Annotated in this window: 51 protein-coding genes and 1 pseudogene; 30 read left to right on the top strand and 22 right to left on the bottom strand. The window is 72.1% G+C overall.

Going from position 1 to position 57,443, the window contains the following annotated elements:
- Together HZS56_RS19610 and secD are read left to right on the top strand one after the other, a co-directional pair.
- Positions 1-426: hypothetical protein (locus tag HZS56_RS19610; protein WP_374201183.1), on the top strand; the 426-nt coding region annotated here is incomplete at its 5' end.
- A gap of 94 nt (positions 427-520) precedes the next feature.
- Positions 521-2,980 carry a protein translocase subunit SecD gene (secD, locus tag HZS56_RS19605; RefSeq protein WP_216722016.1) on the top strand — a complete coding sequence of 820 codons (2,460 nt, stop codon included), beginning with the start codon at positions 521-523 and terminating at the stop codon, positions 2,978-2,980.
- Positions 2,981-3,049: 69 nt separating this feature from the next.
- Here secD and HZS56_RS19600 read toward each other — a convergent pair whose 3' ends face one another.
- Positions 3,050-3,841 (bottom strand): GntR family transcriptional regulator, encoded by a 792-nt coding sequence (locus HZS56_RS19600; protein ID WP_216722022.1) that lies wholly within the window; start codon positions 3,839-3,841, stop codon positions 3,050-3,052.
- Positions 3,842-4,102: 261 nt separating this feature from the next.
- Between HZS56_RS19600 and HZS56_RS19595 the strand changes: the two genes are divergently transcribed.
- On the top strand, positions 4,103-4,948 hold the full coding sequence (locus tag HZS56_RS19595) for a (2Fe-2S)-binding protein (RefSeq protein WP_216722015.1): 846 nt from the start codon (positions 4,103-4,105) through the stop codon (positions 4,946-4,948).
- A 336-nt stretch (positions 4,949-5,284) separates the two neighbouring features.
- Complete coding sequence (locus HZS56_RS19590) at positions 5,285-6,340, top strand: DUF2637 domain-containing protein (protein WP_216722014.1); 1,056 nt, start codon at positions 5,285-5,287, stop codon at positions 6,338-6,340.
- Positions 6,341-6,478: 138 nt separating this feature from the next.
- Here the strand turns inward: HZS56_RS19590 and HZS56_RS19585 are convergent, their stop codons facing one another.
- From HZS56_RS19585 to HZS56_RS19575, 3 genes are all read right to left on the bottom strand, one after another.
- Positions 6,479-6,877 carry an ATP-binding protein gene (locus tag HZS56_RS19585; RefSeq protein ID WP_216722013.1) on the bottom strand — a complete coding sequence of 133 codons (399 nt, stop codon included), beginning with the start codon at positions 6,875-6,877 and terminating at the stop codon, positions 6,479-6,481.
- A 169-nt stretch (positions 6,878-7,046) separates the two neighbouring features.
- Positions 7,047-7,508: a GNAT family N-acetyltransferase gene (locus HZS56_RS19580; RefSeq protein ID WP_216722012.1), complete on the bottom strand. Its 462-nt coding sequence runs from the start codon at positions 7,506-7,508 to the stop codon at positions 7,047-7,049.
- 61 nt (positions 7,509-7,569) lie between these two features.
- Positions 7,570-8,202: a ScbR family autoregulator-binding transcription factor gene (locus tag HZS56_RS19575; RefSeq protein WP_216722011.1), complete on the bottom strand. Its 633-nt coding sequence runs from the start codon at positions 8,200-8,202 to the stop codon at positions 7,570-7,572.
- Positions 8,203-8,282: 80 nt separating this feature from the next.
- Here HZS56_RS19575 and HZS56_RS19570 point away from each other — a divergent pair, with 80 nt between their 5' ends.
- From HZS56_RS19570 to HZS56_RS38320, 3 genes and pseudogenes are all read left to right on the top strand, one after another.
- Entirely contained in the window at positions 8,283-9,335 is a 1,053-nt protein-coding gene (locus HZS56_RS19570) for a ScbA/BarX family gamma-butyrolactone biosynthesis protein (protein ID WP_308408104.1), read from the top strand.
- 41 nt (positions 9,336-9,376) lie between these two features.
- Positions 9,377-9,697: a LysR family transcriptional regulator gene (locus HZS56_RS19565; RefSeq protein WP_216722009.1), complete on the top strand. Its 321-nt coding sequence runs from the start codon at positions 9,377-9,379 to the stop codon at positions 9,695-9,697.
- Between the two features lie 176 nt (positions 9,698-9,873).
- Positions 9,874-10,464 (top strand): annotated as a pseudogene (locus HZS56_RS38320) (HAD family hydrolase); the annotation flags it as partial.
- 67 nt (positions 10,465-10,531) lie between these two features.
- Here the strand turns inward: HZS56_RS38320 and HZS56_RS19555 are convergent.
- Entirely contained in the window at positions 10,532-11,128 is a 597-nt protein-coding gene (locus HZS56_RS19555) for a TetR family transcriptional regulator (RefSeq protein ID WP_253914511.1), read from the bottom strand.
- Positions 11,129-11,323: 195 nt separating this feature from the next.
- Here HZS56_RS19555 and HZS56_RS19550 point away from each other — a divergent pair, with 195 nt between their 5' ends.
- Both HZS56_RS19550 and HZS56_RS38925 read left to right on the top strand, forming a co-directional pair.
- The gene (locus HZS56_RS19550; protein ID WP_216722008.1) at positions 11,324-12,466 is read left to right on the top strand and encodes an acyl-CoA dehydrogenase family protein; all 1,143 of its coding nucleotides are present in this window, start codon (positions 11,324-11,326) and stop codon (positions 12,464-12,466) included.
- A gap of 134 nt (positions 12,467-12,600) precedes the next feature.
- Entirely contained in the window at positions 12,601-13,302 is a 702-nt protein-coding gene (locus HZS56_RS38925; RefSeq protein ID WP_216722007.1) for a MarR family transcriptional regulator, read from the top strand.
- Between the two features lie 46 nt (positions 13,303-13,348).
- Here the strand turns inward: HZS56_RS38925 and HZS56_RS19540 are convergent, their stop codons facing one another.
- Positions 13,349-13,840 carry an FBP domain-containing protein gene (locus tag HZS56_RS19540; protein WP_216722006.1) on the bottom strand — a complete coding sequence of 164 codons (492 nt, stop codon included), beginning with the start codon at positions 13,838-13,840 and terminating at the stop codon, positions 13,349-13,351.
- 105 nt (positions 13,841-13,945) lie between these two features.
- On the opposite strand from HZS56_RS19540, the gene HZS56_RS19535 reads away from it, so the two are divergent.
- Together HZS56_RS19535 and fusA are read left to right on the top strand one after the other, a co-directional pair.
- Entirely contained in the window at positions 13,946-15,385 is a 1,440-nt protein-coding gene (locus HZS56_RS19535) for a DHA2 family efflux MFS transporter permease subunit (protein ID WP_216722005.1), read from the top strand.
- 62 nt (positions 15,386-15,447) lie between these two features.
- The gene (gene fusA / locus HZS56_RS19530; protein WP_216722004.1) at positions 15,448-17,568 is read left to right on the top strand and encodes an elongation factor G; all 2,121 of its coding nucleotides are present in this window, start codon (positions 15,448-15,450) and stop codon (positions 17,566-17,568) included.
- A 157-nt stretch (positions 17,569-17,725) separates the two neighbouring features.
- On the opposite strand, the gene HZS56_RS19525 is transcribed toward fusA, so the two are convergent.
- The 11 genes from HZS56_RS19525 to HZS56_RS19475 all read right to left on the bottom strand — a co-directional run bounded on the left by HZS56_RS19525 (position 17,726) and on the right by HZS56_RS19475 (position 30,560).
- Entirely contained in the window at positions 17,726-18,337 is a 612-nt protein-coding gene (locus HZS56_RS19525) for a dTDP-4-dehydrorhamnose 3,5-epimerase family protein (protein WP_216722003.1), read from the bottom strand.
- 46 nt (positions 18,338-18,383) lie between these two features.
- Complete coding sequence (locus HZS56_RS19520) at positions 18,384-19,421, bottom strand: alpha-ketoacid dehydrogenase subunit beta (protein ID WP_216722002.1); 1,038 nt, start codon at positions 19,419-19,421, stop codon at positions 18,384-18,386.
- A gap of 31 nt (positions 19,422-19,452) precedes the next feature.
- Complete coding sequence (locus HZS56_RS19515; protein ID WP_216722001.1) at positions 19,453-20,430, bottom strand: thiamine pyrophosphate-dependent dehydrogenase E1 component subunit alpha; 978 nt, start codon at positions 20,428-20,430, stop codon at positions 19,453-19,455.
- 57 nt (positions 20,431-20,487) lie between these two features.
- Positions 20,488-21,939 (bottom strand): NDP-hexose 2,3-dehydratase family protein, encoded by a 1,452-nt coding sequence (locus HZS56_RS19510; RefSeq protein ID WP_216722000.1) that lies wholly within the window; start codon positions 21,937-21,939, stop codon positions 20,488-20,490.
- Positions 21,936-23,219: an activator-dependent family glycosyltransferase gene (locus HZS56_RS19505; RefSeq protein WP_216721999.1), complete on the bottom strand. Its 1,284-nt coding sequence runs from the start codon at positions 23,217-23,219 to the stop codon at positions 21,936-21,938. The genes HZS56_RS19510 and HZS56_RS19505 overlap by 4 nt, the downstream gene beginning before the upstream one ends.
- A 117-nt stretch (positions 23,220-23,336) precedes the next feature.
- Positions 23,337-24,515, bottom strand: coding sequence for a cytochrome P450 (locus HZS56_RS19500; RefSeq protein WP_216721998.1), 1,179 nt, complete (start codon positions 24,513-24,515; stop codon positions 23,337-23,339).
- An 88-nt stretch (positions 24,516-24,603) separates the two neighbouring features.
- Positions 24,604-25,860: an FAD-dependent monooxygenase gene (locus HZS56_RS19495; RefSeq protein ID WP_216721997.1), complete on the bottom strand. Its 1,257-nt coding sequence runs from the start codon at positions 25,858-25,860 to the stop codon at positions 24,604-24,606.
- The gene (locus HZS56_RS19490; protein ID WP_216721996.1) at positions 25,857-27,797 is read right to left on the bottom strand and encodes an anthranilate synthase family protein; all 1,941 of its coding nucleotides are present in this window, start codon (positions 27,795-27,797) and stop codon (positions 25,857-25,859) included. The genes HZS56_RS19495 and HZS56_RS19490 overlap by 4 nt, the downstream gene beginning before the upstream one ends.
- Positions 27,798-27,801: 4 nt before the next feature.
- Complete coding sequence (locus tag HZS56_RS19485) at positions 27,802-28,470, bottom strand: isochorismatase family protein (protein ID WP_216721995.1); 669 nt, start codon at positions 28,468-28,470, stop codon at positions 27,802-27,804.
- A 29-nt stretch (positions 28,471-28,499) separates the two neighbouring features.
- On the bottom strand, positions 28,500-29,315 hold the full coding sequence (locus HZS56_RS19480) for a 2,3-dihydro-2,3-dihydroxybenzoate dehydrogenase (protein ID WP_216721994.1): 816 nt from the start codon (positions 29,313-29,315) through the stop codon (positions 28,500-28,502).
- Between the two features lie 81 nt (positions 29,316-29,396).
- Positions 29,397-30,560 carry a 3-deoxy-7-phosphoheptulonate synthase gene (locus HZS56_RS19475; protein ID WP_308408103.1) on the bottom strand — a complete coding sequence of 388 codons (1,164 nt, stop codon included), beginning with the start codon at positions 30,558-30,560 and terminating at the stop codon, positions 29,397-29,399.
- Positions 30,561-30,956: 396 nt separating this feature from the next.
- Between HZS56_RS19475 and rfbB the strand changes: the two genes are divergently transcribed.
- The 9 genes from rfbB to HZS56_RS19430 all read left to right on the top strand — a co-directional run bounded on the left by rfbB (position 30,957) and on the right by HZS56_RS19430 (position 40,714).
- Positions 30,957-31,994 carry a dTDP-glucose 4,6-dehydratase gene (rfbB, locus tag HZS56_RS19470; RefSeq protein ID WP_216721992.1) on the top strand — a complete coding sequence of 346 codons (1,038 nt, stop codon included), beginning with the start codon at positions 30,957-30,959 and terminating at the stop codon, positions 31,992-31,994.
- A gap of 94 nt (positions 31,995-32,088) precedes the next feature.
- The gene (gene rfbA, locus HZS56_RS19465) at positions 32,089-32,958 is read left to right on the top strand and encodes a glucose-1-phosphate thymidylyltransferase RfbA (protein ID WP_216721991.1); all 870 of its coding nucleotides are present in this window, start codon (positions 32,089-32,091) and stop codon (positions 32,956-32,958) included.
- Between the two features lie 30 nt (positions 32,959-32,988).
- Positions 32,989-34,212 (top strand): acyltransferase family protein, encoded by a 1,224-nt coding sequence (locus HZS56_RS19460; protein ID WP_216721990.1) that lies wholly within the window; start codon positions 32,989-32,991, stop codon positions 34,210-34,212.
- Positions 34,213-34,295: 83 nt separating this feature from the next.
- A complete protein-coding gene (locus tag HZS56_RS19455) occupies positions 34,296-35,420 on the top strand; it encodes a glycosyltransferase (RefSeq protein WP_216721989.1) in 1,125 nt (374 codons plus the stop codon).
- A 4-nt stretch (positions 35,421-35,424) separates the two neighbouring features.
- Positions 35,425-35,874, top strand: a complete 450-nt coding sequence (locus tag HZS56_RS19450; protein WP_308408102.1) for a VOC family protein — start codon at positions 35,425-35,427, stop codon at positions 35,872-35,874.
- A gap of 49 nt (positions 35,875-35,923) precedes the next feature.
- The gene (locus tag HZS56_RS19445; protein WP_216721988.1) at positions 35,924-37,573 is read left to right on the top strand and encodes an FAD-dependent monooxygenase; all 1,650 of its coding nucleotides are present in this window, start codon (positions 35,924-35,926) and stop codon (positions 37,571-37,573) included.
- A 50-nt stretch (positions 37,574-37,623) separates the two neighbouring features.
- Positions 37,624-38,394, top strand: a complete 771-nt coding sequence (locus HZS56_RS19440; RefSeq protein ID WP_308408101.1) for an SDR family NAD(P)-dependent oxidoreductase — start codon at positions 37,624-37,626, stop codon at positions 38,392-38,394.
- A gap of 73 nt (positions 38,395-38,467) precedes the next feature.
- The gene (locus HZS56_RS19435) at positions 38,468-39,562 is read left to right on the top strand and encodes a ketoacyl-ACP synthase III family protein (RefSeq protein ID WP_216721986.1); all 1,095 of its coding nucleotides are present in this window, start codon (positions 38,468-38,470) and stop codon (positions 39,560-39,562) included.
- 12 nt (positions 39,563-39,574) lie between these two features.
- On the top strand, positions 39,575-40,714 hold the full coding sequence (locus tag HZS56_RS19430) for a ThiF family adenylyltransferase (protein ID WP_216721985.1): 1,140 nt from the start codon (positions 39,575-39,577) through the stop codon (positions 40,712-40,714).
- A gap of 213 nt (positions 40,715-40,927) precedes the next feature.
- On the opposite strand, the gene HZS56_RS19425 is transcribed toward HZS56_RS19430, so the two are convergent.
- On the bottom strand, positions 40,928-42,295 hold the full coding sequence (locus tag HZS56_RS19425; protein WP_216721984.1) for an aminotransferase class V-fold PLP-dependent enzyme: 1,368 nt from the start codon (positions 42,293-42,295) through the stop codon (positions 40,928-40,930).
- 112 nt (positions 42,296-42,407) lie between these two features.
- A complete protein-coding gene (locus tag HZS56_RS19420; RefSeq protein WP_308408100.1) occupies positions 42,408-43,226 on the bottom strand; it encodes a helix-turn-helix transcriptional regulator in 819 nt (272 codons plus the stop codon).
- 293 nt (positions 43,227-43,519) lie between these two features.
- Here HZS56_RS19420 and HZS56_RS38920 point away from each other — a divergent pair, with 293 nt between their 5' ends.
- Genes HZS56_RS38920 through HZS56_RS19370 form a run of 10 tightly spaced genes read left to right on the top strand, consistent with a single transcriptional unit; the run spans position 43,520 to position 53,595 of the window.
- Positions 43,520-44,998: a nitroreductase family protein gene (locus HZS56_RS38920; RefSeq protein ID WP_216721983.1), complete on the top strand. Its 1,479-nt coding sequence runs from the start codon at positions 43,520-43,522 to the stop codon at positions 44,996-44,998.
- Between the two features lie 6 nt (positions 44,999-45,004).
- The gene (locus HZS56_RS19410) at positions 45,005-46,447 is read left to right on the top strand and encodes a class I adenylate-forming enzyme family protein (RefSeq protein WP_216721982.1); all 1,443 of its coding nucleotides are present in this window, start codon (positions 45,005-45,007) and stop codon (positions 46,445-46,447) included.
- Positions 46,448-46,470: 23 nt separating this feature from the next.
- On the top strand, positions 46,471-46,743 hold the full coding sequence (locus HZS56_RS19405) for a hypothetical protein (protein ID WP_216721981.1): 273 nt from the start codon (positions 46,471-46,473) through the stop codon (positions 46,741-46,743).
- Positions 46,736-47,488 carry a dihydrodipicolinate reductase C-terminal domain-containing protein gene (locus tag HZS56_RS19400; RefSeq protein WP_216721980.1) on the top strand — a complete coding sequence of 251 codons (753 nt, stop codon included), beginning with the start codon at positions 46,736-46,738 and terminating at the stop codon, positions 47,486-47,488. Before HZS56_RS19405 ends, HZS56_RS19400 begins: the two co-directional genes overlap by 8 nt.
- On the top strand, positions 47,485-48,243 hold the full coding sequence (locus tag HZS56_RS19395) for a class II aldolase/adducin family protein (protein ID WP_216721979.1): 759 nt from the start codon (positions 47,485-47,487) through the stop codon (positions 48,241-48,243). Before HZS56_RS19400 ends, HZS56_RS19395 begins: the two co-directional genes overlap by 4 nt.
- Positions 48,237-48,953, top strand: coding sequence for a 4'-phosphopantetheinyl transferase family protein (locus HZS56_RS19390; protein WP_216721978.1), 717 nt, complete (start codon positions 48,237-48,239; stop codon positions 48,951-48,953). The genes HZS56_RS19395 and HZS56_RS19390 overlap by 7 nt, the downstream gene beginning before the upstream one ends.
- Positions 48,950-50,131, top strand: a complete 1,182-nt coding sequence (locus HZS56_RS19385; protein WP_374201182.1) for an acyl-CoA dehydrogenase family protein — start codon at positions 48,950-48,952, stop codon at positions 50,129-50,131. The genes HZS56_RS19390 and HZS56_RS19385 overlap by 4 nt, the downstream gene beginning before the upstream one ends.
- Before the next feature lie 33 nt (positions 50,132-50,164).
- Positions 50,165-51,778, top strand: a complete 1,614-nt coding sequence (locus HZS56_RS19380; protein WP_216721977.1) for a GMC oxidoreductase — start codon at positions 50,165-50,167, stop codon at positions 51,776-51,778.
- Entirely contained in the window at positions 51,775-52,761 is a 987-nt protein-coding gene (locus tag HZS56_RS19375; RefSeq protein WP_216721976.1) for an aldo/keto reductase, read from the top strand. The genes HZS56_RS19380 and HZS56_RS19375 overlap by 4 nt, the downstream gene beginning before the upstream one ends.
- Before the next feature lie 57 nt (positions 52,762-52,818).
- The gene (locus HZS56_RS19370) at positions 52,819-53,595 is read left to right on the top strand and encodes a class I SAM-dependent methyltransferase (RefSeq protein ID WP_216721975.1); all 777 of its coding nucleotides are present in this window, start codon (positions 52,819-52,821) and stop codon (positions 53,593-53,595) included.
- A 99-nt stretch (positions 53,596-53,694) separates the two neighbouring features.
- Here the strand turns inward: HZS56_RS19370 and HZS56_RS19365 are convergent, their stop codons facing one another.
- The 3 genes from HZS56_RS19365 to HZS56_RS19355 form a co-directional block, all read right to left on the bottom strand.
- A complete protein-coding gene (locus tag HZS56_RS19365) occupies positions 53,695-54,297 on the bottom strand; it encodes a TetR/AcrR family transcriptional regulator (RefSeq protein ID WP_216721974.1) in 603 nt (200 codons plus the stop codon).
- Between the two features lie 253 nt (positions 54,298-54,550).
- Positions 54,551-56,293 carry a pyruvate dehydrogenase gene (locus HZS56_RS19360; protein WP_216721973.1) on the bottom strand — a complete coding sequence of 581 codons (1,743 nt, stop codon included), beginning with the start codon at positions 56,291-56,293 and terminating at the stop codon, positions 54,551-54,553.
- Between the two features lie 27 nt (positions 56,294-56,320).
- On the bottom strand, positions 56,321-57,443 hold a 1,123-nt coding region (locus HZS56_RS19355; RefSeq protein ID WP_253914510.1), incomplete at its 5' end, for a protein phosphatase 2C domain-containing protein.

Below are 57,443 nucleotides of genomic sequence, written 5' to 3'. Positions count from 1 at the left end.
CCCCCGGCCCTCCGCCCTGCCAGGGCCCCCGCCTCCGTCACCGCGACCGCGACCGCCACGGCGTTCTTCGCCCTGCTCGCCGTCCTGCTGGCCCTGGTGCCCGCCTGGCCCGCGGCCGGTGCGCAGGCCGGTCCCGGCGGGGCCGTGCCGGTCGCCGCCGGGGCGGCCGTGCCCCACCCCGATCTCGACCTCCACGCCGACGACGGCTGCACGCCCGTCTGCGCCGCCCCGGTCAGGGCCCGGCACGACCACCTGGGCGAGCGCCCGACGGCGCCGGACCACCACGCGGCCGCCGCCGCGCACCGCACGGGCACCACGCCCGACGCCCGTACCCGCACCCGGGTGGCTCCGGGACCGGTACTGATCTCCCCCGGCCGCACGAGCCACGACAGCGGGCGGGCGCCTCCCGGGTCCTCCGGCACCTGAGAGTCCGACCCCCACCCTGCTTTCCGTTCCTCTCCCGTTCTCCCGCCGCGGCCGCGCTCGGCCGCCGCCGTGGCGTGCCCGCCGGAGGCTCCCGTTGAACCGTTCACGTCCCCGTACCCGCCCACGCCCCCGTACCCGGTCAGGCGGCTCGCGCGCCCGCGCGCTGCTCGCCCTGGCCGTGCTGGCCGTGTCCGTGGCCATCGCCCTGACCATGCCGATCCGTCTCGGGCTCGACCTGCGCGGCGGCACCCAGATCGTGCTGGAGACCAAGTCCACCGCCACCACGAAGGCCGACCGCGAGGCCACCGACCGCACCGTGGAGGTGCTGCGCGGCCGCATCGACGCGCTCGGGGTCGCCGAGCCGACCATCGTCCGCTCCGGTGACAACCGCGTCGTCGTCGAACTGCCCGGCGTACAGGACCCGAAGCAGGCCGCGGACGTACTGGGCCGCACCGCGCAGCTCACCGTCCACCCGGTTCTCGGCGCGGCCGACGAGGCCGGTGACGCGGCAGGTGAAGCCGGTGGCACCGACCAGGAGGCCGGTGAAGCCGCCGGGAAGACCGGTGACGGCGAACGCGTGCTCCCCGACGAGTCCGGGCAGTCCCTCAGGCTCGCGGCGGCCGATCTCACCGGCCAGGACGTCAAGGGCGCCGACGCCCGTTTCGACCAGCAGAACGGCTCGGGGTGGCACGTCACCGTCGACTTCAAGGACGCGGGCAGCGACCGCTGGGCCGGGGTGACCGGCGAGGCGGCCTGTCACCCGGCCGGTGATCCCCAGCGCCGGGTCGCCATCGTGCTCGACGACAAGATCATCTCTTCGCCGCAGGTCGACCCCTCCGTGGCCTGCGGGGCGGGCATCTCCGGCGGCTCCACGCAGATCACCGGCTCCTTCGACGACGCCGAGGCCCGTGAACTGGCGCTGCTGATCAAGGGCGGCGCGCTGCCCGTGCCGGTCGAGACCGTCGAGCAGCGCACCATCGGCGCCACCCTGGGCGACGAGGCCATCTCGGCCGGCGCCTGGGCCGCCGTCATCGGCACCGCGCTGACGGCGCTGTTCATCATGGTCGTCTACCGGCTGATGGGCGCCCTGGCGACCGTGGCCCTGCTCTGCTACGGCCTGATCTCCTACGCCGCCCTGGCCGCGGTCGGCGCGACCCTGACCCTGCCGGGCCTCGCGGGCTTCGTACTCGCGATCGGCATGGCGGTGGACGCCAACGTCCTGGTGTTCGAACGGGCGCGCGAGGAGCAGGCGGCCCGCACCCGTCCCAGTACCCGTGCCGCGCTGACCGAGGGATTCCGCAGCGCCTTCAGCGCGATCGCCGACTCCAACATCACCACCCTGATCGCCGCCGCGCTGCTGTTCTTCCTGGCCTCCGGGCCCGTGAAGGGCTTCGGTGTCACCCTGGGCATCGGTGTGCTGGCCTCCATGGTCAGCGCGCTGGTGATCACCCGGGTGCTCGCCGACTTCGCCGCGGGCCGCCCGGCCGTCTACCGCCGCCCGCGGATCACCGGCATCTCGAGCACCGGCCCGGTCCGTGACGCGCTGCTGCGCCGCAACCCCTTCCTGATGCGCCGGCCGCGCCGCTGGCTGGCCGCCTCGCTGGTCGTCCTCGTGGTGGCCGGCTCCGGCGTCCTGGTCCGCGGCCTGAACTTCGGCATCGAGTTCACCGGCGGCCGGCTCATCGAGTACTCCACCGCCCACCAGGTCGATCCCGACCGGGCCCGGGACGCCCTCGCCGACGCGGGCTTCCCGCGCGCCGTCGTGCAGTCCTCCGGCGACAGCGACCTCACCGTGCGCACCGAGGAGCTGACCGACACGGAGGCGTCGACCGTCACCGAGACCGTCGAAGGCCTGGGCGGCGAGACGGAGAAGGTCCGCGACGAGCTGATCGGCCCGAGCCTCGGCGAGGAGCTGCGCCGGGACGCGCTGATCGCCCTCGGCCTGGCCCTGGGCGCCCAGCTGCTGTATCTCGCGGCCCGGTTCCGCCTGCTGTTCGGGACGGCGGCCGTCAGCGCGCTCGCCCATGACGTGATCATCCTGGTCGGCGTGTTCGCCTGGCTGGGCAAGCCGATCGACGGGGTGTTCCTGGCCGCGCTGCTGACGGTGATCGGCTACTCGGTCAACGACTCGGTGGTCCTCTTCGACCGCGTCCGCGAACTGCTCGGGCGGGAACGGAAGACCCCGTTCGCCAGGCTCACCAACGACGCGATCCTGCAGACCCTGCCCCGTACGGTCAACACGGGCATGGGCGCCGTCCTCATCCTCGCCTCGCTGGCCGTGCTGGCCGACGACTCGCTCACCGACTTCGCCCTCGCCCTGCTGATCGGCGTGGCCGTCGGGACGTCCTCCTCGGTGTTCACCGCTTCCCCGCTGGCCATCGTGCTGCACGGCCGGGGCACCCGGACACGCCCCGTGCGCCGCGGAGGCCGGGGCGGCGGAAAGAACGCGAAGGACACGAAGGACCGGAAGGACGGGAGGGACCGGAAGGACGGGAAGCAGGTGCCGGCACGCCGCGCGGAGCGACCGGAGACCTCCCCGGTGAAGGGTCTCTGAGGCCCGTCCGAACCCCGGACGAAAGGCTCTCGGTCCCCCGGGCCCTGCGGGCCGGGGACCGAGGGGGCCTCAGCGGGAGCGGAAGTGCGCCCCCACCAGGGTCCGCACCACGTCCTGGTCGCCGGCGATCAGCGCGTCCAGCAGGGCGGTGTGCTCGTGCGCGTCGGCGACCAGATCGGCCCGCCCCCGCACCGAGGGGGCACCGGCCGGCGGCCACTGCGCCCGGCGGTGCAGGTCCCCCGCGATACGGACGAGCTGTTCGTTCCCGGCCAGCGCGAGCACCGCGCGGTGGAAGGCGCGGTCCGCCTCGGCGTACGGGGCGGGGCAGCCCGCGGAGGCGGCCCGGACGGTGGCCTCGGCCAGGGGACGCAGCTCGGCCCAGCGCTCGGCGGGCACGGTACGGGCCAGCCGGAGCCACACCGGGACCTCGATCAGCTCGCGGACCTCGGCCAGTTCGGCCAGCTCGCCCTCGCCGCGCTCGACGACGCGGAAGCCGCGGTTGGGAACGACCTCGACGGCGCCCTCCAGGGCCAGTTGCTGCATGGCCTCGCGCACGGGCGTGGCGGAGACGCCGAACCGCTCGCCGAGCACGGGCCCGGAGTAGACCTCGCCGGGCCGCAGCTCGCCGGTGGCCAGGGCGTTGCGCAGGGCGTCGAGGACCTGCCCGCGCACGGAGGAACGCTGGACGAGCGGGCGCGCACGGGGCGGTGGCGGTTCACTGTGCGTGTGCTCACCACGGGCGGCACCGTCCGCACCGCCGTCCCGGGCCCGGACCCGCCCCTGCCCCTGCCCCTGTTCGCGTCCCTGCTGCCGTCCCGGCCCCCGCCCCTGCCCTTGTCCATGGTTCCGTTCCTGGCTCAGGGGCCCGGCCCGGTCCACATCCGCGGCCGCGGGCTGCACCGGCACCCGCACCGTCTCACCGACACCCTGCGCGCTGGGGTTCACGGGGTCCTCCTGCGGGACGTGTCGGTACTTGCGGTCATTGCGGCGGGTTGTCACCTGTCCGTCAAGCACCATAAGGGCATGGGCCGTCAGTTCAAATCCGAAGGATCTTGGGTAAGGTAAGGCTTACCTCCAGCAGTCGGTGTTTTCCCGTGTTCTGATGTGGATCGGTGGTCCCGCATGTCTCTCGCCCGCTCGGCCCTCACGGACGCCTACGCGCGCCTGTCCGAGGTCCTGCCCGGGCTGGGAGTCACCGAGCTGGACCCGGCCGCGGACGCGCCGCGCGGCGGCGGCTGGGTCACGGCCGATGCGCTCGCCGCGGGCGGGGCGGAGCTGGCCGCCTTCCTCGAGTGGGACGAGGCCCAGGTGCTGCGGGACTACGGCCGCCGGGCCCGGCCGGACGTGATCGCGAGCTTCGGACTGCACCGGTACGCGTGGCCGGCCTGCCTGCTGATCACCGTGCCGTGGTTCCTGCACCGCCGGGTACCCCGGCTGCCCGCCGCACAGGTCGCCTACGACCGCACCGCCGCCGGCCTCCCCCTCGGCCGCATGGCCCTGCGCCCCGCCGGCTTCGCCTGCCTGCCCGGCGACCCGGCCGCCGCGCTGCCCGGCGCCCGGGTGGTCGCCGACGAGGAGGCACTGCGGGCGGAGGTACGGGCCTCGGTCGCCGAGCACCTCGAACCGGTACTGGCCGGATTCGGCCCCCGCATGCGGCGCCGCGGCCGCGCCCTGTGGGGCATGGCGACCGACGAGGTCGTCGAGAGCCTCTGGTACGTCGCCCACCTGCTCGGCGAGCAGGAGCGGGCGCGCCGCGAACTGGAACTGCTGCTGCCGGGCGCGACCAGGCCGTACGTCGGCGACGCGGCCTTCCGCGAGCTGAAGGGACCGGACGGTCAGCCGCTGCACACCCGGGACCGGGCGAGCTGCTGCATGTTCTACACCCTGCGCCCCGAGGACACCTGCGCCACCTGCCCCCGCACCTGCGACGCGGACCGCGTCAACAAGCTGCTCACCGCAGCGGGTTGAGCACGGCTCGAGCACGGGTGCAGGCACCCGCCTCCAAGATCGTCGGCTAAGATCATCCGGTGATCACGGGAGATCACCGGAAATCACCGAAGCCGTTTCGCGACTACCCCTTCACAACTCCCCCACGCGTCGCGGTAACTTTCCGTGGAACCACTCGTACGGGTAGTCTTATTCGAACCCAACTCCCGCCCGTCACACGGCAGTTCGAGCAGAACGCCGCCCTGGGTCCCCCCTCGCACCCCCTTGGCGGCCTCTTGCCCCGAAACCCCCTGAGGACCGCTGGGTTTGGGCCACCATGGCGGGCGTTACGCCCTATCCCACTGCAAGGGACCCCTGATGAGATTGACCGACATATCGCTGAACTGGCTGCTTCCGGGCGCCGTGCTGCTCCTGGGCATGCTGGCGGCGGTGGCGGTGCTCGCGCGCGGCAAGCGTGCCCCGGGGAAGGACGCGGGCGCGGACGACTCGTGGGAGCGGATGGAGGAGCGCCGCAGGCGCAAGGAGGCCCTGTACGGCACCGTCTCCTACGTCCTGCTCTTCTGCTGCGCCGCGGTCGCCGCGGCACTCTCCTTCCACGGTCTGGTCGGCTTCGGCGAGCAGAACCTCGGGCTGAGCGGCGGCTGGCAGTACCTGGTTCCGTTCGGGCTCGACGGAGCGGCGATGTTCTGCTCCGTCCTCGCGGTGCGCGAGGCCAGCCACGGTGACGCGGCGCTCGGCTCGCGGATACTCGTGTGGACCTTCGCGTTCGCCGCGGCCTGGTTCAACTGGGTGCACGCGCCCCGCGGCCTGGGGCACGCGGGGGCCCCGCACTTCTTCGCGGGCATGTCCCTGTCGGCGGCGGTGCTGTTCGACCGGGCCCTGAAGCAGACCCGGCGGGCCGCCCTGCGCGAACAGGGCCTGGTGCCGCGTCCGCTGCCGCAGATCCGCATGGTGCGCTGGCTGCGGGCCCCCCGGGAGACCTACCGCGCCTGGTCGCTGATGCTTCTGGAGGGCGTGCGCAGCCTGGACGAAGCGGTCGAGGAGGTCCGCGACGACCGGCGCCAGAAGGAGGAGAAGAAGCTGCGCCGGCGCGAGCAGGAGCGGCTGGAGCGGGCGCAGCTCAAGGCGATCAGCCGGGGCCACGGCCACCGGGGCTTCCCCGGCCGCGGCGGCCGCCAGGTGGAGATCGAGGTGCAGCAGGTGGAGCGGGGCACCGAACGCGCCGCCACCGCGGAGCCTGCCATATCGGCTCCCGAGCAGCTGCCCGTACGCCAGCGTCCCTCCCTGCAGCCCGTTCGCAGCGGGTCTGACCAGGTGACCGTCGACCTCACCGCCGAGGACGACACCCAGGCCCTGCCGCGCCTGGACTCCCTGGAGCGCAAGCTCAAGGACCTTGAGCAGCAGTTCGGCTGAGCAGCCCGGGGAGCCACCCCGCAGCAGTAACCCGAGGCGCCCGAGACCTGCCGGAGACACGGCACTCGGGCGCCTCAGCCGTTCTTATCCCCCAGGCGGCCTGATCCCTCAGCCGTGTCCCTCAGCTGTCCTGGTCCCTCAGGCGGCCTCGGTGCCCAGTTCGAACCAGACCGACTTGCCCACCGTCCAGGGCCGTACGCCCCAGTCGTCGGCGAGCGACTCCACCAGGACCAGCCCCCGGCCGTTGGTCCGTTCGTCCGGTTCCGGTGCGCGCGGCCGGGGCGGCCGGCCGGCGAAGTCCCGCACCTCCACCCGCAGGGCCCGCGGCCCGACCGTCGCGGTCAGCACCGCCCCGTCCTCGGTGTGGACGAGTGCGTTGGTGACCAGTTCACTGGTGAGCAGCTCCGCGACCTCCGACTGTCCGGGCCCGCCCCAGTGCCGCAGCAGTTCCCGCAGGGCCCGCCGGGCCTCGGGCACCGCCCGCAGGTCCGCCCGGCCGAGCAGCTGCCTGAGCTGTGGCGCCGCCTGCTCCTTCATGTCCCCCGTTGACGTGCTGATGTCGTCTCCCCCGTTCGTGCCTGACCGTCCCCGCCTTTCGAACAACCTCACGGGGAAAGCCTTGCCCGTTCGGGCCCTCGCCACGCATCTCGATTCTCCCGGGCCGCCCGTTTCGGGCAGGACGGGAAGGACGGGCAGCAGGGGGGCGTCAGCCCGGGACGCGGCGCAGGAACTGGGTGAGGGTCCGGCCGGGGATCGATCCGGAGGGGACCCGGCTGACCGGGACCCCTCCCATGGCCTCGTAGAAGGGCTCGGCGTTCGGGTCCGCGTCGATGGTGAACCGGGTGAACCCCAGGGTCCGGGCCGTCTCGACGGCATGGGTGAACAGCAGGCGGCCGATCCCCTCCCCGACCAGGTCCGGTTCGACGAACATCATGCCCAGCACGCCCTGCGGCGGCTCGCCCTCCAGGGTCGTGAAGCCCACGACACCGCCGTCCCGCTCAGCGACGCTCGTACGGCGCCCGGCGAGTTCCGCGTCCGCGAGCGTCAGTTCCTCGCGGCAGGACGCGAGGAACTCGGCGTCGTACCCCCAGTAGGCCTTGGAACGCAGCGCCAGTTCGGTCAGAAGTTTCGCTTCCCCGGGCCGGGCGGGCCGGATCAGGACGGTCATTCAGCACCTCCACAAAGCCTCAGCCGCCCTCCGTCCTCGCCTAAGAGGGCGGACCCGGGGGTCAGCCGACGACGAAGCCCTTCAGGAGGGCGTCACGCATCTCGACGTAACGGTCCATCAGGTCGGCACGGCCCGTGAGCACGTCCGAGGTGTGCTGCATACCGAAGAAGGCGGAGACGAAAACCCGGGCCAGGGACTCCGGACTGGTCTCGGGGCGCAGTTGTCCGGCGTCCCTGGCCCTGGCGATGAACTCGGCGAGCACCTCGGGCCACCAGACGTACGGCTGAGGCAGGTCGGCGTCGATCAGGGAGCGTTCGATCTGCAGCCGGGCACCGGCCTGGACGACCGTGTCGTGGCGGAAGGCCTCAGCGGTGCCGTCCAGGACGGCCAGCAAGGACTCGAGGGGAGACAGGCCCAGGGCCCGTACCCGCTCCAGGAGCGGGGGCCAGCGCCGGTAGTGCTCCTCGACGACGGCAAGAGCGAGCACCTGCTTGTTGGCGAAGTGGAAGTAGACGGCGCCCTTCGTCATCGAGGCACGGGCGGCGACGTCCTGCAGGGTGACCGCCGCGTACCCGTGCTCCGCGAAGATCTCCGCTGCCGCCCGCAGGATCTGGGCCTTGGTCCGCCGTGCGCGCTCCTGCTTGGGCTGACCGCCGGCCTGCTGAACTGCCCCGGCATCGTCCGTTTCAGGCACCGACTGCCTCCTTGGTGGTGTCGGCACCCCGGATTCGATGAGTGCGTCCTCACGTTCTCCATCACAATATACCTTTGGGAATGTATATTTCTCAGGTCGATCGGTGGTCCCGCTCGTTGGGACCAGAACGGGGGTTCAACATGTCGATCAGTACGTCTCCAGCTGCCCGCAGAGCGGGAGCGGAGCCCTGGGACCGTCTCCTCACCTACGACCAGACGGTGTCACGCACTCTGGTCCACCGTGCGGCCGTGACCGAAGTGTTCCTGACGGACGGATGCAGGGTGGAGGACACGGAGCGGGTCCTCATAGCCGCGCAGTGGCCGCGCAGCCATGCACTGTACGAGCCGGACACGGCGGGGTTCAGCGACCCGGTGCTGCTCGTCGAAACCGTGCGGCAGGCAGCCATCTACACCGCGCACCGCTTCCACGAGGTGCCGCTGACCCACCGTTTCATCTTCTGCGACCTCGACTTCCAGATCGAGGACCCGGTCCTGATGCGAGTGGACGGCAAGCCGCTGCGGGTCCTGCTCGACGGGCGGTTCACGCCCGACACCGGCCAGTCCACCAAGCGCTTCGGTGCCCGCTTCGAGATCGCGCTCGACATCGACGGGCAGCGCTGCGGACGGGCCTCGGTGCGCCTGCTCGCGGTGGGCGACGAGCTCTACGACACGCTCCGCCACCGCCACCCCGTCCCGGCGGACGGCTCACCGTTCCGGCGGTTGCGGACGCTCCTTCCGCCCGCCGAGGTGGGCCGGGTCCGCCCCGAGAACGTCCTGTTGAGCAACTCGGGTCCGGGGACGTACGAGATGCACCTGGACACCGGACATCCGGGGTACTTCGAGCACGCCAGCGACCACGTCCCCGGCATGGCCCTCGTGGAGGCGTTCCGCCAGGCGGGGCACCAACTCCTGCGCGGGTACGGCGATCCCGGGACCCGTCTGATGACCACGTGCGAGGTCGGCTTCGACTGTTTCGGCGAGCTGGACGCACCCATCACCATCCAGGGGAGCGAAGGGGCCGATGGGGCCGCCCCGGGCGACCGTCCGGTCCGCCTGAGGGCCGTCCAGGGCGAGCGCACCCTCGCCCGCGCCACCTGCGGGTACCGGCCCCACAGCACCGTGCGGGCCCGCTGACCAGCGCTCAGTATCGTTGCACTACGCAAGGGGGAGCACCGATGGAACTGCAACAGTTGCGCGTCTTTCGCGAGGTGGCACAGGAGTTGAGCTTCACCCGGGCGGCCAGGAAGCTGCACTGCGCCCAGTCCACCGTCACCGGCCAGATCAAGAGCCTGGAGTCCTCACTCGGCACCTCCCTGTTTCTGCGCCGCGGGCGATGTCCCATCGAGCTGACAGCCGCCGGCGCGCTGCTGCAGGGCCGGGTGGACCACATCCTTCAGGCGGTCGACACGACAGGACGGGAGGTCCGGGGCGTTGCCGACCGGCCCGCGCACCTCGACCGGCACCGGACTCACGAGGCGCACCCTCACGCGGTGTAGCGCGTACGGCGGCCCCCTGGGCGTTCTTTCCCGTCCTGCCTCATCCCCCGCCCGCCGTTCGCACCGGGGCTTTCCCGCCCTCCCCCCTCCTGTCCTGTTCCCTTCCTGTTCCCTCAGCGGCGGACGTCTCCGGGCCGGGCTCCCGTACGGACCCGCCCGGTGCCGTCTGCGATCCGATGCCGCCCGAATCGGGCGGCCACAAGGACTGCATGAACACCTGCACCTCTTCCCGCACCGTCGCGTTCTTCGACGTGGACGAGACGCTCATAACCATCAAGAGCATGTCCGGTTTCCTGGCCTTCTACTGGGACCGGACGGGCGAGGACCGGCGCCGCTTTCTGCGGGTCCGCGACGAGCACCTCCGCGAGCAGGCAGCCGGCGCGTCGCGCAGTCGGCTCAACCGGGCGTTCTTCCGCCACTTCCGGGGTGCCCCCAGCGCCGGACTGTACCGGGCCGGACGCGAGTGGTTCGCGGCCGAGCAGGCCGGCGGAGGCCTCTTCCACCGGCCCGCTGTCGACGCCCTGCACGGCCACCGCCGTGCCGGAGACCTCGTCGTCCTGGTCTCCGGGTCCTTTCTGCCGTGCCTGGCCCCGATCGCCGAAGCCCTGCACGCCGACGCGGTTCTGTGCACCGCCGCCGAGGAGTACGACGGCGTACTGACCGGTGAGGTCGGCCCGCCGGTGATCGGGCCGCGCAAGGCGGAGCTGGCCCGGCGGACGATGAGCGACCGACGGGCCGACCCGAGTGCGTGCCACGCCTACGGCGACCACGCGAGTGACGCGGACCTGCTGCGGGCCGTCGGCCATCCGGTGGTGGTCGGCGACGACCCGGTTCTCAACCGCCTGGCACAACGGGAGCGGTGGGCGCGGCTGGCCGGCCCTGCCCGGGCACCGGAGGGCACATCGCGGGCAGCAGCATTCCCCACAGGCGCCGCGTCCGCTCGCCGTCCTGCTCCGGCGGTACCGCGGGGGCCAGTTGATGCAGCCCCAGGAGCACAGCCAGAAGCAGTTGGCTGAGCACCTCGGGCTCGTGGCCCGGGTCGATACCGCCGCTGTCCTGCGCGACGATCACCAAGTGCAGCAGGAGCGCCCGCAATTGCTCCAACTGGACGACGTCCGTGCCCTCGGCCCGGGCCTTCTCGATCACCAGCCGCAGGCCGGCACTGAACCGCACGTCGCGCCGGGCGCGGTCGGTGAGTTGCTGCAGCAGCAGATCGAGTACCCTCACGGGCGACGCGCCGGAGCCCGCAGCCGCCGCGAGCAGGGCCTGCCAGCGCTCCTCGAACTCCCGGGTCAGCTCGTCGCCCAGTTCGGCCTTGGAGGCGAAGTGGCCGTAGAGCGCGCCCTTCGTGAGGCCGGTACGCCGCGCGACCGCCTGCAGGTTGGTGGCGGCGAAGCCCTGCGCGGCGAACTCGGCCGCGGCAGCGTCCAAGACCAGTGCGTACGTACGCCGTGCTCTGTCCTGTTTCACCATGGTGAGGCCTTCATCCGGCACGCCCCTTCCAAAAAAATCCTACGCAACTGAATCTTTTCCCAAAGATGACCCGGGTGACAAGCCAATCCCGTAATTCCGCTCGTAAACAGTGCCGTAATAAGACACTTGACCCCTAGGGGAGGAAAACCCACCATGCGCCCCACCGCCCAGATCCCGTCGGCAGGCACCGGCGGCATCCAGGACGCCGCCGCCCGGGCCGCGCGCCACGCGAGGGAGTCCGAGCAGTCGCGCACCCTGCATCCGGCCGTGGCCGACGCCCTGCTCCTGGCCGGCTTCGCCCGCCACTTCGTCCCGGCGGAGTTCGGCGGCACCGTCGGCACGTTCACCGAAATACTCGACTCCGTAGCCCGGGTCGGCGAAGAATGCACCTCCGCCGCCTGGTGTGCCGCGCTGCAGGCCGCCCACGGCAGACTCGCCGCGCACCTGCCGGGACAGGGGCAGGCGGACCTGTGGGCCGAGGGCCCGGACACTCCCGTCGCGGCGGCCGTGGTGCCGCCGGCCGGGGAACTGACCACGGCACTCGGGGGCTACCGGCTGACCGGGCGGTGGGGTTTCGCCAGTGGCGTCGACCACGCGCACTGGATCCTGCTCGCCGCGCCGGAAGTCGGCGCCACCGGTCACCACCAGCGGATCCTCGCCGTACCCCGCGCCGACTTCTCGATCCACGACACCTGGCACAACAGCGGCCTGCGGGGAACCGGAAGCCACAGCGTCACGGTGGACGACGCCTTCGTACCCGAGCACCGCACCGTCCTGCGCGACGCGCTCGCCGCCGGGCGCACCGGGGAGGGCGTGGCGCGCTGCCACCGCATTCCCTACACCCTGGTCGCCTCCCTCATCTTCGCGGCACCCGCGCTCGGCGCGGCGCGCGGCGCGCTGCGCGCCTGGACCGCACTGGCCGCCGATCGCGTCACGGCGGGTGGCGGACGCCGTCTCGACGACGCCCTCGCGCAGCAGGTCCTGGCCCGTTCCGCCGCAGAGGTCGACGCGGCGCACCTGTTGCTGCGACGCGCCGCCGACCGCGCCGACCAGGCTCCGCTGGACGACCTGCCGGTGGCCCTCAACATGCGTGACGCGTCCGTGGCGGTGGAGATGCTCGTGGGCGCCGTCGAGCGGCTGTTCCGCAACGGCGGGACCCGGGCCCAGGCCGACGGAGAGCCGCTGCAGCGGTTCTGGCGCGATGTGCACGCTCTCGCGGCGCACGGAGCTCTCCAGCTACCGCCCGCCGCGGCCGCCTACGGCCAGTTCGTGGCGGCGCGCGGCACCACGGGCTGAGCCGGCGGGCGCGGGGCCGTCCTCACAGGCCGGGCAGGTGGTGACGCCGCGTGGTCCAGGCGCACAGGGCGCCGCTATCGGGATCTCCGATGATATTTGAAACCTGCGCGAAGGAATGATTCTCTCGTCGGTAGGTGCCCGGGGATCTCTGGCGCGGCGACCCGGGCACCCCGCTGCGCGAACTGCCTTACCCGGCCGGCATCGACCAAGAATGGGTGATCAGCGTGACGACACGTCCCGGACCGTCCACCACACTCACCGCGCACCGCCCGGTCCGCCCGGGCGAAGAGAGCGGCGCCCAGTCCCGCCGCCCGACCGTCCGCGCCTCCCTCGGCGCCCCGGCCTCCGGCGGCCGTGACGCCGCGGCGGGCACGCCGGCCACCGCACGGACATCTGCCCGCCTCGGCCCGCGCGAGGCGACCGAGGACGAGCTGATGTGGTGGCAGTGCATGGAGGAGCTGAGGTGTCACTTCGAGCGAGCGCTGACACGCGAGCTCGGCCGACTCGGACTCTCCCCTTCGACGTACCTCGCCCTGGAGCAACTTGCGCTCAGCCGGGAGCAGTTGCGGGTGGCGGAGCTCGCGCAGGAGATCCACCTCAGCCCGTCGTCCACGTCCCGGGTGGTGGACCGCCTGGTCCGGGACGAGCTTGCCGTGCGCATGCCGAGCACCGGCGACCGGCGCATGGTGCACAGCCGAATAACCGAGCGGGGACGCGACCTGTACGAGGCCGCGGTCCCCGCCTACCGGATGGCGCTCGCCGACGCGTTGGACGCCGCACCGGGCATCCGCGGCACCGCCGGCCTCGCCAACGGCGTGCCGGGGCCCAGGACCTGAGGTCGACGCACGCTCTCCCATCGAGGCACGCGCCGCCCGTCCGGCGCTAGAAGAGCTTGTTCAGGAATCCGGCGAGCTGCGCCCGCATGCGCCCGATCTTCTCGTCCTCGGTGAGGGTCTCCTGAAGACGCCCCCCGGGCTGCGCCCGCTTCTTGCCACGCACGTACAACGAGCAGGCCAGGTCGGTGCAGAAGTACTGACCCACCGTCTCGTCGCCGTGGGCGCTCTGCCGGGCCTTGCGGGCCGTCATCAGCGCCACCCCGCTCGCGGAGTGCGTCGTCAGACAGATGGAGCACATGGAACTGTGCTGCGCGTTCCCGGTACGGGAGGCCAGACGGAGGGCGAAGCCCACGAGCCGACCCTCGTGCCCGGCCACGATGTAGCTGCGCTGCGGTGCGGCCGGATCGCGCCACCCGAGGAAGTCCAGGTCATCCCAGGGGAGTTCGGGCAGATTCCGAGGCACCGTGAGTCGACTGACCTCGCCCTTCGTGCAGTTGACGAACGAGGAACGGATTTCCGGGTCGGTCAATTCCTTCATGATTCGGACCCTAGCAGGCCCTATGTATAGTAGGCAAAAACCAATGACCCCTAGGTTGTGGCTTATGGGTCGCCGTACCGACACTGCACTGGAGAGGCCACGCTCATGTCCGAGGAGATCAGCACCACGAGCACCGAGAGCGAGGCGTCGGCCGAAGCGCCCCCCGCACCGACGGATCGCTCGTCCGTCGGCATCGCGCTCGTCCTGGCCCTGGGCGCGTTCGTCGCTCTGCTGGACACCACGATCGTCGGCGTCGCCATGCACTCGTTCACCCGGTACTTCGACGTATCGCTTGCGGACGCCCAGTGGGCGTCCACCGCGTACCTCCTCGCCATGTCCTCGGTCATCCCGGCCACCGGGTGGGCGGCTCAGCGCTTCGGAGCGACGACCACCTGGATCGCCTCCCTCTCCGTCTTCCTGCTGGGCTCGCTGCTGTGCGGTGCCGCCTGGTCCCTGGGCAGCCTCATCACCTTCCGGGCGGTGCAGGGTCTCGGCGCCAGCATGCTCTTCCCGCTGATGCGGATCATCGTCGTCCAGGTCGCCGGCCGGGCCCAGATGGGCCGGATGATGACGATGATGTCCGTTCCACTGCTGCTCGCGCCGGTGCTGGGCCCCGTGCTGGGCGGCACACTCATCCAGGAGTTCTCCTGGCGGTGGGCGTTCTTCCTGAACGTCCCGATCGTCCTCGCCGTGATCGTCCTGTCCGCACGGAAGATCCCGAACACCAAGGGCGAGGCACCGGGGCGTTTCGACCTTCCCGGCCTGCTCACCATGGGCGGTGGCCTGGCGGCGGCCATCCTCGGCTTCAGCAATCTGGCCAAGGGCACGTCGCCGACCGGCGCGCCGGTGCTCCTGCCGATCGCGGCGGGCGCCTTGCTCCTCGTCGTGCACGGAGTGCGGGCCGCTCGCTCCGAGACGCCCGGTGTCGTGGACTTCTCGCTCTTCCGCGACCGGGCCTTCACCGCTTCCACCTCCATCACCCTGCTCAACAACTTCGGGCTCTACGGAGTCGTCGTGCTGGTCCCGTTGTTCTTCCAGCAGGCCGGCGGGAAGGGTCCTCTGGGCGCCGGAGCGATCATGATGGCTCAGGGAGCCGGAACGGCGGTGGCCGTGCTGCTCGTCGGCCGGGTCATCGACACCAAGAGCAACCCGCGGGCGCTGGTCCTCGTCGGCCTCCTCCTGGTCGGGGCCGGACTCGGCACGTTCGCCCTGACCCACAGCGCCGAGGTGAACGTCCTCCTGCTCGCCTCACTGTTCGCCCAGGGCATCGGCCTGGCCCTGGCCGCCGCACCCGTCATGGTCACGCTGTACCACTCGCTGCCGACGACCAGCGTGGCGGCCGCGACCACGGCCAACGCGGTCTCGCAGCAACTCGGCGGTGCCGTGGGCACCACGGTCGTCGCGCTGCTTCTGCAGCACTACGTCTACTCGGCGGGTGGCACGGCCGCGGAGTTCGGCTCCGTCTTCTGGTGGGCCCTCGTCTTCGTGGCCCTCACCGCGATCCCCGCGCTGTTCCTTCCTCGCGGCAGCTCCCAGCAGGCCTGAGCAGGCCGCACGGGTGCGAGCCTTCGAAACCCGCCCACCCCCGTCCAGGAAAGTACTCAGTCATGGCTATCACTTCGCTCGGCCTGGCCAAGGTCCGCAACATCGGGATCATGGCCCACATCGACGCGGGCAAGACGACCACCACCGAACGGATCCTGTTCTACACCGGTGTGTCCTACAAGATCGGTGAGGTCCACGACGGCGCCGCCACCATGGACTGGATGGAGCAGGAACAGGAGCGCGGCATCACGATCACGTCCGCCGCCACCACCTGTCACTGGCCGCTCGACGACGTCGACCACACGATCAACATCATCGACACCCCGGGACACGTCGACTTCACCGTCGAGGTCGAGCGCAACCTGCGGGTGCTCGACGGTGCCGTGGCGGTTTTCGACGGTGTCGCCGGTGTCGAGCCGCAGTCCGAGACGGTGTGGCGGCAGGCCGACCGCTACAGCGTCCCGCGCATCTGCTTCGTCAACAAGCTCGACCGCACCGGCGCCGAGTTCCACCGGTGCGTCGACATGATCCGCGACCGTCTGGGTGCCCAGCCGCTGGTCATGCAGCTTCCGATCGGCGCGGAGGCCGACTTCGAAGGCGTCGTCGACCTCGTGACGATGAAGGCCCTGGTCTGGTCCGCCGAAGCGGCCAAGGGCGAGGCCTACGAGACCGTCGCCGTTCCGGACAGCCATGCCGAGGCCGCCGAGGAGTGGCGCGGCAGGCTGGTCGAGGCCGTCGCGGAGAACGACGAGGAGATCATGGAGCTGTTCCTGGAGGGCCAGGAGCCCACCGAGGAGCAGCTGTACGCCGCGATCCGCCGTGTCACCCTGGCCTCCGGCAAGTCCAGCGGCACCACGGTCACCCCGGTGTTCTGCGGCACCGCGTTCAAGAACAAGGGCGTCCAGCCGCTGCTCGACGCGGTCGTGCGCTACCTCCCCTCCCCACTCGACGTCGAGGCCATCGAAGGCCACTCGGTGAGCGACCCCGAGCAGGCCGTGACGCGCAGGCCCGACGACGAGGAGCCGCTCTCCGCACTCGCCTTCAAGATCGCGAGCGACCCGCACCTCGGCAAGCTCACCTTCGTACGCGTGTACTCGGGCCGGCTGGACGCCGGCACCGCCGTGCTGAACTCGGTGAAGGGCAGGAAGGAGCGCATCGGCAAGATCTACCGGATGCACGCCAACAAGCGTACGGAGATCGACTCGGTGGGCGCCGGCGACATCGTCGCCGTCATGGGCCTGAAGCAGACCACCACCGGTGAGACGCTGTGCGACGACAGGAGCCCGGTGATCCTGGAGTCCATGGACTTCCCGGCGCCGGTCATCGAGGTCGCGATCGAGCCCAGGTCCAAGGGCGACCAGGAGAAGCTGGGCGTCGCGATCCAGCGCCTGGCCGAGGAGGACCCCTCCTTCCGCGTCAAGACCGACGAGGAGACCGGCCAGACGATCATCGCCGGCATGGGCGAACTCCACCTAGACGTCCTCGTCGACCGTATGCGCCGGGAGTTCAAGGTCGAGGCCAACGTCGGCAGGCCCCAGGTCGCCTACCGCGAGACGATCCGCAGGAAGGTCGAGAGGCTCGACTTCACACACAAGAAGCAGACGGGCGGCTCCGGCCAGTTCGCCAAGGTGCAGATCGCGCTCGAACCACTCGCCGGGGAAGGCTACGAGTTCGAGAACAAGGTCACCGGCGGCCGGGTGCCCCGCGAGTACATCCCGTCCGTGGACGCGGGCTGCCAGGAGGCCATGGGCTTCGGCGTGCTGGCCGGCTACCCGCTCACCGGCGTCAAGGTCGTGCTCCTCGACGGTGCCTACCACGAGGTCGACTCCTCGGAGATGGCCTTCAAGATCGCCGGTTCGATGGCCTTCAAGGAGGCCGCCAGGCAGGCCTCCCCGGCCCTGCTGGAACCCGTGATGAAGGTCGAGGTGACGACCCCCGAGGACTACATGGGCGACGTGATCGGCGACATCAACTCCCGGCGCGGTCAGATCCAGGCCATGGAGGACCGCCACGGTGCCAAGCTCGTCACGTCGCTGGTGCCGCTGTCCGAGATGTTCGGTTACGTCGGCGACCTCCGCAGCAGGACCTCGGGCCGCGCGAGCTACTCGATGCAGTTCGACTCCTACGCCGAGGTGCCGCGGAACGTCGCGGAGGAGATCGTCGCGAAGGCCAAGGGCGAGTAGGGGCCGAGGGCGAGCAGCCCGCGGCCGGCAGCCGGACGCCGGGGGGGGGGGGGGGGCGCCGCGGGGGCGCCCCCCCCCCCCCCCCCCGCGCGGGGGGCGCCCCCCCTCGGGGGCCTCCCGCCACGGCACCGGCCTGTGTCTGTGGCCTTTCCCGCGGTCAGCCGCGCACCGCGCCCGACCGCGCGTCGAGGCGCAGGCTCTCCGCGTAGTCGGGAAGGATGCCCAGCTCCCTCGCCTCGGCCAACGTCGGAGCCGCGCGGTCCCGGTCCGACAGAACGAGCTCCAAGCCCTCGGGGAAGGGCAGGGCGAGGTCGGGGTCCAGCGGGTGGACGGCGTGCTCCCGCCGCGGTTCGTACCCGGTGGACAGCAGGTAGGAGATGGTGGTGTCGTCCTCGAGCGCGACGAAGAGGTGCCCGACACCGATCGGGATGAGTACCGACCGGCAGTCCCGCGGGTCGAGCTCCACCGAGTCCCACCTGCCGAAGGTCGGGGAGCCCACCCGGGTGTCGATGATGTAGTCCACGGCCTTGCCGCGCGAACAGTAGGCGTACTTGCCCATGCCGGGCGGGATCTCGGTGAAGTGGATGCCGCGGACGACGCCCCGTCGCGAGACGCTGTAACTGGACTGCGCCACCGGGTAGAGGGGGCGTCCCACGGCCTCGGTGAACACGTCCTCCTGGTAGGGCGACAGGAAGACACCACGAGTGTCCCCGAACACCTTCGGGGTGAACTCGTAGGCGCCCTCGATCTTCAGCTGGCGTACCTGCACCGGTCTCTCCTCATGTAGTGACGCCGTCCCCGTCCCGGGACGGCACTCAGAACGGCCCCTGGAAGCCGGCGCTCACGTCTGCCAGCTGCGGCAGCTCGGCGGCCGTCTCTCCGCACACCGCGAGGCAGGCGGACACGATGGTGCTCGCACCCGGGTGGAAGGCCTCCTCCAGCGGGCGGGACACGGGCGCCGGGCTGTCCGGCAGCGACACCCGGCGAACGGGGGCACGCAGCGCGTGGGGCACGTGCTCGGCGACGACCGCGGCCACCTCGGCGGTGAACCCGTACCGGGCCCAGCTGGTGTCGGCGACGACGAGCCGGCCCGTCTTCGCGACGGACTCGCAGATGATCCCCTCGTCCAGCGGCCGCAGACTGCGTACGTCCACCACCTCCGCGCTGATGCCGCGCTCGGCGAGCTGTTCGGCCGCGCGCTCCGCCTCGTGCACCATCAACGACGCCGCGACGACCGTGACATCGCTGCCCGGACGGGCTATGCGGCCGACACCGAACGGGGTCGGCACCGGCTCCACGGGCACCTCTCCGGTGAGCTGGTACAGGTTGCGGTTCTCGATCAGCACGACGGGGGTGTCCCCGGTCAGGGCCTGCACCAGCAGGCCTTTGGCGTCGGCCGGGGTGGCGGGGGTCGCCACGTGCAGTCCCGCGTAGTGCGCGAACGTCGCGTGTGGGCTCTGCGAGTGGGTGGACCCCTGTCCCCAGCCCCGGCCGACGACGCCGCGGGTCACCACCGGGACGCCGCCCTTGTCGCCGCCGTAGGTGTAGCGCCACTTGGCAGTCATGTTCACGAGCGGGTCCATGGCGAGGAACAGGAAGTCCGCGCGCACGTGCACCACGAGGGGGCGCGCGCCCGCGGCGGCGGCACCGACGGCGAAGCCGGCCGTGGCGTTCTCCGCATTGGGCATGTCGATCACCCGGCGCCGGCCGAACCGGTCGAAGGCCTCCTTCGTCGTGCCGAAACTGCCGCTCACGTCGTCGACGCCCTCACCGGCGACAAAGATCCTCTCGTCGCGTTCCATGCACTGCACGGTGCCTTCGCTGATGGCCTGCCAGTAGGTCAGGGTGCGCAATTCCGGTCTCCTCTTTCCTGGACGTGCGGGTTCAGTGGGCCGCGGGCAGATAGGCGCCGTCGAGCAGGCGGGCGGTGTCTGGGAACGGCAGCGCCTTGGCGCGGTCGATCGCCGCGTGGATCTCCTGCCGGAACTCGGCGCGCCAGGCTTCGACGGCCGCGTCGATGTCCGGTTCCTCCGCGCGCAGCGCGTCCGCGGCCCGCAGGATCGGGCAGCCCGCCATCCAGGAGTCGATCTCCTCCTTGGAGCGGTAGCCGTGATCGTGGTCCGTCCCGGGGCCCACGTGCGCCCGCCACCGGTAGGTCGCCAGTTCGAGCAGGACCGGTCCTGTCCCCCGGCGGGCGTGTTCCACCGCGTCCCGTGCTGCGGCGTGGACGGCGAACACGTCGTTGCCGTCGACGGACCGGGCCCGCACCCCGGCGGCGGCGGCACGACCGTGCACCGAGGTGCCCTCGGCATGCCGGACGCTCAGCGGCGAGGAGATCGAGTACAGGTTGTTCTCGCAGACGAAGACCACCGGGATCCGGTGTACGGCCGCGAAGTTCAGGGACTCGGCGAACACGCCCTCGTCGGCTGCGCCGTCGCCGAAGAAGGTGACCGCGATCCGCTGCTCACCGGCGCGGACGAAGGCCCAGGCGCTGCCGACGGCCACGGAGATCATCTCGCCGAGGATGGCGGCCGAGCCGGCGAAGCCCACCGACTGGTCAATCATGTGCATCGAGCCGCCCCGGCCGTGCGCGCACCCGGCCTCCTTGCCGTAGAGCTCGGCCACCAACGCCTCGAGGTCGCCGCCCTTGGCGAGGTAGGGGGCGTGCGAGCGGTGCCCCGAGTACACCCAGTCCTCGACGGTGGTGGCCGAGCACACCCCCACCGCGGTCGCCTCCTGTCCGATGGAGAAGTGCGTCGGGGTGCGCATCTCCTGCTCGTCGCGGTAGTGGTCGGCGAGGACCTCCTCCACGGTGCGGATGCGCACCATGTCCCGGATCAGCCGGGCACGGGTGGACGCCATCTTCGAGTCCTTTCGCTGTGTTTCTGTCACTGCGTTTCTGTCACTGCGGCGTTTCTGTCACTGCGGCGCGGTCAACAGGCTGCGCAGACAGGTGACGAGGGTGCGGGCTTCCACGTTGAGGTAGTAGCTGTGGCGCAGCAGGTCCGTGAGCTGCCGCAGGGTCACCCAGCGGAAGTCGGGGTGGTCGTCGGGAACGCTGTCGTCCGCCTCGACGACCAGGTACCGGTTGCGGGTGTGGTAGAAGCGGCCGCCTTCCTCGGAAAGAGTGGTGTCGAACCGAATGCGCCGGGGGTCGGCGTCGAGTACCTCGTCGAGGAGGGCGGGCCGCGCCGCGGCGGGCAGCGCGGCGTAGTTCTGCGGGGTGCACTGCACCGTGGGTGCCAGCTCGACGACGTCGTTGTGGCCGGGTTCGGCCTTGGCCCGCATCAGGACGTGCAGGACGCCGTCGATCGGGCGGGTCAGGAAGGCGATCACGCCGGTCCGTCCGGCGGCGACCAGGGGCTGGGTCCACTGGTCCACCTCGCGGCCCCGGGCACGCACCCGTACGCCCATGACGTCGAAGAAGAGGCCGCTGTCGTGGCTGATCCGGCCGCCCGTCGTGTGCCACCCGGTGATCTGGTTCAACGGCGTCGGCCGGACGCGGAGTTCCGTGGTGCTGCGGGCCTCGTTGATCCAGTGGAGGATCTCCCCCACGGAGTGCACACCCTCGTCGGCCCCGCTCCCGCAGGATCTGAGCAGCGCGGTCCGGAACGCGTCGGCCGCCGGGGGCGCGGCGTCCTCGAGGCCCGCACCGGTGAGGGGCAGACAGGACAGCACGGTGCGGGAGTCCATGTTCACCATGTCGTCCAGGGCGAGCAGCCGGTGGATCTGGCCCAGCGTCAGCCAGCAAAAGCCCTCCCGTACCTCGACGGGTTCGCCGACCTCGACGATCATGTTGCGGTTGCGTTTGCGGTAGAACCAGGCGCCCTGTTCGGACTGGCGTACGTCGGCGACGACCGTGTGCCGCGAGGCGTCACGGAAGTACTCGACGTAGGGGACCGGCCGGCCCCGGTGGGCGCCGGTGTAGTTGCTGCGGGTGGCCTGCACCGTGGGCGACAGCTGGAGCCCGTTGTGGTTGCCGGGTTCCGTCTTCGCCTGCATCAGGAAGTGGGCGACTCCGTCGAACTCGGTCATCAGCAGCCCGAGGATGCCGGTCTCCGGCTGGTTGATGACCGGCTGGCTCCACCGGGGGACGGCGGCGCCCGGCCGCTCGACGGTGATGCCCTCGACGGAGAAGAAGAGCCCGCTGTCGTGCACGAGGTTGCCGGTGCCCGGCTCGCGGCGCCAGCCGGCCAGTTCGTCGAGCGGAACGGGCTCCACCTCGGTGGCGGAACGCCGGGCGCATGCGGCGAACCACCGGTGGTAGTCGGAGAGCGCCGTCACCCCGTCGGTGAGGGCGGCGGAGCGGGACAGGCGCCGGCTCAGCCGCTCGTCCGGGAACGCCGTGCGGCTCGCGGCGGGCACCGTCATCGCACTGCCCCCGCCCGCTCGCCGACCAGGTGTTCCAGGGACGCGACCAGGTCGGCGGGAGAGGGCTGGGCCAACAGCTCGTCCCGCATTCCGGCCGCACCGGCGGCGAAACGGGGCTCGTCCAGGAGCCGGGTGACATGGTCGCGGACGGCGTCGGCGGTCGCGCTGTCGGCGGGCAGGGCCAGCCCCGCCTCCAGCTCCTCCTGGCGCCGGGCGATCATCATGGTGTCGTAGCCGTGCCCCAGCACCAGCTGGGGCACCGCGTGGTGGACGGCGGTCAGACGCGAGCCGATGCCGCCGTGGTGCACCACGGCGGCGCAGGTGGGCAGCAGGTCGTGCAGTGGTACGAAGTCCACCAGGCGAACGTTGTCCGGAAGCCGGCCGAGCCCGGCCGCGTCGTCGGCGTGCAGGGTGGCGACGACTTCCACGTCCAGGTCGGCCAGCCCGGCCACGATGTCGGCGACCGTGGTGCTGGTGTTCTCGATCTCGTTGGAGAGGCCCAGCGTGAGGCACACCCGCCTGCGTCCAGCGGGTTCCCGCAGCCAGTCGGGGACGACGGAGGGGCCGTTGTAGGGGATGTACCGCAGGCTCTCGACGGGGCCGGTGGTGTCCAGGCGGGTGCTGGGCAGCGACGTGTCGATGGTGAAACCGCCGGTGCGCAGCCGCTCGGTCCAGGTGCCGCCGAACCGGCGCACGGTCTCCTCCAGCCACTCGCGCGTGGGGTCCTCGCGGTGCTCTGCGGGCTGCTCGTCGTGGCGGCGCAGGAACGCCTCGCGGGCCCGGCCGATGAAGTCCAGGCCGTAGACGAACCGGGCGTGCGGGACGCCGAGGAGTTCGGCGGCCACGGCCCCGGCGACGGTGAGCTGCTCCCAGACCACGAGGTCGGGCTGCCAGTGGCGGGCGTAGGCCACCAGCTCGTCCAGGAGCGGGTCGTTGTTGATCCCGGCGTACAGGGCGGAGACGAGGACCTTCTCCAGGCCCAGCAGTCCCTCCCAGCTCCAGGACCGGGCGTCGGACGCCGCCCAGTCGAAGGTGCCCAGGAAGTCGGACGCGCCGTTGCCCATCAAACGCGCGTACAGCTCGGGTTCGTAGGTGTCGTCGCGGTACCAGCCCGGCTTCCCGACCGGCACCGCGGTCATCCCGCTTCCGGTGGCGGTCTCCGTCAGGTCGGGAGGTCCGGCGACACGCACCTCGTGCCCGGCTGCGCGCAGTGCCCAGGCAAGCGGCAGCATCGGATGGAAGTGCGTCGGGTGCGGCATGCTGACGAACAGAATCTTCACGCTGGGTACTTCCTGGCTGAGGACCTGTCCGACGGAACAGGCCGGATTCGGTGGACGGCGCCGGGAGGGGCCCGCGGGGCACGGTCCTGCTCCGGGCGGGCGCCGGGCCTGGCGGCGTCAGGACGTGGAGGTGCCGTCCGGATCCTGCCCGGGCCGTGGGACCCGGCCCGGACGACGCCCCTGGGCCACGACGACGGCGCAGGCGGACAGGGAGGGGGACACCGGGGCGGCGGTGTGGCGGACCGGCAACCCTGCGCCGGCCCGGCGCGGGCGGTGGGCAGCGAGGGTGAGCAGCCCTTCCACGGCACAGGCCACGGCGAAGGGGAGCACCGATGCCCGTGCGGTGCCGGGCACCAGGACGGCCGGCGGCTGCTCACCGGCACGGCCGGGTTCGTGGCGGTCCGGGTCGAAGCGGTCGGGGTCGGTGAACACGTCGGGGTCGCGGTTGGCCGCGCCGACGACCGTCACGACCCGCTCCCCCGCGGCGATGTGCTCTCCCGCCAGCCGGCAGGAGGCCGTGGCGGTGGCCGCCCCCAGTCGGAGCGGTGGGGCCAGGCGCAGTGTCTCGCGCACCACCCGCTCGGCCTGCCCGGGGCGCGTCGCCAGGAGGTCCCACAGAGCTGCGGGGCCGTCCCGGTGGGCGAAGTACCGGGCGACCGCGTTGGTCACCAGGTCCGCCGCGGCCGACGTCCCGGCCACGGCGGTGACCAGGTCGTTGGAGAGACGGTCGGGGACGATCGCACGGACCGCGGCCAGGCCGCCCGCGATCTGCCGGGTGCGGGCGAGGCTCTGCGGGTAGAACGGCGCGTCGAGTGCGCCCCGGGTCTGTGGCAGCGCGGTCCGCAGGGCGCGTTCGGCGGTCTGGTCGAGGCACCAGGCCCGTGCCAGGGTACCGACGGCCGCGTCACGGGCGACAGCGACCAGGTCGGCCTCAGCGCGGTCACGGAACGCCCGCTCCACGGCACGTTTCCACGCTGCCGGGGCATGGTCCTCCCAGGCCGGTGCGTCGCCGGGCCGCACCTCGTCGGCGAACGCACCGGGCTCGTCCAGCAGCGCGTGCTCGCGCAGCGCGGGTTCCGATCCCGCCACGCACGCGACGGAGTGCCGGGCGGTGACCCAGTCGCCGGTGGCGCTGCGGGACAGCGGGCGCTCCCGCAGCGCACTCCAGTGGTCGCGGGGGTCGGTGTCGAGTCCTCTCAGCAGGGCGGCGTAGTCGTCACCCTGTGCCGCCGCCAGCCACACGAGGCCCTGCTGCAGTTGCCGCCGGCGCCCCAGGCCCCGGTCTGTGTTCGACACGCTCGGAATCCTTCCTGGCCAGGGGAGTCGAGGACCGTCCCCTGGCCGCTTGCTGCGATAAGGCGGATGACAGGCGCGCCGCACTCGGTCACCGGTTGCCGGCCGGTACGGAACTGGCGCGGGACTCGGCCGGTACCGCACGCGTGCGCGACCGGGCCCCGTCCGACCGGGCCCTGCCGGGGTCGTGTGCGTGGAGCCACTCCACCGCGTCCATCAAGCCGTCGGGGGAAAGGGAGGCGAGCAGCGCGTCGCGGGCCTCGGCCTCGGCACCGTCCGGGTGGTACAGGGAGTGGCCCATCCACCGGGACACCTCCTGCACCCGCGCGGTGCGCTCCCGGCGGGACTCGGCGAAGCCGTCGAGCCTCGCCTCGACGTCCGGGGAGGAACCGGTCAGCGTCTCGCCGAGCGCCACCGCGTCCTCCAGGGCCATGCAGGCGCCCTGAGCGGCGTACTGCAGCATGGGGTGAGCGGCGTCCCCGGTCAGGCAGACCCGCCCGTCGGTCCATGTGCCGGCCGGCATCCGGTCGCAGAGGACCCAGGTCCGCCAGTCCCGGCCGAGTCCGAGCAGACGGCGGGCGTCCGGGTGCAGGCCGGGGAAGCCCGCCAGCACCTCGTCCCGGCCGGTCGGAACACCTGCCACCGCGTCCCGGGCCCCGTCGTCGCGGGTGAGGGCGAGGTTCAGCCGGTCGCCGCCCGCGATCGGGTAGTGGACGAAGTGCCGGCCCGGACCCGCCCACAGGTTCACCGAGTTCCAGCGCAGATCGGGCGGCACCTCCCGCATCGGCACGACGGTGCGGTGGATGGTGTGGCCCGAGACGGTCGGGGGACCGTCACCGACCAGCTGGGCGCGCACCTTGGAGCGGATGCCGTCGGCCCCGACCAGGGCGTCGGCGTCGACGGTGCGGCCGCCGGCGGTCAGGATCCGCACCGCACCGGGGAGGTTCCGGTAGCCGGTCACCGCAGTGCCGGGCTGCAGCGAGATGCGGTCGTGCGCGTGGCAGGCCTGCAGCAGCGCCGCGTGCAGGTCGGCGCGTTGCACGACGGCGTACGGGTGGCCGAACCGGCGTTGGTAGGAGCCGCCGAGCGGCAGCACCGTCAGGGCCCGGCCGGAGCGGGCGTCCAGGAGCCGCAGGGCGTCGACGTGGACGGCACGTGCGCGCACCGCCTCCTCGACGCCCAGTCGCTCCAGGGCGCGGAACCCGTTCGGGGCCAACTGGATGCCCGCACCCAGTTCCCCGAACTCCGCCTCGCGTTCCAGGACGTGGACGGTGTGACCGGCCCGTGCGGCGGCCAGGGCGGCCGCCAGGCCACCGATCCCGCCCCCCGCTATCGCGATGTTCATCATGTGCGCACCTCCTGGCCGGCCGGGGCGAGCAGGGCGGCCACCGTCTCCCGGAGCACGGGCGCCCCGTCCCGGCTGAGCAGGGACTCCGGGTGGAACTGCAGTGAGGCGAAGCCGGGGCCGCGCAGGCCGTGCACCTGACCGGTGGCCGGGTCGCGGCTCACCTCGACGGTGCCGGAGACCGCCGGGGAGTGGGCCGTGTCCTCCGGGTGGCTCAGCGCGAAGGTGTTGTAGAAGCCCACGAGGGCGGGCCGTCCGAAGAGGTCGATCTTCTTCTGTACGCCCTGGTTGGGACGTTCACGGCGCACGAGGTCCAAGCCGAGCAGGAGGCCGAGCACCTGGTGGCTGAGGCAGACGGCGAGAAACGGCGTCGACGTGCCGAGCAGCCGCCGGACCGCCTCGTGCAGCGAGCGGATTCTGGCGTCGCCGATGTCGCGGGGATCGCCCGGTCCCGGCCCCATGACCACGAGGTCGTACGCCGCCGGGTCGTACGGTGCGTCGAAACGGCACACCTCGACGTCGAGCCCCGTCGGGCGGAGCAGCTGGGCGATCATCGCGGTGAAGTTGTCCTCGGCATCGACCACGAGCACGCGCCGGCCCTCGGGCATCCGCCGGAGCGGCGGGTCGCCGTCACCGAGGGCCGGGGCCAGCCAGCACCGGGCCAGGTCCTCGTTGCGGTCCTGGAGGGCGGCCCGGACCAGGGGGTGGCCGGCCAGTTCGGGTGGCGTGGTGCGGCGCGCGGCCGCCGCTTCCGTGACGCCGAGGGCGCGCAGCACGCCCCGTGCCTTGGCGTGGGTCTCGGCGACCTCGGCCGCGGGCTCGGAGTCGCGTACCAGAGTGGCGCCGACCGCCAGTCGCAGCCGGCCGCCGGTGACGGCCGCGGTCCGCAGCAGGATCGCCGAGTCCAGCGAGGTGCCGCCGTTGATGTCGCGGCTGACCAGCGCGGCGACCCCGCTGTAGTAGCCGCGGCCGTACGGCTCGTAATCGCGCACGACCCGGCACGCGCTCTCCAGGGGGCTGCCGACGACCGTGGGCGCGAACATGGTCTCGCGCAGGATGTCGCGCACGTCGCGGGTGGTGCGGCCCTTGAGGAGGTATTCGGTGTGCGCGAGGGTGGCCATCTCCTTGAGGTACGGTCCGGCCACCCGGCCGCCCTCCTCGCAGATCCGGGCCATCATCTTGAGCTCCTCGTCCACCACCATGCACAGCTCGCCGATCTCCTTGGGGTCGGCCAGGAACCGCATGACGTCGTCGAGTCCGGGTCCGCCCGGCGGGTAGCGCAGGGTGCCGCTGACGGGGTTCATCACGGCAGTGCCGTCGAAGAGACTGATGTGCCGCTCGGGGGTGGCGCCGACGAAGGTGCGGTCGCCGGTGTGCACCACGAACGTCCAGTACGCGCCGCGCTCACCGCCCAGCAGCCGGCGGAACAGGCTCAGGGCCACCGCCGGGGACCAGCCCGCGATGTCGGCCGTGAAGGCCCGGCTGATGACGAAGTTGGCGCCCGCTCCGTTGCCGATCTCGTCCTCCAGCACCCGGCGCACGATGGCGGCGTACTGTTCGTCGTCGATGTCGAAGTGCGCGTCCGACAGGTCGACCGGCACGTCGGGCAGCAGCGCCACGGCCTCGTCCAGGGGGTGGGCGCCCTGCTCGGTGACGGTGAGGGTCAGCAGCGGCGCACCGTCGTCGCGGCACACGAAGCCGCGCTCGGCGACCTGCCGGTAGGGCACCAGCATCAGCGTCTCGTGACGTGGACCGGGCGGGCCTTCGTGCGGTGGACCGAGCGGCACGTCGCCCAGGCGGGCCGCCTCGCTCACGTCACCGAGCAGCAGTTCCACCCGGTCCCCCACCGCTTCGGGCCGGTGCAGCAACGCGAAGGCGGGCGGGCGGTGACCGAGCACGCGTTCCAGCAGGCCGGTGAACCGGCAGTCCTCGGAAGCCATCGCGTCAGTCCTGCCCGACGAGTTCCGCCGCGCCCAGCTGGCTGAGCAGCGTGTCGGTGGACACGACGACCGAGCACCGGGACGCGGCGTAGTCCAGCGCCATCCGGTGGTGGTCGGGAGTGAAATCGGCGACGGCGTCCGCCACCAGGAACGTCTCGATGTCGTGGGTGAAGGCGTCGACGGCCGTCATCAGACAGCCCACGTGGGCGTACACCCCGCAGATGATCAGTTGGTCGCGCCCCTGGCGCCGCAGGTGGTCCTCCAGGCCGTTTCCGTGGAAGGCGCTGTAGCGCCACTTCGTGAAGACGGTGTCCGGCGCCTCCTCGGGGGGCGGCGCCACCTCGTCGATGATCGCTCGGTGCTCGGGGGCCGCCCGCATGCCCGGACCCCAGAAGTCCTTGAGCAGGCCGCGCTGTTCGTCCGTCATGTCTCCCGGCTGTGCGGTGTAGGCGACCGGAACGGCCAGGGACCGGCAGGCCCGGACGAGCCTGCGGGTGTTGCCGACGAGGCTGAGCCCGGGTTCCTGTGCGGCGGGGAAGGGTGCGACGAAGTAGCCCTGCATGTCGTGCACGAGGACCGCCGCGCGCCGCGGGTCGGGCAGCCAGGACGCCGTGTTCGGGGGGAGGGCGTCCTGGCGCGGCATGGGATAGGGGGCTATGCCGGGTATGGCCATGAGGGGGTTCTCCTGGGTTCGGGCGGGCCTCAGCGGCCCAGGGCTGCTCCGCCGTCGACGTGGAGGTCGTGCATGGTGATGTGCGCGGCCCGGTCGGAGAGCAGGAACGCGACGGCGTGGGCGATGTCGCGGGGGGTGGCGAATCGGCCGAGCGGAATGCCGCCCCGGAACTCCGACAGCACTCCGTTGAGGGAGCGGGCGGGTCCGGACTCGTCCGTCCACAGGGACCGGAGCATGGGGGTGTCCGTCGAGCCGGGGCAGACGACGTTGCAGCGGACGCCGTGGCCGGCCAGTTCCAGTCCGAGATTCTTCGTGAAGGCGACGGCTGCGGCCTTCGAGGCGCTGTACGCGGCCATGCCCACCCGCGGGACGACGGCGGCGTTGGAGGCCACCGTCACGACGGCGCCCCGCTCACGGCCCGCCATGCGCCGGGCGACGGCGGTGGAGACCCGGAAGACACCGGCGGTGTTGACCGCGAAGGTCTGATGCCAGTCCTCCTCGGTCAGCGACAGCACCGGCGCCGGGCGCAGTACGCCCGCGGTGTTGACCAGCTGCTCGATCGGTCCGAGCCGCTCCTCGACTCCGGCGACGATGTCCTCCACCTGGGCGGCAGAGGTCACGTCCGCGGGAAGTGCGGTCACGGACAGGCCCTTGTCCTTGGCGGTGCGCTCCAACTCCGCAAGGTCCGCGGGGTCGAGGTCGACCGCGGCGACCGCGGTGCCGGCCTCGGCGAGTGCGTACACGACCGCCTCTCCGATGCCTCCGGTGGCTCCGGTCACCAGCGCGACCTTGCCGGTGTGCTCCGCGCCGGACCGCTGCCGACGGGTGTCTGACGTGCCCTTCAAGGGTGTTCCTCCTCGAGTCGCTGGGTTCGGGTCGCTCGGCTCCGGTCACGGCGAGCCGGGCCGCGTCGGCCCGGACTCCGGTCAGGCGTGCCAGGCGAGTGCGACGTGGCGGGCCTGTACCGGGTTGAGCCGGGGGTCGCACAGCGTGGTGTACGGGACGCCCGGCGCTTCGCCGGAAGCCCAGACGCACTCGGCGACCGGGTGGCCGGTGGCCTCCAGGTGGAGGCCACCCGCGGCGCCGTGCTCGGCGAGCACCACGTCCTGGAAGGTTTCGACCTCGTCGATGAGCGCGGCCACGATCCGGGTCTTGCGTCCGTCCGCCGCCCGGACGGTGTTGCCGTGCATGGGGTCGCACAGCCAGATCACCGGGTGCCCCGCCGCGCGGACAGACCGCACCAGGGGCGGCAGTGCGTCGCGGACCCCGTCTGCCCCCATCCGGACGACGAGGGTCAGCCGGCCGGGACTGCGGTCGGGGTCCAGGACGGCGCACAGCGCCAGCAGTTCACCTGCCGTCGTGGTGGGGCCGACCTTGCAGGCCACCGGGTTGACGACCCGGGACAGCAACTGGACGTGGGCGCCGTCCGGTTGCCGGGTGCGTTCCCCGATCCACGGCAGGTGGGTGGAGGCCAGCAGCGAGCGGCCGCCGCCGGATGTCCGCAGCAGCGGCTGTTCGTAGTCCAGCAGCAGAGCCTCGTGGCTGGTCCACACGGCCGACCCGGCGTCCCCCGCCGGCCCGCGCCCCTGCGCGGCCAGGGCCGACTGGACCGTGCGCGACAGGTCGTAGCCCGTCAGCAGTCGCCGGGGGTCGGGCTCCCTCGCGACCGGGTCGGCCTCGGGAGCGTTCACCATCGGGCCGCGGTAGGCCGGGAGTTCCAGGCCCCCGCTCCGGTCGACCGGGCGGGACCGGGGCTTGGCGAACTGGCCGGCCAGCCGGCCGATCCGCAGCACCCGACGGCCGGTGCCGGCCTGCATCACCCCGGCGAGTTCGTCGAGCAGGCGCACGGTGCGCCGGACACCGGACGCCGTGCAGTCGGCCGGGTCTTCGGCACAGTCGCCCGCCTGCAGGATCCGCCGTTTGCCGGTGGCCACCTCGCCGAGGAGCTCCCGCAGCCGCGCCGTGTCCTCGGCGGTGACGAGGCCGGGACGCTCACGCAGCTCCGCGCGGACCCGGCGCAGCAGCCGCCGGTCGCCCCAGTCGGGCTGCTGCTCCGCGGCCGGCCGTGGGGGAGTCTCTTCCACGTTCACGGCGCGGACTGCGGCCGTATCTCGCCCCACGAATCTCCCCCTTGCAGACATGGCAAAACGCCCGACGCGACGCCTGGAATTGAATGCCGAATCGAGCCGAAGTCGAATTGAGGTCGAGACGGCCCCGAAGGTGCGGCCCGGCAGTGGATCTGCAACTTATGCAGATCCCAGACATCCCGTCAAGCAGGAATGTTCGCAGCCAAGGAGCACTCGCCACCTTTTCTTGAATGCGGTTGCGCGCATCTTTCGAATTTCATGCGGTTACATGCATCGCTTTACTCATGCTTGACTCGCGCACTGACGGGCCGGGCTTTACATTCATTAGCCCGTGGAATTAGGTTGGCGCCGCCCCGTCATATTGGGCCGCTTTTCGAATTACCAGATCCAGGGGGAGTCATGCAGAACGGCACGCACCTGCTCGTCACCGGGGGCGCGGGCTTCATCGGCTCCCACTACGTCCGTACCGTGCTCCGCTCGGCGGACGCGGACGTCCACACCGTCACGGTCCTCGACAAGCTCACCTACGCGGGCAACCTCGCCAATCTGGCCGACCTCGCCGACCTCGGCCGGCTGCGCTTCCGGCAGGGTGACATCAATGACCCCGGCGTCCTGGACGCACTGCTGCCCCGCGTCGACACGGTGGTGCACTTCGCCGCCGAGTCGCACGTGGACCGTTCCATCGAGGACAGCGACGCGTTCCTGCGGACCAACGCCCTGGGCACGCAGCGCCTGCTGGACGCCTCGCTCCGGCACGGCGTCCGCACGTTCGTGCACGTCTCGACGGACGAGGTGTACGGGTCGATCGAGCGGGGTTCCTGGGACGAGCACCGGCCGCTGCGGCCGAACTCCCCGTACTCCGCCTCGAAGGCGTCGGCCGACCTGCTGGCCCTGGCGTGCCACCACACGCACGGCCTCGATGTGCGCGTCACCCGCTGCTCCAACAACTACGGCCCGATGCAGCACCCGGAGAAGCTCGTCCCCCACTTCGTCACCCGCCTCATCGACGGGCGGTCCGTGCCGCTCTACGGCGACGGGGACAACGTGCGCGACTGGCTGCACGTGGAAGACCACTGCCGTGGCATCGAACTGGTGCGCCGCTCGGGCCGGCCCGGCGAGGTCTACAACATCGGCGGCGGTACGGAACTGACCAACCGGCAGCTGACCGAGCGGCTGCTCGCGGCTGCCGGCGCCGACTGGTCGTCCGTACGCCACGTGCCCGACCGCAAGGGCCACGACCTGCGTTACTCGGTCGACTGCCGCAAGGCGCGGGACGAACTCGGCTACCAGCCCCTGCACGACTTCGAGTCGGGACTGGCCGCCACCGTGCGCTGGTACCAGGACCACCCCGGCTGGTGGCGCCCGCTCGCCGCCGGCCCGGCCGGCCCCCGGCCGGTGTTCCGCGATCCCGCCCGGAGCCCGGCCCGGACGCCCTGACCCGAACGCGGAGGCCACCGCACCGCCGCTCCCGGCGAGCCGTCCGCAACCGTCAACCGACCGCTGACCGCCCCTAGGCAAGGAAACCAACGCGATGCGCGGAATACTCCTGGCCGGTGGCTCGGGCACCCGGCTGCTGCCGCTGACGACCATCAGCTCCAAGCAACTGCTGCCCGTCTACGACAAGCCGCTGGTGTACTACCCCTTGTCGGTGCTGATGCTCGCCGGGATGCGGGAGATCCTCGTCATCACCGACGGCTCCCACGTCGAGTCGTTCCGCTCCCTGCTCGGCGACGGCGGCGACCTGGGACTCGACCTCCGCTACGCCGTCCAGGACAAGCCGCGCGGCATCGCCGAGGCCCTGCTCATAGGGCGGGAGTTCGCCGGTGACGAGGACGTGTGTCTGATCCTGGGGGACAACATCTTCTACGGGCAGGGCCTGCCCGCCACCCTGCACCGGGCCGCCCGGACCGTCGACGGCTGCACCGTCTTCGGCTACCCGGTCTCCGACCCCGAGCGCTACGGCGTCGCGGTGCTCGACGCGGCGGGCGAGCTGGTCGACATCGTGGAGAAGCCCAACGACCCGTCGTCCAGCATCGCTGTCACGGGGCTCTACATGTACAGCAACGACGTCCTCGCCTACGCCGAGAAGATCTCCCCCTCAGCACGCGGCGAACTGGAGATCTCCGACGTGAACCGACTGCTCGTCCAGGAGGGCCGCAGCCGGATCGTCCAGCTCGGCCGCGGAAACGCCTGGATCGACGCCGGCACCCACGACAGCCTCATGGAGGCCAGTCAGTACGTACAGGTCCTCCAGAAGCGGCAGGGCATGCAGATCGCCTGCCTGGAGGAGACCGCCTTCCGCATGGGCTACATCGGCATGGACCAGCTCAGGCAACTCGCAAACCGCCTCTCTCCCGGCTCGATGTACGGCAGGCACGTCAGATCCCTGGCCCGGGGCTGACTCCACGAACTTCCGACACAGGAGACTGCTATGGAGAGCACTGCGGGTGCTCCGCGCAACCACCGTCTGGATTCCCTCACCGGAGCGCGCTTCGTCGCCGCGGGGCTCGTGTTCCTGTGCCACATCGCCACCGGCGGTCTGTTCGCCGCGGGGACGGGCGCGGCCGACGGACTGATGACGGCCACCAAGTCCGCCGGCACCATCGGCGTCTCGTTCTTCTTCGTCCTCAGCGGCTTCGTACTGACCTGGTCGGCCCGCCCGCAAGAGACGTACGGGAACGTACTCCGACGCCGTCTGGTGAAGATCTTCCCCAACCACGTGGTGACCTTCGGGCTGGCGATGGTCGTGTACGCCGCAGCCACCACGCCGTCCGGCACGGCCGTGGTCAACCTGCTCCTGCTCCAGTCGTGGTCGTCCGATCCCGCCGTGTTCCTGAGCGTCAACGGCGCGAGCTGGTCGCTCTCCTGCGAGCTGTTCTTCTACGCGGTGTTCCCCTTGCTGCTGCCACTGGTCCGTCGGGTCCGCGTCACACAGCTGTGGTGGTGGGCGGCCGGTGCCGCCGCGACGGTCATGCTGCTCCCGCTCGCGGCGGGGAGCCTGCTGTCCCGGTCCCCCGCCTTCCCCGAGACGGGCTCGTGGCTGGACGGCGTGTCGGTCGAGGGCCTGTGGTTCGTCTACATCTTTCCCCTGACCCGGCTGCTGGAGTTCGTCCTCGGCATGCTGATGGCGCGCGTCGTGCTCGACGGACGGTGGATCGGCCTCAAGCCGGTCCCTGCGGCCCTGCTCACCGTCGTGGCGTACGTCGTGGGGACCTTCACGCCGATGCTGTTCACGGTCGCCGCCGTGACCGTCGTCCCGCTGGCCCTGTTCATCGCCGCCCTGGCCACCGCCGACACGGGCGGTCGCCGCACGGCACTCGCCGGACCGGTGATGCGCCGCCTCGGTGAGGCGTCGTTCGCGTTCTACCTCGTCCACGGCATCGTCCTGGCCTACGCGGGAGAGAGGGTGGCGGACTCGGGCCGGCCGCCGACGGCACCGGAGAGCGTACTCGTCTCGCTGCTCGCCCTCGTGGTCAGTCTCGCTCTGGCGCTCGCCCTGTACCACTGGGTCGAGACTCCGCTGATGCGCCGCTGGGGCCGCTCCGCGCGACGGCGGCCGGCCGGCGCGCGGAGCGGGTCCACGGCCGCGCCGGCCGCATCCGGTCGGTCACCGGTCGCGGGCCGCGCGGACGAGGACGCGTCGCCGCGGCCCTGACCCGATCCCGAGCCGAGCCGGGCCCGCGTCCGCCTGCCTCTCACCCGCCTTCCCCATTTCCGACACCGAGTGAGGTCACCTCCTTGCGTATCCTCTTCGTCACGGGCGGCAGCCCGGCCACGGTCTACGCGCTCACCCCGCTGGCGACGGCCGCCCGCAACGCCGGCCACGAGGTCCTCTTCGCCTGCAACCAGGAGACGGCGGACGCGGTCGCCGGAGCAGGTCTCCCCGGCGTCTGCGTCTCCGACGTTCCGATCCGGCACCTCATCACCACCGACCGGACAGGTGCTCCCGTCCCGGAGTCCAGCGACCCCGACGTGCGGATGCGGTCCATCGGCCATGCGTTCGGCCGCATGGCGGCGCTCTACCAGGAACCGCTGTACGAACTGGCCCGCTCCTGGCGCCCCCACGTGGTCGTCGGCGGCACCCTCACCTACTCGGCCGCGGTCCTCGCCGCCCGCATCGGCGTGCCCCACGTACGGCAGTCCTGGGACTCCGGCGAGCCGCAGGTCGTCGACGTGGCCGCCGAGACCGAGCTGCGACCGGAACTCGAGGCACTGGGTTTCGGCGGCATCCCGGCCTCGGCCCTCTGGGTGGACGTCTGCCCGCCGAGCGTCCGTGATCCCGACGCACCCAAGGGCACCTCCATGCGCTGGATCCCCTGCAACCTGCAGCCCCGGCTCGAACCGTGGATGTACACGAAGGGCTCCGCGCCCCGGGTTGCCGTCACCGCCGGCACCAAGACCGCCCGCGGCTACTTCTTCGACTACCTGGTCGAGCTCGTCGGCAAGCTTCGGCACCTGGACGCCGAGATCCTGGTCAGCGCGCCGCCCGCGGTCGCCGGTGAACTGAGCGAGGCGACCGGTACGAAGGTCGGCTGGCTGCCCTTCGACACGGTGGCCCGCACGTGCGACCTACTCGTCCACCATGCGGGCGGCGGCACCGCGCTGACCGGCATGGTCTACGGCGTCCCCCAGTTGCTCGTGCCGAACATGCCCAAGCTGGTGGCCCCGTCGGAGCGCCTCGCAGCCTACGGTGCCGCCCGTTCGATCCTGCCGGGGGACGACACGCCCGAGGCACTGGCGAGTGCGGCGGAGGACCTGCTGACGCGGAGGACCTACCGGGAGCGCGCCCGGTCGCTGGCGGACGAGGCCAACGCCATGCCGGCACCCGCCGAGGTGCTGAACCTCATCGAGAAGCTGGGGTGACGCCGTGTTCTACCACGTGTGTTTCGTCGTACCCGACATCGAGCGGGCGATGCGCGACCTGACCGAGAGCGTGAACGCCCAGTGGTCCGGCGTCCTGGAGGACTCCCTCGGTGAGTGGGACTACCTGCTCGCCTTCACCCGCGGCGGCCCGCCGTACGTGGAACTCGTCCAGGGACCCCCCGGCAGCCCGTGGGACTCCTCGCTCGGAGCCCGCTGCCACCACCTCGGCTACTGGACCGAGGACGTGGACCGGAGCTCCGCCCGGCTGTCCGGCGCGGGCTTCGAGCAGGAGTTCAGTGCCTGCCCGCTGGGACGCCCGTACGCCTACCACAAGGTGCCGAGCCTCGGTGTCGACGTGGAACTGATGGACATCTCCCGGCAGCAGCGGTTCGTCGCGTCCTGGGACCCGGGAACCCCGCACATGCCCGCCTTCGACTCGGCCTCCCCCGCCTGATCCCTGTCGCCCCAGCGCCTGTCGACCGTACGAATGGAGCGGAACCGGAATGCTCAGCGAGAATCCCGACGTACTGGTCGTCGGGGGCAGCACGGTCGGGCTGTGCACGGCCCTTTTCCTGTCGCGCGCCGGGATCAGCACCCTGGTCGTCGAGCGCCGGCAAACCCCTCCGGCACACCCGCGCGCCATGGGGATCGGGCCGCGCACCGTGGAGATACTGCGCTCGGCCGGGCTCGCCGACGCGGTCGACGCCCAGTGCGTGGACATGACCGGCGACAACCTGCAGATGTTCGCCACGCCCACCCTCGCCGAAGCCGACCTGGACGCCCTGTCCAGGGAGGCACCGCTCCGCGGTGACGCCTTCGGCCGGCTCACCCCGCAGACCCTGCGCGGCACCTGCCCCCAGGGCCGCCTGGACCAGGTCGTCGCCGACGCGGCCCGGGAGGCGGGAGCGCGCATCGAGTTCGGCACCGAGTTCCTCGGCTGCAGAACGGACGGCGAGGGCGTCACGGCTCAGCTCGCGGACGCCGACGCGGTCCGTGAGGTGCGGGCCCGCTACCTGGTGGCCGCGGACGGCGCCCGCAGCGGCATACGCGAAGGGCTGGGTATCACCACCAGTGGCCCGGGGGTGCTCGGCGACCCCCTGATCAGCGTGCTCTTCCGCGCCGATCTGACCGGGCTCACGGGTGGCCGCACCTTCGTCATGTGCGACATCACCACACCGAAGGCGCCCGGCGGACTGCTGCCGGTCGACGGCAGCAGGGAGTGGATCTACCACTTCCGCTACCCGCGTGACTCCGGTCGAAAGCCCGAGGACTTCACCCGGGAGCAGTGCGCCGAGCGCATCCGTGAGGCCGTCGGCCCACTCGCCGGCGTGACGCCCGACGTGGTGAGCATCCTGCCCTGGCAGGTCCGCGGGCTGGTCGCCGACCGGTTCCGCCGTGGTCGGGTGTTCCTCGCCGGCGACGCGGCCCACGTCATCCCGCCCGTCGGTGCCTTCGGAATGAACACCGGAGTGGCCGACGCCCACAACCTCGCCTGGAAGCTCGTCCACGTGCTGGAGGGCCACGCGGGGGAGGCCCTCCTGGACACCTACGAGGCCGAACGCCTCCCGGTCGCGAGGTCCGCGCTGACGCAGTCGATGCTGCGGCTGGAGGATGCCACCCTGCACTGGGCGTCCGGGCCGGAAGGCCGCGCGCGCAGGGCCCGCGCCGGAGCGCTCAACGCCCCGGTGGTCCACCTCGGCTACCGCTACGACTCCGCAGCCGTGCTGGGCGCCCGGCCGGAGCTGCCGTCCGGCGAGGACGTGGCCGAGGACCTGGACGGGTCCCCCGGCTCCCGCCTCCCCCACCACTGGCTGCCCGGGTCCCGGGGCCGCGTCTCCACCCTGGACCTGGTCGGCCGCCGGTTCGTTCTCCTCACCGGCCCACGCGGTCAGGAGTGGCTCGACGCCCTCGGCGGGGTGGCGGCACGGCTCGGCCTGCCGGTGGACGGACACCGCATCGACGACGCCGGCGACACGGCGGGCGGCGCCGGCGCCTCCTGGGCCGCCCAGGTCGGCATCGGGGACTCCGGCGCCCTGCTGGTACGCCCCGACGGGTTCGTCGCATGGCGGGCGGAGAGCATCGACGGTGCGGCAGAAGTCCGCCTGGAACAGGCCCTGTCCGCGCTCCTCGCACGTCCCGGCCGGGCCTCGTGAGACCTGATCGGCCCACCGTCCCTTCCCACCTCACCCTCCAGGAGAAGACCGTGGCAGCGGACACCCCACCGCGTACCGCTCTGGTAACCGGCGGCAGCAGGGGAATCGGCCGGGCCGTCGCAGAACGGCTCGGCAGCACGGGCGCCGTGGTGGCCGTCCACTACGGCCGCGACGACGCCGCGGCGAAAGAGGCCGTGGCCGCGGTACGCGCAGCCGGCGGACAGGCCTTCGCGGTGTGTGCCGACCTGACCGCGAGGGATGCCGTCGAGGAACTGGCCGCCGGCGTCGAGCGGGGCCTGGTCGAACACACCGGCTCCGCCGGGCTGGACGTCCTGGTCAACAATGCGGGCGTCGGCTGCCGTGCCGACATCACCACCGTCACGGACGAGGACCTCGACCGGGTCTTCGCGATCAACGTGAAGGCCCCCGTCTTCGTGGTCCAGCGGTTCCTGCCGCTGCTGCGCGACGGCGGGCGCATCGTCAGCATCTCCTCCGTCGCGAACCGGATCGCGCACCCTCATGTGCTCCCCTACGCCATGAGCAAGGGCGCTCTGGAGGCGTTCAGCCGGTCCTTGGCGGCTCAGCTCGGGCCTCGCGGCATCACGGTCAACACCGTGGCACCGGGCCTGATCGAGACGGACTTCCACCGGGCCCGGCTGCGCGCCCACCCCGAGGACGCCGCCGAGGCGGTGGCACTCACCGCGTTCGGACGGCTGGGACAACCCCGGGACGTGGCCGACGCCGTCGCCTTCCTCGCCTCGGAGGAGGCCCGGTGGATCACCGGCGAGCGGGTGGAGGCCACCGGCGGTGCCTATCTGTGAGGCAGCCGGTCCGCCCGCTCCGGCTCGCCCGGTCACGCCGTGTACCGCAGTCGTACGTCAGAAAGGTCAGGACTTGTTCCTCAACGACATCTACATCACTTCTCTCGGTACGCGTCTGGGCCGACGGCTCGATCTCGACCAGGCCGTGGCCGACGGGCGTTATCCCGCCGCCGAGCACGTCGCCAACGCCCTCCTCGGGGTGACCGTCTCGGAGGACGAGTTCGCCCCCGACCTGGCGGTGGCCGCGGTGCGCCAGGCACTCGAACGCGCCGGAACCGACGTGGTCCCCGAGGACGTGCGTCTGCTGCTGCACGCCAGCGCGTACTTCCAGGGCCAGGACATGTGGACGCCGGCCTCCTACATCCAGCACCACACCCTCGGCGGCAGCGCCCCCGCCGTCGAGCTCGATCAGAAGTCCAACGGGGGCATGGCGGCGCTTTCGCTCGCGGCCGGTTTCCTCGCGGGCTGCGACGACAGCGCCTCCGTGCTGGTCACCACCGGTGAGCGGTTCTGCCCTCCCGGCTTCGACCGGTTCCGCACCGAGAGCGGCACCGTCATGGCCGACGGCGGCACGGCCCTCGTGCTCGGACGCAGGCCCGGCTTCGCCCGGGTGGTGTCCTGTGCCCTGACGTCCGACTCCTCGCTGGAGCACATGTACCGCGGCCGCGGGCTCAAGGACGCCCCCGCCTCCGGCGACAAGCCCCTCAACATGCGGGCCCGCAAGACCGACTTCATGCGCAGGAATGTCAACGACCTGGAGGCGATCTCCCTCCGGATCGCCGGGGGCATCGGCGACTGCATCCGCCAGGTCCTCGCCGAGGCGAAGTGCGACGCCGACGACATACGGCGGTTCGTCATGCCCAACAACGGCCGAACCGTCCGATGGTGGACCATGCTCGCCGACATGGGCGTCGGTCCGGAGCGCACCACCTGGGAATTCGGACGCCGGATCAGCCATCTCGGCTCCGGCGACCAGACCGCGGGACTCGACCACCTGCTGACCACCGGTCAGCTGCAGGCAGGGGACCGGGTCCTCCTGGCGGGCAGCGGCTACGGCTTCAACTGGGGCGCCGCGGTTTTGGAGATCCTCCACATCCCCTCCTGGGCCGTCGCCGGGACCGGGACCGGCCGGGAAGCGGACGTGACGGCTCCCGCACCCCAGGACTGAAAGGAGTCCCTCATGCCCTATCCGCCTCTCGTACAGCCCTCGGCCGAGCTCTCGGACGACGAGGTACGGCGATACGCACACCAGTTGATCCTCGCCGGTCACGGCGCACCGGGCCAGCGGCGACTGGCTGCGGGAAGGGTGCTCGTCATCGGCGCGGACGAGATCGGGGCGCCGCTCATCGCCCATCTCGCGGACTCGGGCGTCGGGTTCATCGGCATCTGCGACGGTTCCCCGCTCAACCCCTGGGACCGCTGTTTCGGCATGCCGGACACGGAGCCGTCCGACCGGGCCTCGGCCTGGGCGGCGGCCCTGCGGCGCACCCACCCGTCCGTGCGGACCGCCGTCGAGGGCCGGTTCGACGTGACATCGGCCCGGGACCTGGTCGACGGCTACGACCTGGTGGTGTGCGCGGGTGAGGACCAGGCACGGTGCCAACTCGCTGACGACGTGTGCGCCGCGGCGGGCGTCCCCCTCGTGTGGGGCTCCATGGAGGCCACGGGAGGACGCGCCTGCGTCTTCTGGGACCGCCACGGGCCGGGCTTCCGGGACCTGTTCCCCGAGCCTCCGGCTCCGTACTTCCGAGGCATGGCCGGCACGCTGAAGGTGGTGGGGGCGTGGCTGGCCGTGACCCTGGCCACGGAGGTCGTCAAGCTGCTCACCGGCGCGGGAGAGCCGCTGGTGGGCCGGGTCGTGAAGTACGACGCGATGGCCGCCACCTGTGTGACCGTACCGCTGCGCCCGGACCCGCGCGCCCGGCGTCCCGCCGAACTCACGGCCGCCGAGCCCTTCTTCGGCCTGTTGTCACCGGCGGCTGCCGAGGCCGCGCGGGAGTCCACCGTCTCGGCCGAGGAACTCAAGGACCTGCTCGACCGGGGCGAACCGGTCACCCTGGTCGACGTCCGCGAGCCGGACGAGTACGCCTTCGCCCACCTGCCCGGCTCGGTGCTCGTCCCGCAGGGGGAGTTCCTGCGGGGCGACGCCGCCGACCGGCTGCCGAGGGACCGGAGGACCGTACTGCTGTGCCGGGCGGGCATCCGCTCGGCCGAGGTACTCGCGGTGGTCAAGAAGAGCGGTCATCCGGACGCGGTCCACCTGGGTGGCGGCATCCTCGCCTGGGCGGAGCGGATCGACACCGCCATGCCCACCTACTGAGCGCCTTGCCCGGCACGGCCGCTTTTTCGCCGAGGGAATGCGGCGAGCGCCGCAGAGAACGCCGTTCCCGGCAACCGTGCCACCGTGCGACCGGCCTCCCGGTTTCCGGTCACGCAACAGGGTGATTGGGTGCGTCCGCAATTACCGGCTCCTTCGACGACAGCCGAATGCCCGCCTGCTCCGGAGCAGGCGGGCATTTTTCGAGCCGATTCCTCAGCGCACCGGAACGCAGCGCCCCGCCTCGGTGCGATAGGTCAATCGCGCCCCGTCACGGGTGAGCTGCGCGATCGCGGCCACCATGCGGTCGAGGTGTTCGACGGGGGTACCGGCCCCGAAGCTCGCGCGCACCGCGTTCACCGGTCGCTCGCCCGGCCCGAGTGGTTGTGGGGCGCCGCACTCGTCCGGCCGGTCGGGCGCGTTGCCGAGCAGACCGCGGACCAGGGGGTGGGCGCAGAACATGCCGTCGCGCACTCCGATGCCGTGTTCGGCGGACAGTGCCGCTGCCAGGTGCGAGCTGTTCCAGCCGTCGACGACGAAGCTGACGACGGCCACCCGCGCGGCGGAACGCCCCAGCAGGGAGAGCACTTCGACCTGTGGGATCGCCGCCAGTCCTGCCAGGGTCCGCTGCAGCAGCGCTTCCTCGCGGGCCGCCAGGGACTCGAAGCCCTCCTTCCTGAGCGCCCGGCACGCCGACGCCAGCGCGTGGACGCCGACGACGTTCGGCGATCCGGCCTCGTGGCGCGCGGCACCCTGCTGCCAGTCGACGGACAGCCCGTCGGCGCCGTGGACGACCCGCCTGCTGGCGCCGCCTCCCCAGAGGTACGGCTCGGCCTCGCGCAGCCAGTCCGGGCGCCCCGCCAGCACGCCTGCTCCGAAGGGCGCGTACATCTTGTGTCCGGAGAAGGCGACGTAGTCCACCCCCAGTGCGCCGATGTCGACCGGGCGGTGCGGCACGAGCTGTGCGGCGTCCAGGACGACCCGCACCCCGGCCGCGTGCGCGACCTCGGTGATCTCGGCGACCGGCCACAACTCGCCCGTGACGTTCGAGGCGCCCGTCACGCAGACAAGTCCCGGCAGCAGCGGGTCGTGGCCGGTCAGTGCCTCGGCCACGGCCTCGACCGCCTCCTGGCGGGATCCCGGGGCCGGCAGCAGGGTGAGCTCGTGGTCCCGCCACGGCAGCAGGCCGGCGTGGTGCTCGGTCTCGAAGACGTAGACCCGGGTGCCGGCGGGGAGCGTCGCCGCCATCATGTTGAGCGAGTCGGTGGTCGACCGGGTGAAGACCACCTCGTCGTCTCCGCGGCAGCCGAGGAACTCCTTCACCGTCTGCCGGCTCCGCTCGAACAGCTCCGTCGACAGCTGCGACAGGTGACCGGCGCCGCGGTGCACACTGCCGTAGTACGGCACATAGGCGGCCACATCGTCCCAGACACTGCGCAGAACGGGGGCGCTGGCGGCGTAGTCGAGCGCCGCGTACGGCACTTCGCCACCCGTGACGAGCGGCACCGTCACGTCGGCGCCCAGCACGGGCAGCGGGTCGCCGCATGTCGTCTCGGTGGTCGGCAGGGTCGGTTGAACGGACATGTCGCACTCCAGGTCGGTGTCATGGGCGGGGACCCGGCGGCGCGCGCCTCACGGCGGCGCCGAGGTCCCGGAGGGCATGCGGCACGAGAGGAGCCACGGCCGCGGACGGGGCTCACCGGGCGGGAGGCGGCGTACCTTCGGTGTCCTCCGGCAGCAGGTGCGAGCGGGCGGCCACCACGCCGGCCTCGAAGCGGCTGCTCACGCCGAGCCGCCGCAGCAGCGCCGATACCGAACGGCGCAGAGTGCGCGGAGAAACCCGCAGCTCACGGGCGATTTCGGCGTCCTGACGGCCTTTCGCCCAGAGCCTGAGGATGACGAGCTGCTGCTCGCTCAGCGCGACTCCGCCCGCGCCGGGCCGGCGGCCCGGCTCCTCCGTCTCCCGCGGCGCGGCGACCGCTGGTGGCTGCTGGAGCTCGCGTGCGTCGTCCCAACAGAACTCGAACACCCGCGCGAGGAGCTGGAGCAGAGCGGGCCGGCGCACCAGCAGCGTCGTGTCCGGCGGGCAGACCAGCGCGAACGTCTCGTCCACCATGATCAGGCGGAACGGCAGCAGCGGTGCGACCCGGACGTGCACCCCGCGCCGTGTCAGCCGGTCCAGGTAGGACGCGGCCCGCTCGCTGCGCTGCAGGGAACTCTGGTGGATGGTACGGACGCCGACGCCGTCCGCGTGCCCGTGCCGGTCCTCGACCAGCCAGTCGGCGATCAGATGACGGGCGACCACGGACGGCTGGATGACACGGATCTCGTGCCGGACCATCGTCGCCACGGAGTCCAACAGGGCGCGTACCCGAGCCGGGTCGTCGATCTCCTCGACGCCCGCGACCGACGCGTCCGGAGTCCCGCCGTGGTGCAGGACGAGGGCGGACAGCTGCGACTGCAGGGAACGGGTGGCCTCCCCGGCCTCCAGCAACGCCTGCCGCTGCCTTCCCACCAGATCCGACAGCGTTTCCAGAGCTGCATTCTTTCCGATTCTATTTGCCTGCAGGAGCACCTATTCAATTCCTTCCCCCGCATGTCCTATGCCGGTCACGGCCACTGCTGGCCATGAAAGGGTCTACACGGTTCCGCTCTTATCTGGCAAGATCGCAGCTGCTGTTGATGAAGATATTGCACCCGCTTTTCTGCATTACCGCACGTAGTTATCGAGTAAGCGCGGCTCATTCCTCGGTGTCAACTCAGGTGCCGAGGCGGGCCCGCCTCGGCAGGAAGGGAGAAGCGAAACCGGTGAAGGACAAGAGCTCCGTCATGGACGACCGGTCGGCCGACCGCCTCGAGGGCGCCGTCGCTGACGCGGCCACCGGACTTCGTCCCCACGCCGCGGACACCGAGGGGGACGCCCTGCGCTTCTGGCAGCAGATGGCACTCGCCGCCACTGACGACGGCGCCCCACAGGCGCAGCGGATCGGCCTGCCCACCGAACTGCGGGGCGCACTCGCCCTGTTCGACGCATCCGCCGAGGGGTCGCTCGACCGCGGGCCCTCGGCTCCGTCGGCCGGTGCCCTGTACCCGTACGAGATCTACGTCGCCACCGGTGGTCCCCTGGGCCCGGCGGTGTTCTCCGTGGACGTCACCCGGCGCAGCTGCCGGCTGCTGCACGAGGGCGACCGGGTGGCCGCCGCACTGGACGCCGGCGGACTCACCTTGCCGGGACCCGGCTCCTTCCTGGTGCTCATCGCGGTGCGCCCGTGGCTGTCCATACGCAAGTACGACGACCGCGGCTATCTGTACGCCCAACTGGACGCCGCGCACCTGGGCACGCACCTGTTGTGCCTGGCGGACCGGACCCACCGCCGGGCCGAGTGGCTGACACGGGCGGCGACCGGCCCTCTGGGGGCGCTGCTGCGCCTCGGCCCCAACCACATGTTCGCCCACAGCGTCCTGCGGGTGGCCGGTCCCGTGGCACCCGACCGGCCGTCCGACGGTCCGTGGACGTGTACGGACTGGCGCAACGTGCCGCCGGCCCGCCGGCTCCCGGACGGATCCGAGGCCCGGTGCTGGCGGAGCCTCGCCCCGCGCCTCCAGCAGCCTCCGGCGCACACCTCCACGCCACGCCCGCGCCCCCTGCTGACCGGCCCGGACGGCAGGGAGCCGGGCAGCGCCCCGGGACAGGTCCCGTTGGCAGGGCTCGCCCCCCGGCGGCGCTCCGCGAAGGACTTCGGCGAAGCCGAACTGCGCGAGGACCGGGTGCGGCAGGCGTTGGCCTTCCTGGGGGCACCGCTGACCACCGGCCTGCCGCCGTCGGACGGCTTCGGAGCCACCTTGGTCGCCCGCCGGGTCGGCGGGCTCGCCCCGGGCTCGTACGCGGTCCGCGGCAGCGGCGAGATCGCCGTCCGGCCCACCCGGGCCGCCGCGGCGGCCGGCGACGACATCGTGCGGATCTGTATGGGCCAGGAGCAACTGCGCCACGCCTGCGCGGCCGTCGTCTTCCATGCCCGGCACGACGACATCTTCCGCCTCGGCACCCGGGGCATCGACGAGGCGCTGCTGCGTGCCGGGGCCCTGGCCCACCTCCTCTGCCTCGGTGCCACCGCGGCGGGCATCGCGGTGACCACCATCGGCGGCTTCGACGCCGGAGGCTGGCACTTGCTGGCGGGACTGGCGGACGAGGACGAGGTCCTCTACGTCGCGATGCTCGGCGAGCCCGGCACGTCGGCGGTCAAGACCGACCGGCTCCAGCCGGCCCACGCCCACGGGCAGCGGTGACGCGCCGTGCTCATCGATGTCATCACCCGGGCCGTCCGCGCCCACGGCGACGCTGCGGCCGTGGCCGACCGCCAGTCGTCGCTGTCCTACCGGGAGCTGGACGCGGCCAGTGACCGGCGGTCCGCGGACGTCCGCCGTCTGCTGCCCGGACGGGAGCGGCCCCGCGTCGGCATCCAGGCCGGCAACTCCGTCGCGTACGTGGTCACGTATCTGGCCGTCCTCAAGGCCGGGGGCGTACCGTTCCTCGTCGACCGGGCCTCGGGCGCGCAGGAGACCCGGGTCATCCAGGAGGACTGCGGGCTCGATCTGCTGGTCCACGAGGAGAGCACGCCGGTCCCGGAACACGGCAGCCGGTGCGGGGTTCTCGGGACCGGGCCCCTGCACACCACCCGGTTCGCTGTCCGCCACGACCGTCCCGACCTGCACGACGAGACAGAGGTCTGCCGCTTCACCTCGGGGTCCACCGGCCGCCCGAACTGCATCGAGTTCCGCGGCCGGGCGGTCCACCGCGCCGCCGCCAACTGGGCCGACGGCACCGGCCTGTCCGGCGGCGACGGCATCCTGTGCTTCGCCTCGCTGTCCAACGGGCTGGCCTTCAACACCTCGCTGCTGTCGGCGTTCCTCGTGGGGGCACGACTGCACCTGGGCAGCGGACTGCCCACGGCCGGAGCGGTCTCGCGCATGCTGCGGGGCAGCGCCGCCACCCGGCTGGTCGGCTTCCCCGCACTGTACGAGTCCCTGGTGCGGCGGCCCCTGTCCGCCGAAGCGCTGCCGGACCTGCGGACGGCCATCTCCTCCGCGGCGCCCCTGAACCCGGCGACCAAGCAGCAGTTCGTGGACCGCACCGGCGTACCGCTGCAGAACTACTTCGGCATCGCGGAGGCGGGACCGCTCACCTTTGCCCGCAACCCGCTGACCGACCCGGGACTGGGACAGCCGCTTCCCGGCGTCGAGTTGCGAGCCGGCGGTGACGGGGAGCCCGGCGTCGTGGAGGTCAGGAGCGAGTCCATGGGCACGCGCTACCTCAACGCCCCAGGAGCCTTCGAGAGCCGCGTCGGCGCCGACGGCTTCTACCGTACGAGCGACGTCGGCTGCCTGTCGGACGGAAGTCTCGTGCTGACCGGACGCACCAGTCAGGTGATCAACATCGGGGGCCGCAAGATCGACGCGGTCGAGGTCTCCGAAGCCCTCGCCGGGGCACCGGGGGTGCGGGACGCGATCGTCCTGGAGGTCGCCGACCGGCACGGGACCTCCGCCCTCGCCGCGGTCCTCGCCGCCGCCCCGGACCTCGATCCGGCCGGCCCGCGCCGACACGTCGCCCGGCGCCTGGCCCCGTACAAGATCCCCAGCCTCGTGCGCATCGTGGCGGAGATCCCCCGCAGTTCCAGTGGCAAGCCCGCCACGGCGGCACTGCGCCGCATGTTCGACGACTCCGAGAACGTCCAGTGACCACGCCCAAGGAGACCTCAGCCATGCCCGCTTCCCCCGACGACATCCGTTCGCGCATCGTGCGCATCGTGCTCGGCTCGGCGGAGGGCGACCTGACCGAGCGGGACCTGGCAGCCGCCGGCTGGTCGCTCCCCCAGGTCAGTTACTCGTCACTGGCCTACATTCGCATGATCGACACGGTGGAGAACGAACTCGGCGTCTACCTCGATCCCGAGGAGGAGAGCGACCGCTTCGAAACCATCGACAGCCTCGTCGAACTCGTCTCCCAGCACCTGCGGGAGGTCGCCGATGCCTGAGCCGGCCCTCGGCGTGTTCGGCTCGGGCCGCCTCGGCCGGGCCGTCCAGCGCACTGCGTCGGCGGAAGGGCACGCCGTCCACGTGTACGACCCGCGCCGGCCGGACCAGTGGGGCGACGTACCGGTCCCCGACGTACTCGTCGACTGCTCGGCGCCCGCCGTCGTGGCCCAGGCCGCCGGCCTGGGGCTGAGTCTCGGAGTACCCGTCGTCGAGTGCGTGTCCGCCCTGGAGGACGACCAGCTGCGGCTGTTCGACGATCTGTCCGCCAAGGCTCCCGTCGTCCTCGCGCCCAACCTGTCCCTCGGCAACTACCTGCAGACCCGTGCCCTGGCCTGCGTCGCGGACGTGGTCACGACCATGGAGCGGGCCGGCATCACCGGCGCGGTACCGGAAGCCGCCGTCCTGGAACGCCATCCCGCCACCAAGGTCCACCGGCCGAGCACCACGGCGTCCCGGCTCGCCCGGGAGTGGCTGCGGTACACCGGCCGGCCGGCTGCCGACGTCGCCTCGCTGCGCTGCGGCCCGGCCGTCAGCGACCACGAGGTCCGCCTCAGCTGGCCGGAGCAGACGCTGACCGTCACCCACGAGGTGAGTTCCCTCGACGCGGCCGCGGCCGGCGCCGTCGGAGCCGCGAGCTGGAGTGTGGGCCGCGCCCCCGGCCTCTACCCGCTTCATTCGGTCTTCGACGACCTGTTGGCCACGATGGCCCGCGCGACGGCCGAAGGGCGGGAGGAGCAGCCATGACACCCACCACCACTGCCGGCACGGCGGACCGGTCCACCGCGTCCCGGACACCCGTCCGGCTGGCCGGCCAGATCGCCTCCGGGGCGCGGATGCTGTCCCTCGACGGACACGACGACTTCAACCAGGGCCAGATATCGGCGCGGACACCGGGCTCCGGCACCTTCTTCATCAAGAACGCGCTGTGCGGGTTCGACGAGGCGACCCCCGACCAGGTGGTGGCCGCCTCCATCGACCCGGGCGCGCCGGTCGACCCGCTCGCCCCGCCCGAACTCCCCCTGCACCAAGCGATCTACCGCGCGCGCCCGGACGTCAACGGCATCGTGCACAGTCACGCCCCGCACACCCTGGTGTTCGGCGCCACGGACCTGGAGCTGCGACCCGTCTCGCACGACGGCGCGCACTTCACCGGAGCCCTCGCCCTGTTCACCCGGACCAGCAACACGGTGCTCGACCAGGAGACCGGCGAAGCCATCGCCGAGTCCCTCGGCGACGCGGAGGGCGTCCTGCTGCGCAACCACGGCGGAGTGATCGTCGGAAAGAGCGTGCGGCACGCCGCGGTCTTCGCGCAGGTGCTGGAGCGCGCCTGCCGGCTGCAGCTGCTCGCGGAGCAGAGCGGAGTGCCGTACACCTGGGCCACCGACGCGGACGTCGCCCTCAAACGGGACTTCATCTACGCGGACCTGTCGGTACGTTCCTACTGGGACTACGCCGTCCGACGCGTCCGGCGCGTCTGGCCCGAAGCCGCGACATGGTAGGGACGCCCGCCCGCCACGACGTCCTGGTCGCCTGCGCGCCGGCCGGGGCGGCGACGCGCCACGCGCACCTGCTCAGCACCGAGGAGTCGCGCCGGGCCGGGGCCTTTGCGCCCCGCAGGGCACAGGAGTTCACCGCGGGCCGCGCGCTGCTTCGCTGGGCGCTGGAGCGCGGCCTGGGGAGCTGGACACGGACCTGTCGCATCGGCCGCACCGATCAGGGCAAGCCGCTGCTGGAGGGCCACCCGGCGACCGGTGTCAGCATCTCCCACAGCAGCGGAGCCGTCGCCGTCGCCGTCGCCGTGGGCCGCGCCGTGGGCGTCGACATCCAGGGCCCGGTGCCACCCACCACCGGCTTGCTGGAGCGTTGTTGCTCGCGCTCCCAGCGGCATGAACTCGCCCTTCTTCCGCCCGACCGCCGGGCGACCGCGCTCGCCCGGCGCTGGGCGATCCACGAAGCGTGCGCCAAGACCACCGGAACCGGGCCGATCAGCCGACCCGAAACCTACCCCGGAGTACTGCTCGCGGACGGCGGACGCTGGCGGAACCTGCGGTGGAGGGTGCTGCAGCCGCTGCCCGGGGCGGCCGTCGCCGTCGCCTTCGACCAGCCGCACCACCCGGCCGTGCTGCGCCTGGCCGTGCTGGCCCCGGAAACCGGCCGCTTCCTCCCACCCCACGCCCCCGCACCGGAAGGACGACCGGCGTCGCGATGACAACTTTCCCGTTCACGGATGCCCCCTCGAAGCGGATGCCGACCGAACAGGACGACGACGTCCGCGACTTGCTGGCGCTGGCGACCGACCTCGCGGACAAGGAACTCGCACCGAACGCGGACGGCTTCGAGGACCGCGCGGAGTTCCCGCGGGAGATTCTGCGGACCCTCGGCCGGGCCGGGCTGCTCAGCCTTCCCCACCCCGCGGAGTACGGCGGCGGCGGACAGAGGTACGAGGTCCACCTCACAGTGCTGGAACTGCTGGCCAAGCGGTGGCTGGCCGTCGCCCAGTCGGTCAACATCCACGTCCTGTCGTGCTACCCGCTGGCCGTCCACGGCACCGAGAGCCAGCGCGAGCGGTGGCTGCCCGCCATGCTCGGCGGCGAACAGCTCGGCGCGAACTGCATCTCGGAAGCAGAGGCCGGCTCGGACATCGCGGCGATCAGCTGCACGGCGCGCCAGGCCTCGGAGGGCGGGCCGTACACGGTCGCGGGCACCAAGGCCTGGACCAGCCATGCCGGGCAGGCCGACCACTACAACGTGTTCTGCCGGACCGGGGGCGCCGGCATCCGCGGGCTGTCCGTCCTGCTCGCCGACGCCGGGACTCCTGGTCTGCAGGTCCAGCGACTCGAGAGGAAGATGGGGGTGCGTTCGTCGCCCACCGCGGCCGTCGTGTGGGACAGGGCGCAGGTTCCGGCCGAGCGGCTGATCGGCCGGCCCGGCAAGGGGTTCCTGATCGCGACCGGACTGTTCGACCGGGGGCGCCTGGGCATCGCCGCGTGCGCGGTGGGCCTGGCCTCCGCGGCGCTGGACCACGCCGTCTCCTACACGAGGACCCGGCGGCAGTTCGGCCGCCCCGTGGCGGACTTCCAGGGTCTCGCCTTCATGCTCGCGGACATGTCGACGCAAGTCGCCGCGGCCCGCGCACTGGTGCGGGAGGCTGCTCGCGTGCTGGACTCCGGCGCGGGCGCATCGGCCGTGACCGCCGCGGCGGCCCGCGCCAAGCTCTTCGCCACGGACACCGCCATGCGCGTCACCACGGACGCCGTACAGGCCTTGGGCGCCTACGGCTACGTGCAGGATCACCCGGTCGAACGCTGGATGCGCGAAGCGAAGCTGCTCCAGATCATCGAGGGCACCAACCAGATCCAACGCGTCGTCGTCGCCCGCTCGCTGTAGAGCGCAGCGCCTGAGCCGAAGAAAGGAGAGAACATGTCAGCACAGAACTCCGCCGGGCCCTTCGGGCGCACCCGCATCACCGACACGGTCGACGTGGTGATCATCGGCAGCGGCCCCACCGGCGCCTCCTACGCCCACGAGATCCACCGGGCCCACCCCTCGGCCCGCGTTCTGCTGGTCGAGGCGGGTCCGGCCCTGACCGACCCGCCGGGCCGGCACCTGACCACGCTCACCGACGCCGAGGAGCAGCAGCGCGCCAGGGTCGCCGCCCAAGGGCCCCGCCGGCACCCGTACGGTATCTCCGCGGCGTCGGCCGTCGCACACAACCAGTCCCGGGCGGAGCGCGGGCGGGCCCTCGTCGAGCGGCCCGGCATGTTCAACGTCGGGTCGGGGGACCTGACCGGCGACGGTCTGCCCGCGGCTCAGCAGTCCTGCAACGTGGGCGGCATGGGGGTGCTCTGGTTCGGGGCGGCTCCGCGGGCGGGGGACGCCGAACGTGTCGACTGCGTGGACCGGGACGAGCTCGACGGGGCCTACGCGGTCGCCGAGAAACTGCTCCAGGTCTCCAGCACCCAGTTCGCCGACTCGCCCTTCGCCGCCCATGTCCGGCGGGTCCTGGGCGAGGAGCTGGACGAGGGACGCGCGCCCGACCGGAGGGTCCAGGCCATGCCCATGGCCGCCGTCCGCACCGGCGACCGGGTCCGGCGCACCGGTACGGACGCCGTCCTGCGGCACCTGCCGACCGGTCCCGACACGAATGTCGAGCTGCGCGCGGACACGCTGTGCGAAAAGGTGCTCGTGGACGACGGGCGGGCCGTCGGAGTGCGGCTGCGCGACCGGACCACGGGGGCCGTCGGCGCCGTGCGGGCGGACTACGTGGTCGTGGCGGCCGACCCACTGCGCACTCCGCAGCTGCTCTTCGCCTCGGGGATACGTCCCCAGGCCCTCGGCCGCTATCTCAACGAGCACCCGCAGGTCTCGGTCATCGCGGAGGTGCACGGTACGGACGGCTCCGTGGGCTCGGAGGAGCCCCCGGGCGGAGTCACCTGGATCCCCTACGAGGGCGAGCGGTATCCGTTCCACGGCATGCTGACCCGGCTCGACCCCAGCACGGTCGCGGACCGTCCCGCCGGCGGCCGGGCGGGCGTACCGCTGCTGTCGGTGCACCTGTTCACCTCGCAGGAGCCGAGGGCCGGCAACCGGCTGGAGTTCAGTGAGACCGAGCAGGACTGGGTCGGCATGCCCGCGATGACGATCCACCACACTCTCGGCGACGAGGACCGGGCGGCGCTCGCCGAGGCCGCCGCCGAGGCGCTGCGCCTGAGCAAGGTCCTCGGCCGTGCCGCGGACGGCGAGGCACCCTGGGTCCTGCCGTCGGGAAGCTCCCTGCACTACCAGGGGACGGTGCGCATGGGCGCCGCGAACGACGGCACCAGCGTCTGCGACCCCACCTGCCGCGTGTGGGGGTTCGACAACCTCTACGTCGCGGGCAACGGCGTCATTCCGACGCGGACGGCCTGCAACCCCACCCTCACCAGCGTCGCGCTGTCCGTCCTCGGGGCGCGCGACATCGCACGCCGTATCCGGCAGGGCGGTGCCGACGCGTCACGACGGACCCCGGCGCCGCACGAAGGGAAGGACACGTGATCCACACTCAGCTGGGCCGCACCGGTCTGCGCGTCAGCAGGCTCGCTCTCGGCACCGTCAACTTCGGCGGCCGGGTGGAGGAGCCCGAGGCGCACCGCCTCATGGACCATGCCCTGGAGCGGGGCATCAACCTGATCGACACGGCCAACACCTACGGCTGGCGGGTCTACAAGGGCCATACGGAGGAGGTCGTCGGACGCTGGCTCGACAAGGCGCCCGCACGGCGCGACCAGGTCGTCGTGGCCACCAAGGTCGGCGATCCGATGGGTGAGGGCCTCAACGACCACGGCCTGTCCGCCCGCAACATCGTGGCGGCCTGCGAGGCGTCGCTCAGGCGTCTGGGCACCGACTGGATCGACGTCTACCAGATGCACCACATCGACCGGTCCGCGGCCTGGGAGGAGGTATGGCAGGCGATGGACCTCCTGGTCGCCCAGGGCAAGGTGCGCTACGTCGGCTCGTCCAACTTCGCCGGCTGGGACATCGCGTCGGCCCAGGCGGCGGCGCAGCGCAGGAACAGCCTGGGCCTGGTCTCCGAGCAGTGCGCGTACAGCCTCGTCACCCGGTATCCCGAGCTCGAGATCATGCCCGCCGCCCAGGCGTACGGCCTCGGCCTGCTGGTCTGGTCACCGCTGCACGGCGGTCTGCTCGGCGGTGTTCTGCGCAAGAAACGGACGGGCTCCGCAGTCAAGTCGGCGCAGGGCCGTGCGGCGGCCGCCCTGGAGGAACACGGCGACACCGTCGAGGCCTACGAGAGGCTCTGCGCCGATCACGGCCTGGATCCGGCGGTGGTCGGCACGGCCTGGGTCCTGTCGCGCCCCGGTGTGACAGCCGCGTTGATCGGGCCTCGTACTCAGGAGCACATCGACGGTGCCCTCGAAGCCCTGGAGTGTGCGCTGCCCGAGTCCCTGCTGTCCCGGCTCGACGTGCTCTTCCCACCGGTCGGCCGCGGCGGCCCGGCCCCCGACTGCTGGCTCACCTGACCCCACCCGGCCGCTGCGCCCGGACCGAACCGAACCGAACCGAGAGGAAACGCCTCCATGGCCGAGAACACCTTCACCGACCCGCGGATCGTCCCGCACGAGTCGCCGCAGGACCGCGATGCACGCGAGCGGCTGACCAAACTGCTCGTTCAGTCTCCGATCCCGCCGGAGTACCTGATCGACAACCTCTCGGTCTACATGCGCCGGCACCAGCTGGCCGACCTGCTGTCCATGGACGCGCTCTACCGCATGCTGCCCGAAGTGCCCGGCAGCATCATGGAGTTCGGCGTGCTCCACGGCCGCCACCTGGCGACTCTGACGGCGCTGCGCAGCATCTACGAGCCGTACAACTCGCTGCGTCGCATCGTCGGTTTTGACACGTTCACCGGCTTCCCCGAGGACATCGGCGACGTCGACAAGGTCAGCACCAGCGCCGTCCCGGGACGGTTCGCGACGCCCGACGGCGAGGTCGACCACCTGCGTGAGGTCCTGGCCGCCCATGAGGCCACCGAGCCCTTCGGGCACACCCAGCGCTCCTTCGTCGTGCAGGGCGACGTGCGTGAGACGGTCCCCCGGTACTTGGCGGAGAACCCGGAGACGGTCATCGCGATGGCCTACTTCGACCTCGACCTGTACCGGCCGACGAAGGAGCTGCTCCAGGCGATCAAGCCGCATTTGACCAAGGGCAGCATCCTCGCCTTCGACGAGCTCGCCCACCCGAAATGGCCCGGGGAGACCACCGCTCTGCGGGAGGTCTTCGGCCTCGACCACGCCCCTCTGCGTCAGCTCCCGGGCCGGGAGCCACCGGTCATCTACATGAAGTGGGGTGAGTGACGAGGGCGAGGGTGGCCCGGCAGGGCTCACTTCCCCTGCCGGGCCGCCGGCCGCTGTTCGGGGCCGCCCGCCCCGTGAGGAGCGACGCGGCCGGGGAGGCTAGGGCACTCCGGCCGCGCCCCGGGTGGGCTCGGTGCGGGGCCACTGCCGCAGCGCCGTGTGCACCGCTCCTACGGTCCTGCGCCAGGAGTTGTCGATGTCGCGCGGGTGCCCGAAACCGCCCACCGACTCGATGTAGATGAAGCCGTGGAAGGTACTGCGCATGAAGCGCACCGCGTCGGTCAGGTCCGGCTCCTCCAGGTCGTAGGCGCGCAGCACCGCGTAGGTCAGCTCGATGTTGCGGACGAAGCCCTTCTCGTCGGCGATCTCCTCCAGGTCCAGCCGCATCTGGGTCGCCGCGTACCGTCCCGGGTGCCGCAGGGCGAAGGCCCGGTAGGTGTCGGCGAAGGCCACCAGCGCGGCCTCGGCAGACCGCCCGGCGACGGCGACGGCGAGTTCGGCGCTCATCTCCTCGGCCGCCAGCAACGCCACCCGGGTCCGTACGTCCTGGATGTTCTTGACGTGCGAGTACAGGCTGGCGTCCTTGACGCCGAAGCTGCGGGCGAGGGCCGAGAGGGTGACCCCCTCGAAGCCCACCTCGTCGGCCAGGGCGGCAGCGGCCTGGGCGATCTTGTCGACGGTCAGGCCCGGGCGCGTCTTCATCCACTCCCCTAATGGCTCAAGTTTATTGCCTTGGATAATAAGCCAGTGGTCGTGAAGAACGAACACCCCGGGCCCCGCCCGCACGCCGGAGGCGCCGGAAGGCCCACCGGCACGTCCGGCGGCCCCTCGCCCGGGCGGACACGCCCGCCTCCGGCCCGGCCCGTCACCGTCCGGTGCTCGGCCGGGCCGGGCACAACCGCCGCGGGACGCCGGCGGCCGTCGACGGCGTACTGCTCGGCCTCGCCGGGGCCGGTCAGGGACGGGGTACGTTGCGCAGATTCGAGCGGGCCATCTGGACCATGCGGCCGACTCCGCCGTCCAGGACGATCTTCGAGGCGGACAGGGCGAAGCCGGTGACCATGTCGGCGCTGATCTTCGGCGGGATGGACAGTGCGTTGGGGTCGGTGACGACGTCGACGAGGGCCGGCCCCTTGTGCTTGAAGGCCGCCTTCAGCGCGCCCGCCAGGTCCTTGGGCTTCTCCACCCGCACCCCGAAGGCTCCGCAGGCCTCGGCGACCGCGGCGAAGTCGGGGTTCTTGTTGCCCACGCCGTGCGAGGGCAGTCCCGCGACCAGCATCTCCAACTCGACCATGCCGAGCGAGGAGTTGTTGAAGAGGACCACCTTCACCGGCAGGTCGTGCTGGACCAGGGTGAGGAAGTCGCCCATCAGCATGGTGAAGCCGCCGTCGCCGGACATCGAGACGACCTGGCGGCGCCGGTCGGTGAACTGGGCGCCGATCGCCATCGGCAGCGCGTTCGCCATGGAGCCGTGGGAGAAGGAACCGATGATGCGGCGGCGGCCGTTGGGCGTGATGTAGCGGGCGGCCCAGACGTTGCACATCCCGGTGTCCACGGTGAACACCGCGTCGTCGTCCGCCATGTCGTCCAGTACGGCGGCCACGTACTCGGGGTGGATCGGGACGTGCTTGTCGACCTTGCGGGTGTAGGCCTTGACCACGCCCTCCAGCGCGTCTGCGTGCTTCTTCAGCATCCGGTCGAGGAAGCGCCGGTTCTTCTTCTCCTTCACCCGCGGGATCAGGCAGCGCAGGGTCTCCCGCGCGTCGCCCCACACCGCGAGGTCCAGCTTGGAGCGCCGGCCCAGGTGCTCCGGCCGGACGTCGATCTGGGCGATCTTCACGTCGTCGGGCAGGAAGGCGTTGTACGGGAAGTCGGTGCCGATCAGGAGCAGCAGGTCGCACTCGTGGGTGGCCTCGTACGCGGCCCCGTAGCCGAGCAGACCGCTCATGCCGACGTCGTACGGGTTGTCGTACTGGATGAACTCCTTGCCCCGCAGCGCGTGCCCCACCGGCGCCTTCAGCTTGCCGGCGAACTCCATGACCTCGGCGTGCGCGCCCGCGGTGCCGCTGCCGCAGAACAGGGTGACCCGGTCGGCGTCGTCGATCATCCGCACCAGCCGGTCGATCTCCTCGTCACCGGGCCGGACGGTCGGCCGGGAGGTGACGAGCGCGGTCTCGGCGGCGCGCTCCGGGGCGGGGTCGTCGGCGATGTCGCCGGGCAGGGACACGACGCTGACGCCGCCCTGCCCGACGGCGTGCTGGATGGCGGTCTGGAGCAGCCTCGGCATCTGCTTCGGGCTGGAGATCAGCTCGCTGTAGTGGCTGCACTCGCGGAACAGCTGGTCGGGGTGGGTCTCCTGGAAGAAGCCGAGGCCGATCTCGCTGGACGGGATCTGGGAGGCCAGGGCGAGGACCGGGGCCATGGAGCGGTGGGCGTCGTAGAGCCCGTTGATGAGGTGGAGGTTGCCGGGGCCGCAGGAGCCGGCACACGCGGTCAGCTTCCCGGTGATCTGGGCCTCCGCCCCGGCGGCGAAGGCGGCGGTCTCCTCGTGCCGGACGTGCACCCATTCGATGCCGGAGTGGCGGCGCACCGCGTCCACGACGGGGTTGAGGCTGTCACCGACGACTCCGTAGAGGCGCTCGACCCCGGCACGGGTGAGGATGTCGACGAACTGTTCCGCGACGTTCTGTTTGGCCATGGCTCCAGCTAGCCACAGCGGCCGGGCTCACGCCTCCCACACGGCGGCCGCCGTACGGTCGTCCGCGTAGCCCTTGACCCGGACGCCGCTGTCGACGAGGAACTCCGCGAGTCCCGGCGGGGTACGGCCCGTCCATCGCCGGGCGAGGAGTCCGCCCAGTTCCGGCTCGCTCAGCAGGGGCTCGGCCAGGCCCGCGGTGCACATCAGGAGGACATCACCCGGGCGGGCTACGGAGGCCCGGAAACGGAAGGGTTCGCGGGGCGGCTCGGCGGGCGGGCCGTCGTACGGGCCCGGGGCCGCTGCGACACCGAGGTCCATCGTGAGCCGGTCGCCTCCGGGCGTCCCGCCCGCCGCGTCGCCGCCCGGGACGCCGGTGCCGCCCCGGGTCGTGTCTCCGGGCGCCCCGCCGTAGCCGAGGACGGGGGCGCCGGTGACGTCGCCGGCACTCGGTTCCATGTCCTGCCAGGCACCGTCCCGCAGCCGGAGCAGTCCGCCGGGGCCGACCCCGAAGAACACCCGCGTCCGGCACCCGGGATCGGCCGGCAGCAGCAGGCAGCGCAGGGTCGCCGCGTACTCGTCGGGAGGCAGGCCCTGTTCGGCGGCGCCGGCCCTCAGCCTGCCGAGACTGCGGTCGGTGAGGCGGTGCAGGCCGGACTTCAGGTCGCCGCGCCGGGCGGCCCGCAGGTCCTCGGCGAGCCGGTCGTGGCTGCGGCCCACGGCCCGGCCGATCCACCGGCACACCTCCGCCGCGGCGCGGTGCGCTCCGGGGGCCGCACGGGCACCGGTCGCCATCGCCACCAGGACCAGCGCCTGTTCGCCGGCGCCGAACCGGGCGACGAGCAGCGCGTCGCGCCGCGGTTCGCCCCGGTACCGTGCGGAGTCCCCGCGTACGGAGACCGCCCGCAGCGTGCACGTTCCGTACCGGGCACCGTCCAGCACGGTGTCCGGGACCTGCCCGTCCAGTCCGTCCGGGTCGGCGGGCGGCAGCGCGGTGGGCTCGGCGTCGTAGGTGGGCGGCCCGGAGCCGACGTAGTCCGCCCGGCCGCCTCCTCCGCCGGGTCCCGTCACCGGCTCCGCGGGCCGCGCGGGGAGGAACGCCGGCGGAGGCGGAGGGAGATCGGAGGCGGCCCCGGCCGGGGGCGCCTCCGAT

It is taken from the genome of Streptomyces mayonensis (genome assembly GCF_018982965.1).
In the GTDB taxonomy this organism is placed as follows: domain Bacteria; phylum Actinomycetota; class Actinomycetes; order Streptomycetales; family Streptomycetaceae; genus Streptomyces; species Streptomyces mayonensis.
This window is presented reverse-complemented; position numbering and strand designations above follow the sequence as displayed.

What these genes read in the sequence shown, in the direction of transcription:
- HZS56_RS19595 (WP_216722015.1), top strand. Translation starts at nt 4,103, where the DNA reads ATGTCTCTCGCCCGCTCGGCCCTCACGGACGCCTACGCGCGCCTGTCC.
- HZS56_RS19590 (WP_216722014.1), top strand. Translation starts at nt 5,285, where the DNA reads ATGAGATTGACCGACATATCGCTGAACTGGCTGCTTCCGGGCGCCGTG.
- HZS56_RS19585 (WP_216722013.1), bottom strand. Translation starts at nt 6,877, where the DNA reads ATGAAGGAGCAGGCGGCGCCACAGCTCAGGCAGCTGCTCGGCCGGGCG.
- HZS56_RS19580 (WP_216722012.1), bottom strand. Translation starts at nt 7,508, where the DNA reads ATGACCGTCCTGATCCGGCCCGCCCGGCCCGGGGAAGCGAAACTTCTG.
- HZS56_RS19570 (WP_308408104.1), top strand. Translation starts at nt 8,283, where the DNA reads ATGTATATTTCTCAGGTCGATCGGTGGTCCCGCTCGTTGGGACCAGAA.
- HZS56_RS19565 (WP_216722009.1), top strand. Translation starts at nt 9,377, where the DNA reads ATGGAACTGCAACAGTTGCGCGTCTTTCGCGAGGTGGCACAGGAGTTG.
- HZS56_RS19550 (WP_216722008.1), top strand. Translation starts at nt 11,324, where the DNA reads ATGCGCCCCACCGCCCAGATCCCGTCGGCAGGCACCGGCGGCATCCAG.
- HZS56_RS19540 (WP_216722006.1), bottom strand. Translation starts at nt 13,840, where the DNA reads ATGAAGGAATTGACCGACCCGGAAATCCGTTCCTCGTTCGTCAACTGC.
- HZS56_RS19535 (WP_216722005.1), top strand. Translation starts at nt 13,946, where the DNA reads ATGTCCGAGGAGATCAGCACCACGAGCACCGAGAGCGAGGCGTCGGCC.
- fusA (WP_216722004.1), top strand. Translation starts at nt 15,448, where the DNA reads ATGGCTATCACTTCGCTCGGCCTGGCCAAGGTCCGCAACATCGGGATC.
- HZS56_RS19515 (WP_216722001.1), bottom strand. Translation starts at nt 20,430, where the DNA reads ATGGCGTCCACCCGTGCCCGGCTGATCCGGGACATGGTGCGCATCCGC.
- HZS56_RS19510 (WP_216722000.1), bottom strand. Translation starts at nt 21,939, where the DNA reads ATGACGGTGCCCGCCGCGAGCCGCACGGCGTTCCCGGACGAGCGGCTG.
- HZS56_RS19495 (WP_216721997.1), bottom strand. Translation starts at nt 25,860, where the DNA reads ATGATGAACATCGCGATAGCGGGGGGCGGGATCGGTGGCCTGGCGGCC.
- HZS56_RS19490 (WP_216721996.1), bottom strand. Translation starts at nt 27,797, where the DNA reads ATGGCTTCCGAGGACTGCCGGTTCACCGGCCTGCTGGAACGCGTGCTC.
- HZS56_RS19485 (WP_216721995.1), bottom strand. Translation starts at nt 28,470, where the DNA reads ATGGCCATACCCGGCATAGCCCCCTATCCCATGCCGCGCCAGGACGCC.
- rfbB (WP_216721992.1), top strand. Translation starts at nt 30,957, where the DNA reads ATGCAGAACGGCACGCACCTGCTCGTCACCGGGGGCGCGGGCTTCATC.
- rfbA (WP_216721991.1), top strand. Translation starts at nt 32,089, where the DNA reads ATGCGCGGAATACTCCTGGCCGGTGGCTCGGGCACCCGGCTGCTGCCG.
- HZS56_RS19460 (WP_216721990.1), top strand. Translation starts at nt 32,989, where the DNA reads ATGGAGAGCACTGCGGGTGCTCCGCGCAACCACCGTCTGGATTCCCTC.
- HZS56_RS19445 (WP_216721988.1), top strand. Translation starts at nt 35,924, where the DNA reads ATGCTCAGCGAGAATCCCGACGTACTGGTCGTCGGGGGCAGCACGGTC.
- HZS56_RS19430 (WP_216721985.1), top strand. Translation starts at nt 39,575, where the DNA reads ATGCCCTATCCGCCTCTCGTACAGCCCTCGGCCGAGCTCTCGGACGAC.
- HZS56_RS19425 (WP_216721984.1), bottom strand. Translation starts at nt 42,295, where the DNA reads ATGTCCGTTCAACCGACCCTGCCGACCACCGAGACGACATGCGGCGAC.
- HZS56_RS19405 (WP_216721981.1), top strand. Translation starts at nt 46,471, where the DNA reads ATGCCCGCTTCCCCCGACGACATCCGTTCGCGCATCGTGCGCATCGTG.
- HZS56_RS19400 (WP_216721980.1), top strand. Translation starts at nt 46,736, where the DNA reads ATGCCTGAGCCGGCCCTCGGCGTGTTCGGCTCGGGCCGCCTCGGCCGG.
- HZS56_RS19395 (WP_216721979.1), top strand. Translation starts at nt 47,485, where the DNA reads ATGACACCCACCACCACTGCCGGCACGGCGGACCGGTCCACCGCGTCC.
- HZS56_RS19390 (WP_216721978.1), top strand. Translation starts at nt 48,237, where the DNA reads ATGGTAGGGACGCCCGCCCGCCACGACGTCCTGGTCGCCTGCGCGCCG.
- HZS56_RS19385 (WP_374201182.1), top strand. Translation starts at nt 48,950, where the DNA reads ATGACAACTTTCCCGTTCACGGATGCCCCCTCGAAGCGGATGCCGACC.
- HZS56_RS19380 (WP_216721977.1), top strand. Translation starts at nt 50,165, where the DNA reads ATGTCAGCACAGAACTCCGCCGGGCCCTTCGGGCGCACCCGCATCACC.
- HZS56_RS19370 (WP_216721975.1), top strand. Translation starts at nt 52,819, where the DNA reads ATGGCCGAGAACACCTTCACCGACCCGCGGATCGTCCCGCACGAGTCG.
- HZS56_RS19365 (WP_216721974.1), bottom strand. Translation starts at nt 54,297, where the DNA reads ATGAAGACGCGCCCGGGCCTGACCGTCGACAAGATCGCCCAGGCCGCT.
- HZS56_RS19360 (WP_216721973.1), bottom strand. Translation starts at nt 56,293, where the DNA reads ATGGCCAAACAGAACGTCGCGGAACAGTTCGTCGACATCCTCACCCGT.